The organism is Rahnella sp. Larv3_ips (genome assembly GCF_003697865.1).
Lineage (GTDB): Bacteria > Pseudomonadota > Gammaproteobacteria > Enterobacterales > Enterobacteriaceae > Rahnella > Rahnella rivi.
Genome location: NZ_MJIB01000021.1, coordinates 513109 through 570779, shown reverse-complemented (window position 1 = coordinate 570779; position 57671 = coordinate 513109). Strand labels below are relative to the sequence as shown.

Below are 57671 nucleotides of genomic sequence, written 5' to 3'. Positions count from 1 at the left end.
CGTATGCCAGCTGGCACGACGGACAGATGCAGGCGGGGGATCTGGCGGCGCGTTTTCGTAAACATCTTTACCGCCTTGGTGCAGGCAAGCCGGGGCTGTTCCACACTGAAACGTCGATTGCCCGCGCCGAAGATCGGGCGGTGCTGAAACACGCGCTGGAAGCCAGCGAAGTGCTGGGCAAAACGCCGGACGGCAAGATGATTTATCTCTATCGCCGTCACGGAGAAGATACGGTGCCGATTTTGCGCGAACTGGGCCGGTTGCGCGAAATTGCCTTCCGCGCCGTCGGTGAAGGCAGTGGCCGCCGTCGGGATCTCGACGGTTACGATGACGACTATTATCACCTGGTGCTGTGGGATCCGCAGGCGCTGGAGATTGTCGGCGCGTACCGGTTTATCCCGACCGCCGATCTGGTCGCCAGCAAAGGATTGAACGGCATTTACAGCCAGAGTTTGTTTCAGTACGGCCACCAGATGGATCCGATTCTGGCGCAGGGTATCGAACTCGGACGCAGCTTTATTCAGCCTGCGTACTGGGGAAAGCGCGGGCTGGACTATCTGTGGCTGGGCATCGGCGCGTATCTGGCGAAATATCCGCAAACGCGTTATCTGTTTGGCCCGGTGTCGATTTCCGGCGGCATGCCGCTGCCCGCCCGCGATTTGCTGGTGGCATTTTATCGACTGTATTTCGCCCCGACGCTGCCACTGGCGACCTCACTGCGCCCTTATCCGACGTCGTTGCCTGACGTGTTAGCGCAGTTTTGCGGCGATGATTATCAGGAAGATTTGCAGCGCCTTAAACGTCTGCTGGCCAATCTCGGATGCAGCATTCCGGCGCTGTATAAGCAGTATTCCGAACTTTGCGAAAGCGGCGGCGTGCAGTTTATCGATTTCGGCAGCGACCCGGAATTCAACAACTGCATCGACGGATTGGTGCTGGTGGATCTCAGCCAGCTGAAACCGGCCAAATTTGAGCGCTATATCGCGGTGCATCAGGAAAGTGCCTCCCTGGCTTAATGTGCCAGAGAGGTTGTGACAGGTAAGCGGCCTCCCCGGCGAAGGGGAGTGCTGACCGGCGGTCAGTGCGGGTTGTTCACGTTCACCACCGACACCGTGTAAATCACCACTGATTTTGGCTTGCCGTCCTCACTGTTTTTCCCGACAGGGGCAGGCGGGATAACAATCGTCACTTTTCCGCCTTTGCGGACAAGTTTCACGGCATCACGCAGAACAGGCGGCATGTCGGCCACGCGGAAAATCTGGTTCGCATTGTCGATTTGCGGGCCATCCACCATAGTGCCATCGAGTAATTCCCCTTTGTAGGCCACCTCCACCTGATTGGTGTCTTTGATTACCGCACCTTCACCTTTATTTTCAACCAGATAGTAAAGGCCTTTCGCGGTTTTTTTCACACCCGGACGTTTGGCAAACTCTTCAATAAAGGCTTTCTCTGCGCCCTGCTCTTTCGCTGTCGCCGCCTGCGTCAGGATCTTCACCTGCTCATCAAACGCCGTCAGCGTGGCCTGCACATCCTGCGGACTCATCTTTTCGCGCTGGTCAAAGGTATCGGTGATCCCGGCCAGAAGAATGTCTTTGTCCAGCGTAATGTGCAGCGCCTTTTGCTCGACAATCTGCGCTTCAATGTATTTAGCCATGGCAACGCCGCTGGCATAGGCACGCTTTTGCTCTTCGCTGTTCAGGCTGAAAGCGACTTTCTCAGGCTCCGGCGCAGCTTCAGCAGCCGGTTCTTTTACCGACTCAGGCTCGGGTTCCGCCGTCGCGTGAGTGAGGGGCAGCGTGGTCACGGCATCGGCCGGGGCAGCAGGTTGTGCGTCTGGCGTAGCGGGCGGCGTCACTTCCGGCGTGGCTTGTGGCGGCGTTTCCGCCGTGACCGCCGTCGTCTCCGGGGTTTGAGGCGTCGTCAGAGGTGCAGCGGGTGCGGCTGGCGCAATCGTGGCGGCGTTATTTTCCGAACCGGCAACCTGTGCAGCGGCCGGTTCATTGGCAAAAACCTTAAAGGTATAACAAAACATCATCATGAGGCTTAGGAGATAAGCGCTCTTCTTCGCAGGAATAAAAGACATGGGATTACCTTCGCAATAAAATTACTTTGTTGAATCTTATAAATCAGGGAAATAGCGTTCATCGCGATAAACCAGTGCACGTTAAAATAGAAAATGCAGCGAGTTTTCCTGCGGATAAAGTGAAGCCCACTTTGCAATGGTGACAAAAGATTCAAAACATGATGGCGCAATGATTTCATACACGAGTAAATAATGCGAATTTTTTTCACATTATTTACTTTACATGACCATGAATATATTAGGATTTTTCGCACTTAGTGAGGATATTTACTGACAGGTTTCCCGGTAGTCATCCGCCATTGCCATTTTTAATAACAAATCATGACCAATATAGTTACTCCAGTTAAAGGAATTCTGTAACACGACAACAGCATTCTGATGTTTTTTATCAAAACCGATATAACTGGAGTATCCGCCGATATATCCGACCTGGTATGTAATTATCTGGTTATCTTTATAATCAGTGACCCAGGCAATATTGGCGGCCTCAATTTCTCTTTCGAAATAGACTTTTTCTGTGACCTGAATAGCCGCGTTGAGATCGCCGGTGCGGGAATTCTCGATATGCGCACGAAGATATTTCAGCAGGTCATCGGCGTTGCTGTACAGATTGGCCGCCGCCACCATGTTGTTGGTGAAGTACCAGTCAGGCACCACTTTGCCGCGGCGAATAAACTTCGGCTGATCGCCCGCATGACCGATCGCGCGATAAGGGTAATCTTTCAGCGTCGGGCCGTGGAAGCTGGTATTGCTCATTTTCAGCGAGTTAAAGATAAAGTCATACGCCAGTTGCTGGATGTCTTCGCCGGTTTTGACTTTGAGAATGTAGCCAAGAAGCGCGTAACCCAGATTGGAATACTGAGGCTCCCGCTTTTGCGGCTTTTTGAACGAAGAGAGATCGTTCACTACCGCATCGCTGTCCAGTTCGTTATAAAAATTGTCGCCGGTATACAGATATTTCAGGAAGCTCTGCAACATGTCTTTGTTCATGTTTTGTCGCGGTAAACCGGAAGTATGTGTGGCCAGCTGCAACAAGGTGATGTTCCGGGCATCCGGGCTGAGCAGAATATTTTTCGGCAATAAGTCCGAGAGTTTATCGTCCCAGTTCAGCTGTCCTTTATCGACCAGCCCGGCCACCACTTCACCGGTCACGCCCTTACTCACTGAACCGAGCGCAAACAGCGTTTCCCCGTCAATTTTGTAGCCATTTACTGCGTTGGTATACCCATAGCCCCAGGTCCGGGCTTCGCCGTTGTTGCGGATAATCCCTATCGCCAGGCCGCTGGCTTTTTCCTTCTTCATATAGTGCTGAACAATACCGTCAACCAGCCCGTCGAGATTTTTCGTGCAGGCAAGTTGCTTCACCGCCTGCGGGCTTTCTTTCACCTGCATCTCGGATAAGGTTCCACACGCGGTCAGAAGCAAAGGAAGCATGATGCTCAGGCCAGAAAATCGTCCCGTTATTCTTTTCATTGCATTGATTTATAAAGGGAAGTTGAACGGCGACGACAGTGAATACACATCAGATGACCTTGTGACAGAAAAAGAGGCTCGCCGGATGGCGCGCTGCAGGCCGCAGACTGTGTCATTTCCCCGCGCTTTTCAATGAGAAATTGACGCGATCCTGATGTTCTTTTGCACAAACCCGCCGGGCGTCGGGGGAATCATTCAACATCGTCTGAGAGAGCATGAAAAATCTCTTTACGTGCATAAAAAATCATTTTAAACACCAACGCGAAACGTTGACTTAACGTAAATAATTGAATTAGATCGGTTTAATTAACGTTGGCGCAACCTTTGCCGATAACCCTGATTCACGTCATGCCACTTTCACGAAGGCCGGACTTTTAAAATCAGGGGAAAATATGAACATCACACAGCGTCTTTTACTGACGTTCTCACTGCTATCTGCCGCCCTCATCGCTCTGGGGGTCGCCGCCATTATGTTGATTTCGGGTTTCCAGGACCGGTTTGAATACGTTCAGGTCAATGCGATCCCTTCCATCAAAGATCTCAATAAACTCATCGACCAGAGCAACAGGCTTTCCCTCACGCTCTATAAACACCAGAGCCAGACCGATAACAGCAAAATGCCTGAGGTAGAAACCCTCATTCAGCAACGGATTGCCGGGCTGAAAACGCTGACGGAATATTATCTGCAACACGATATCTCCAGCGCTGAAGATGAAAGGCTGACCCACGTCGCTTTCGACAATATTCGTAAAGTGGAGGAAAAACTCCCGGCGTTTCTGGCCTCATCACGCGCGCATCAGGATGACGTCAGTCTGGCGCTGATTGAGGGTGACGGCGGCATCGGCATGGCTATCCGTCAGCTCATCTCCGATTACCAGAAACAGCTTACCGTTAACATCGACATCGGTGAGGGGCTGCGCGCCACTAACCGCAGCATTTTCAACGCCACACTGTGGGGAATGGGCAGCGGCGTGACGCTCACCATCCTGCTGCTGGGTTTCTTTGCGCTGGTCACCATCCGCCGCGTACGGAAAAGCCTGCTGGCCATCGGGGATATCATGACCATCGCCAGCGAACGGCTGGATTTGACGGTGAGCGCCGATGCCAGCCGTCATGACGAAGTGGGCAACATGGCCCGCGCCTTCAACAGCCTGATGCAACGCGTCTCCGGTGCACTGTTGTCCGTGAGTGCGGCGTCACAGTCGGTCAGCAGCGCGTCGGCACAAATCGCGGCCGGTAACGAAGATCTCTCCTCGCGCACCGAGCAGCAGGCCGCCTCGCTGGAACAGACCGCCGCCAGCATGACCGAGCTCAGCGAGACGGTTCGCCAGACCGCCGACAACACGCGTCAGGCCAGCCAGCTGGCGGGCAACATGAATGCGCTGTCGGAGAAAAGTGCCTCCTCGCTGGAAACCATGCTGAGCACCATGGGCGATATCCGCAGCAGTTCCCGCAAAGTCACCGAGATCATCACGCTTATCGAGGGCATCGCCTTCCAGACCAATATTCTGGCGTTGAACGCCGCCGTGGAAGCGGCACGCGCCGGTGAGCACGGTAAAGGATTTGCTGTGGTGGCCGGTGAGGTCAGAAATCTGTCACAGCGTTCGACCACCGCCGCGCGTGAAATAAAAGAACTGATCGACCTGTCCTACAGCCTGATCGAAGCCGGTGCCCATCAGGCGGGCGATGTCGGCGAGAACATGAACTCGATGGGCAACGCCATCCGTCAGGTTACAGATCTGGTGAACGAGATTGCCGCTGCGGCTACCGAGCAGAGTCAGGGGATTTCTCAGGTGCATCAGGCCGTTAATCAGATGGATGATGTGACCCAGCAGAACGCCGCGCTGGTGGAAGAAGCCTCTTCAGCCTCACGCTCGTTGCAGGATCAGGCCGACGGCCTGGCGCGACTGGTGGGTGAATTCCGCCTGAGCGACGCCGCCGGTCAGCGCCAGTCCTTCGTAAAACCGGCGCAGACGCTGGCTGCACTGCCGCGCACCCAAAAACCGGGCACTCCGCCACACAATGAGGCCGACTGGCAACGTTTCTGATCAGGCTTTTACCGTCGTCTTATTACAGGGAGAACAGCATTATGGATAATCTTCAGGAGCAGGCAGACCATCTGGAAAAGCACAAGGCATTGGTGGAGAGCTTTGAACAGATGGCGGCGCTGGTGAATCAGCTTGCCACCGGGGAATACCGGTCGCTGGATCTGTACATCAATAACTGCCGCCATTTTCGCGATCGCAGCCTGGAAGTTCAGGCAGTGCTGGCAGATAAATGTTTTGAAACTTACCTGATGCGCCACGATATAACGCTGTATTACAGCATTCACAGCGTGAATATGGCCTTTGGCATGATGACCAATATGCTGGAAAACCTGAAAAGATTCTTGTCCTGAGAACGCGTTAAAGAGCGCCAGATACCTGACACGGAGCATGTGAAGGGTCACCCTGAAGATTCGCGAGTATTTTCAGGGTGTTTTTGTATTCATCGCCGTGATAACTGGCAGCCAGTCGCGGTATGGAATTGATGAGTTGGGTTAGCTGACGCGGCCAGCCACCAGATCCTGCGCACACGCCCACGCGGAACTCCACGCCCACTGAAAATTATAACCGCCCAGCCAGCCAGTCACGTCCACCACTTCACCGATAAAGTACAAACCCGGCACTTTCGCAGCGGCCATGGTTTTAGAAGACAACTCCCTGGTATCGACACCGCCGAGCGTCACTTCCGCCGTGCGGTAACCTTCGGTGCCGTTCGGCTGCACCTGCCAGTTTTGCAGTTGTTCAACCAGTTCCGCCTGCTGCGGCACGTTAAGCTGTTTGAGCGTCACGTCCGGCAACTGGCCGAGCGTTTGCAGACATTCCACCAGACGCTTCGGCAGTTGCATCGCCAGCGTATTTTTCAGGCTTTGATTGGGATGTTCCTGCCGCTGGTCATTGAGAAACGCCGCCAGATCGACGTCAGGCAGTAAGTTAACGCTCACAAACTCACCAGGCAACCAGTAGCTGGAAAGCTGTAAAACGGCCGGGCCGGACATGCCGCGATGGGTGAAGAGAATGCTTTCACGGAAAACCGTGCCGTCTTCAGCGGTCAGCACCGCAGGCACTGACACGCCCGAGAGGGTTTGCAGGTGATCCAGCAGCGGTTTGTGCAGGGTAAAGGGCACCAGACCGGCGCGGGTCGGCAATACTTTCAGCCCAAACTGCTCCGCCAGACGGTAACCGAACGGCGTCGCGCCCAGCCCCGGCATGGAAAGCCCCCCACTCGCAACCACAAGTGAGTGAGTGCTCACAGTTGAGCCGTTCACCTTGATGACAAAGCCATTTTCCGTTTTCTGTACGTCGGAAATCTCACTGCGCAACCGGACATCGACATTGCCCAGTTCGCATTCTTTATCCAGCAGCGCCACGATTTGCTGTGCGGAGTCATCGCAAAAAAGCTGACCGAGGGTTTTCTCGTGCCAGGCGATGTTGTAGCGGTTGACCATGTCGATAAAATCCCACTGGGTGTAACGCGCCAGGGCGGATTTGCAGAAATGCGGGTTTTCGGAAAGATAGGCGGCCGGTTCGGCATACAGATTAGTAAAATTGCAGCGTCCGCCCCCCGACATCAAAATTTTACGTCCGGTTTTCTTACCATTATCCAGCAGCAGAACCCGGCAGCCACCCTGTCCGGCCTGCGCTGCACAGAACATGCCTGCCGCACCCGCACCTATGACTACCACATCAACCTGTTCCACTTTTGGCCTCTCTTTCCGGAAAATTCAGCTACGTTTTAAATAGGATACGCCCTGCGCACAGGAGGATTTTGACCGCTGCGCGTCGCGGATTGTAAGGGACTGACGGGGTATAAACCAGTCACAGGGGCATTGCATGAGGCAAAGTAAGCAAATGTTTCAAACGGCAAAGACCCAACAACCTGCTGATTAATAAAAAGTTAATCTACATTGCAACATTTTTTGAACTGTTTTTAATCAAAAAAATGTCATATTTTCCTTTTATCGGCCCCCTGTTCTCGCAGATAATGCGCGGCGTTCATGACCACTAACTGGCGTAACAATTATGCTGCATCTATTTGCCGGGTTGGATATTCATACCGGTTCGTTATTGATTCTCGCGTTACTGTTTGTCCTGTTCTATGAAGCCATTAACGGTTTTCATGATACGGCCAATGCAGTAGCAACCGTCATCTATACCCGGGCAATGCGTTCGCAATTAGCGGTCGTGATGGCGGGTGTGTTTAACTTTCTTGGCGTCATACTCGGTGGTTTGAGTGTGGCTTATGCCATCGTCCATTTGCTTCCAACCGATCTTCTGCTCAACGTGGGTTCCACTCATGGCCTTGCCATGGTGTTCTCGATGTTACTGGCAGCGATCATCTGGAACCTCGGCACCTGGTATTTCGGCCTGCCGGCGTCCAGCTCCCATACGCTGATCGGCGCCATCATTGGTGTCGGGTTGACCAATGCATTAATGACTCACACGTCCGTGGTCGATGCATTAAACATCCCAAAAATGATCGGTATTTTTGCCTCTCTGATTATCTCGCCTCTGGTTGGGATGATTATGGCGGGGACCATGATTTTCCTGTTACGTCGCTACTGGAGCGGCAACAAGAAACATGCCCGTATCCACCTGACGCCTGCTGAACGTGAAAAGAAAGACGGCAAGAAAAAGCCGCCGTTCTGGACCCGTATTGGCCTGATCCTGTCGGCTATCGGCGTGAGCTTCTCTCACGGCGCTAACGACGGTCAGAAAGGTATCGGTCTTATCATGCTGGTTCTGATTGGTGTGGCTCCGGCAGGTTTTGTGCTGAACATGAGCGCCACCGGTTACGACATTACCCGTACCCGCGACGCCGTGACGCACCTCGGGCAGTATTATCAGCAGCACGTTGATGCGGTACCCCACGTGGTAGCACAAACGCCACTGGTGCCTGCGCCAGACGTGAATATCGCCCCGACCGATGCAGCAAAAGTGTTCCATTGCGACAGCAGCCATGCGCTTGATGCTATTGGCCGTGCGCAAACTCTGCTGACCAATCTTCCGTCCTACAGCGCATTGTCACCGGATGAACGCAGCCATATGCGTCGCCTGCTGATGTGCGTGTCTGATACGGCAGATAAAGTCGCTAAGCTGCCGGAAACGTCACCTGCGGATAAACGCTTCCTGGGTGAACTGAAAACCGACATTCTTCAAACCGTGGAATATGCTCCGATCTGGATCATCATCGCTGTGGCTCTGGCACTGGCGCTGGGCACCATGATTGGCTGGAAGCGCGTTGCGACCACCATTGGCGAGAAGATTGGTAAGAAAGGCATGACCTACGCACAGGGCCTGTCAGCACAGCTTACTGCGGCGGTGTCTATCGGTGTTGCCAGCTACACGGGTATGCCGGTTTCCACGACACACGTGTTGTCCTCTGCGGTGGCGGGCACCATGATTGTGGACGGTGGCGGTGTGCAGTCGAAGACCGTGAAAAACATCGCGATGGCCTGGATCTTAACCCTGCCCGTCTCGATTGTCCTTTCCGGCCTGTTGTACTGGATTGCGCTGAAGCTCATCTGATAAGCATCTGAATCTCGGTTCAGAATAGAAAAAGGCGACCTGTGTTGAGCAAGGTCGCCTTTTTTATTTCCTTTTTCACACATCCTCACAACGATTATTCAGATTTAATACCAGATGAGCATCGCCATCATACTGATGAGAATAAGCCCTACCAGCGCTGTCGTCAGAACAAACTGACCGCGCACCCGCTCACAACGGCGGATAAATTCAGGATCGTGATGTTCAACGTAGCGCTGAGCATAAATATAACGCACCAGCCTGATTTGCTTACTCGGTTGCCCGTGAGACGTAAAGAATCCACCGCCATCAACATATTGATACAGCAGGGGATCACATCCCCGAAGAACCACCAGCAATGCGCGCAAAGAAGAATAATAGCGCAGCATATTCACCACACACACAAAACATAAAGCCCAAAATAGCGCAACGGGACTGATCATGATTCCCCCTCAAGGCGAACTCACCCCGCGCATTGCGGCCATCAACTCTGCCGCACACCCGACGTTTCGCCCTGCCTTTCCGCGATTTCACACCCCCGGACACGAATATGTCCGCCCTCTTTCACATCACAGAAAATTGCCAAAACAGGAGAAGCCTGCATTATTCAGTGTAGGAAACGAATCTGGAAATAGGGAAGACGCCTAATATTATTTATATCTATCGATTGCCGGAACAGGAAATGGGATCTGTATGCTTGATTTGTTTAACCATTTTGGCGCTATACTAAAAGCATGACTTTCGCATGATGCAGATATTGCTGTTAACCGACTTATGGAAGGAGTTTTCTTATGGCTTACAAACACATACTCATTGCTGTAGACCTGTCGCCGGAGAGCAAGGTTTTAGTTGAGAAAGCCGTCTCCATGGCGCGCCCTTACAACGCTAAAGTGTCCCTGATCCACGTTGATGTGAACTATTCAGACCTGTACACCGGCCTTATCGATGTCAATCTGGGCGACATGCAGAAACGTATTTCCGAAGAAACTCACCACGCGCTGAATGAATTGTCGCAAAACGCAGGTTATCCGATTTCAGAAACCCTGAGTGGCAGCGGTGATTTAGCACAGGTTCTGGTTGATGCGATTAATAAATACGGCGTGGATTTGGTGCTGTGCGGCCATCACCAGGATTTCTGGAGCAAACTGATGTCCTCCGCCCGCCAGTTGATCAACACCGTACATATCGACATGCTGATCGTGCCGCTGCGCGATGAGGAAGAAGAAGCGTAAGACACACTGTCTCGCTGAAACGGCTATAAAAATGCCCGCAGGTGAAAAACCGGCGGGCATTTTTTTATGGCTATAGCGGAAGTGGCTAAAGCACCAGCGCGTTACAGCGGCGTATAAATATCAAACCGGTGGCTTTTGGTGACCACGGCGGCCTGGGCAGGAATATCGGCCATCGGCGGGGCGTAATCCGGGCGTTTCACCACGATGCGTTTTGTCGCTAAACGCCGCGCCGGTTCCAGCAGGCCATCGGCATCTTCATCCGGGCCGACGAGTCCCTGAAACACCCGCATCTCTTTCTTCACCAGCGCACTTTTCTGTTTGTGCGGATACATCGGGTCGAGATACACCACTTCCGGCTTCGGGGAAAGCTCAGAAAGCGCCGTCAGGCTTGAAGCGTGCAGCAGCGTCATGCGCTCACGCAGCCACGGACCGATTTCCGCATCGCGATAGCCACGCGCCAGCCCGTCATCAAGCAATGCCGCCACGACCGGATTGCGCTCCAGCATCCGCACCCTGCAGCCCAGAGAAGCGAGCACAAACGCATCGCGCCCCAGCCCTGCGGTGGCATCGACGACATCCGGCAGATAGCGGCCTTTAACACCGACGGCTTTCGCCACCGCTTCACCGCGTCCGCCGCCGAATTTACGACGGTGCGCCAGGGTGCCGCCGACGAAATCGACAAAAATCGCGCCGAGTTTGGGCTCGTCGCGTTTGCGTAATTCCAGACGTTCAGGCGTCAGCACCAGCGCCATCACGGCATCCGGATCAGACGTCAGATTCCAGCGCTGCGCCAGAACAGATAAGGCGCCTTCATCGGCGCCTTCTTCACACAGTAAACACACACTCACAGGCAGAGGTTATCCTTTGATTCCATAGTGGCGCAGCATAGCATCCAGCTGCGGCTCACGCCCGCGGAAGCGTTTGAACAGCTCCATCGGCTCTTCGGAACCGCCGCGCGACAGAATGTTATCGAGGAACGACTGACCGGTTTCGCGGTTGAAAATCCCGTCTTCTTCAAAGCGGGAATACGCATCGGCAGACAGCACTTCCGCCCACAGATAGCTGTAGTAACCAGCCGCATAACCGCCTGCAAAGATGTGGCTGAAAGCGTGCGGGAAACGTCCCCATGACGGTGACGGCACCACGGCAACCTGCTTCTTAATTTCTGCCAGCGTTTGCAGGATTTGCGCGCCTTTGGCCGGATCATATTCCGCATGCATACGGAAATCGAACAGGCCGAACTCCAGCTGACGAAGGATAAACAGCGCCGCCTGATAGTTTTTCGCCGCCAGCATTTTATCCAGCATCTCTTTCGGCAACGGTTCGCCGGTTTCGAAATGGCCGGAGATGAACGCCAGCGCGTCCGGCTCCCAGCACCAGTTTTCCATAAACTGGCTTGGCAGCTCGACGGCATCCCACGGCACACCGGAAATACCGGCCACTCCCGGGGTGTCGATGCGGGTCAGCATATGATGCAGGCCGTGACCGAACTCATGGAACAGCGTGGTGACTTCGTTGTGCGTGAACAGCGCCGGTTTATTGCCGACCGGACCGTTGAAATTACAGGTCAGGTACGCGACCGGTTTTTGCAGCTCGCCGTCAGCTTTACGCAGGCTGCCGACGCAGTCATTCATCCATGCGCCGCCGCGTTTGTGCTCGCGGGCATACAGGTCGAGGTAGAAGCTGCCGCGCAGGTCGCCGGTTTCATCGAACAGGTCGAAGAAACGTACGTCTTTGTGCCAGGTTTCCACGTCTTTGCGCTCTTTGGCGGTGATGCCGTAAATACGTTTCACCACTTCGAACAGCCCTTCCAGCGCGCGCTGTTCAGGGAAATAAGGGCGAAGTTGCTCGTCGTTGATGGAGAACAGATGCTGTTTCTGTTTTTCACCGTAGAACGGCAAATCCCAGGCTTCCATTTCATCCACGCCGAAGTGTTCTTTGGCGAAGGCGCGCAACTGCGCCAGCTCCTGCTCACCCTGCGGGCGCGCGCGCGTCGCCAGACCGCTGAGGAAGTCGATCACCTGCGCCGGGCTTTCCGCCATTTTGGTGGCGAGGGACATGTCCGCGTAAGAGTCAAAGCCCAGCAGCTGCGCCAGTTCATGACGCAGCGATAAAATCTCCGCCATCACTTCGCTGTTATCCCACTTACCGGCGTTAGGGCCCTGATCGGAGGCGCGGGTGCCGAATGCGCGGTACATTTCTTCGCGCAGCGCACGGTTTTCACCGTAGGTAATCACCGGCAGATAGCTCGGGATATCCAGCGTCAGCAACCAGCCTTCCTGCTCTTTCGATTCGGCCAGCGCTTTGGCAGCCGCCAGCGCGCTTTCCGGCAGACCTTTCAGGTCGTTCTCATCCGTGATGAGTTTGCTCCAGCCCATGGTGGCGTCGAGCACGTTGTTGCTGTAAGTCGAGCTAAGCTCGGACAGACGCGCGGAGATTTCACCGTAACGTTTCTGTTTTTCCATCGGCAAGCCAATGCCGGACAGCTCGAAATCACGCAGCGCGTTATCAATGGCTTTTTTCTGCGCCACGGACAGCGTGTTGAAATGCTCGCTGGCTTTGAGATCGCAATAAGCCTGATACAACCCGGCATGCTGACCCGCCCAGGTACTGAATTCGGATAAAATCGGCAGGCACTGCTCGTAAGCTTCACGCAGTTCCGGGCTGTTTTTCACCGCATTCAGGTGGCCGACCGGCGACCAGATACGCCCCAGACGATCGTCACTTTCTGCCAGCGGCTGACACAGGTTTTCCCACGTATAAGGCGCACCTTGCGCGACCACGCGTTCGATGGTCTGGCGGCTTTCTTCAATCGCAGACTTCATCGCAGGGACAATATGTTCAGGTTGGATCGCAGAGAAAGGCGGCAGGGAGAACGGTTTTAAGAGCGGATTCGACGCGTTTTGCTGTTCAGTCATAGGGCCAGTCCTTCGTAATAGCGTTTGGGGCTGATGCGTCTGTGGCGCACCACGCCGTGAATTCGGATCGTCTTAAAGATGACGTAACTTCTAACATGCGGTCAAGTGACGGGGAAATCAAGGGTGGCGCCGATATCGCCCGGCAGGCACAGATATTCATGTTATCAATCACTCCCGCTCGAATTATCATCCTGCAGCAAGACCTGCCTCGCATTTTTCATCTTTGTCTGTGCCTGCCCGCTAACCCTTATTTACAGCAAGGTTATTCGTGTTAACTTCCTGTCATCTGGCATATGCCAGTACGGTTTTTCAACAACACAGGGAGTCAGCAGGGAATGAAAACACTCAAGATTGTCACGCTGGGCGGCGGCTCAGGTTACACACCGGAACTGATCGACGGCTTTATCCGCCGCCACGCCGAATTACCGGTGTCGGAATTCTGGCTGGTGGATATTGCCGCCGGCGAAGAAAAGCTGAATATCGTGGGCGCGCTGGCACAGCGGATGGTGAAAAAAGCCGGTATCCCGATGACGGTCCATCTGACCACCGACCGGGAAACCGCGCTGCGTGATGCGGATTTCGTCACTACCCAGCTGCGCGTCGGCCAGCAGGAAGCCCGCATTCACGACGAGGCCATCCCGCTGAAATATGGCGTTCTCGGGCAGGAAACCACCGGCGCGGGCGGGTTTATGAAAGCGCAACGCACCATTCCCGTGCTGTTAGAGTTGTGCCGCGATATGGAAAGGCTGTGCCCGGAGGCGTGGCTGATCAATTTCACCAACCCGGCGGGGATTGTCACCGAAGCCATCGAAAAATATTCGTGCATCAAAACGCTGGGGATTTGCAGCGGCGCGAACAGCATGATGATGGATATCGCGAAGGTGTATGACGTGCGCCGCGAAGACGTATATGCCCGCGTGATGGGGCTGAACCACCTGATTTTTGCCGATCAGATCGCCGTCAACGGCCACGACGTTACGGCAGAATTTATCGAAAAGCTGGCACAGGGCAACGATCAGCATCAGTTGAAAAACATTCCCGACACCGGATTGCCGCCCGCCTTTATCCGCGCACTCGGGCTGTATCCCCTTTCCTACCTGAAATACTTCTATTTGCGCCGTGAAATGGTGGCGCACAGCGTACAAGACAGTCAGACGCACGGCACACGCGGAGAACAAACGCGCGAAATTGAGCGCCAGCTTTTTGAAATCTATAAAAACCCGCAGCTTGAAAGTAAACCCAAAGAACTGGAAAGCCGCGGCGGCGCGTATTACTCAGACACTGCCTGTTCGATCATCAGCGCGATTTATAACAACCGGCAGGAAATCCACGTCGTGAATACGCGAAATCGCGGTGCCACGCCGGATCTTGACGAAAATAGCGTGGTGGAAACTAACGCGGTGATTGACCGTCAGGGCGCGCATCCGCTGGCGTATGGCCGTTTACCGTCGAAAATCCGCGGCCTGATCCAGAGCGTCAAAGCGTTCGAAGAACTCACGATCGACGCTGCCGTCACCGGCGATTATTCCACAGCATTGATGGCGCTCTCGGTGCATCCGCTGATGCCGTCCGTGGATATCGCCGAAAAAATTCTCGACGAATACCTCGCGGTAAACCGGGCTTATTTACCTCAATATGATTATTGAAAGACAGGTAAAACCTCATGATGAAATTTTTGGAATCACGCGTTGTCCCCTCTCTGGTGAAAGTGGGCGAAAACGTTATTCTGGTCGCCGTCAGAAACGGCATTACGCTGACGCTGCCGTTTATTATTTCCGGCAGTATCTTCTTAATTATCGCCAATCTGCCGATCCCCGGCTGGACGGAATATTTAGGCCAGTTCGGCACCGCGCTGAATGTGCCGGTCATTGTGACCTTCGGGGTGATCGGATTAATGTCGGCCATCGGCATCAGTTACAATCTGGCGAAACATTACAAGCTTGACGGACTGATGTGCAGCGGGATCACCGTCGCCGTATTTCTGATGGCGCAGCTTAACGATGAATATACGTTAAACGTCGATAATCTCGGGGCGTCCGGTCTGTTCTCGGCCATTATTCTTTCAGTGCTGACCGTCTATATCATTCGCTTTTTTATCGAAAATAAAATCTATATCCGGCTGCCGGAAAACGTTCCTCCCGCCGTATTACAGTCCTTTATCGGCGTCATTCCGGCGTTCGTCTGTCTGGCGCTGGTGTGGTTTGTGCGGGTGATCCTGCATTTTGATATCAACGCATTTTTCACGCTGATCTTAAGCCCGCTGGTCATCGGCCTGGGCACCTTGCCCGGTATGCTGGTGCTGGTGTTTCTCATCTCGCTGCTCTGGTGCTGCGGCATTCACGGTACCAACGTGCTCTCCGGCATTACCGCACCGATATTTCTCAAGTTTATTGTCGAAAATACTCAGGCCTATCTCAGCCACCAGCCAATACCCCATATCTTTGCGGAAGGTTTTTATAACTTCTTTATTTGCACCGGCGGGTCCGGCGCGACGATGGGACTGGTGCTGGCGATGATGATGTCGAAAAGTCGTTATTATAAATCGCTGGGCCGGATGTCTTTTGCGCCGTCGCTGTTTTGTATTAATGAGCCGGTCATTTTCGGCGTGCCGATGGTGTTTAATCCGCTGATGATGCTGCCGTTAATTATCACGCCGATGCTGCTTTGCACCCTCTCCTGGTTCCTGATGGCGTTTAATATTATTGGCCGCCCGGTCTTGCAGATCCCGTGGACCATGCCGCCCTTCTTCAATGCCTATTTTGCCACCGGCGGGAATATTCCGGCAGCCATCTGGTCAGGCGTCATGATTATTATTTCAGCAATGATCTATTATCCCTTCTTCCGCGTGCTGGAAAAGAAACAGCTGGCGATGGAGCACAGCGAACAGCCTGTTCCGGCTTTGCCGGTCAATGCATAAATCTTAACGACAAGGAATACATCATCATGAAGATAAACTGTGCGTTTGTAGGATTCGGAAAAAGCGCAACGCGCTACCATCTGCCTTACGTTTTGCAGCGGCGCGACACCTTTGCGGTTCGCACCATTTTTGATATCACCCGTCGCCCGGACATTGAGCAAGAAGAGGCTTATCAGGGCATCCGCTTCACCTCTGATCTCAATGATATTCTGCACGACGAAAGCATTACGCTGGTGACCCTGTGTACCCCGCCGCAAACCCATTATGACTATGCGAAAATCTGCCTTGAGCACGGAAAGAACGTCATCGTCGAAAAGCCGTTTACCCGCACGCTGGAAGAAGCACGGAGCTTATTTGCGCTGGCTGCGGAAAAAGGGCTGACGGTGACGCCCTATCAGAACCGGCGTTTCGACAGTTGTTTCCAGGCGGTGAAAAAAGTCATCAACAGCGGCGTGCTCGGTAATATTGTTGAGTTCGAAAGTCATTTTGATTACTTCCGCCCTGACGCCCCCGATGCGCCGGCCGATTATACCCACGGCGCTTTTTACGGGCTGGGCGTTCATCTTGTCGATCAGGTGGTCAGCCTGTTCGGGCGGCCGGAATGTGTGCATTACGATATCCGTTCGGTGCGAAATAAAAATAACCCTGACGACACCTTTGAACTGCAGCTTTATTACGGCAAAACCAAAGCCATTGTTAAATGCAGCCATCTGGTGATGCAGCCTTACCCGAAATTTATTCTTCACGGAGAAAAAGGCTCCTTTATTAAACTCAATATCGATCAACAGGAAACCTGCCTGAAAGCCGGGAAATTACCGGGTACCGCAGATTTTGGTCAGGAAACGGAATATGGCGTGCTGAAATATCTGGATGAACACGGTGAAACCATTACCGAACGTGTCGATGCGGGCAACGGCGATTATGGCCGCGTTTACGATGCGGTCCATGCCACCTTATCTCAGGGACAGCCGCCGTATGTGCCTGCCGCAGAGGTGATGACCACGATGGAAATTCTGCATCGTGCGTTTGAACAGCCGGCACCGGCGCTGATCCGCCTGCGATGACACGCGCGCAGACCGGGAGCCTGCGCTTCCGGTCTGCGGGGCATCTGTCTATACTGCTCAAAAATAAACCCTGACATGAAGAAGTTACGCCCATGGCCGCCCGCTACATTGATATCAAAAACAGCCTGAAACAGGCGATCCTCAATAAAGAGTATCGGGTCGGTGACAAAATTCCTTCCGAGCGCGAACTGGCCCTGCGTTATGAAGTGACGCGCGTGACACTGCAAAAAGCCATGCACATGCTGGAACAGGAGGGCTTTATCGAACGTATTCATGGCAAAGGGATGTACGTCACCAAAGTCATCGAAGATAACGTTTATCTGCTCAATAACGGTACCAGTGATTCTATTCTCGGTTTTTCTCGTGAATTCAAAGATGACGTGAAAGTGTCCAGCCGCTTAATCAGCCTGCATACCCTCAAAGCCGGGGAATATATCGCCAGCCAGCTGGATATTCATGAAGACGACGAAGTGCATTATATTCGCCGCGTCCGGCTGGTGGACAATATTGCGGTGCTGATCGAAGATTCCTATATTCCCTGTACAATCATCGACATTATTCCTGAGTCCGTTTTACAAAACGGCTCGTTATATGAATTCATTGAAAATAAAACCGGCAGGAAAATTAAATTCTATAACTCCGTGATCGAGGCCTCGCTGTTTGATGACGCGCTTTCCGCGCTGCTGGCGTGTGAAACCGGCCTGCCGATGCTGAAAGTGTCGGGCATTACCAAACTGGAAGACGGAAAAACCTTCAATTACTCAATCAGTTATAACCGCGCAGACAAATTCAAAATCAAGAACAGCTGGGTGGGGAAGTAAGATCACGCCTGCAACGTGAAGTATGAAGAGGGCAAACAGTTTATACTGTCGCCAATACGCCACTCCGGAACATGATATTTATGCTGAGTTACCGCCACAGTTTTCACGCTGGCAACCATGCCGACGTCCTGAAACACACCGTTCAGAGCCTGATCATCGAGTCTCTGAAAGAAAAAGAAAAACCCTTCCTTTATCTCGACACCCACGCGGGTGCCGGGCGCTATCAGCTGAGCGGCGAACACGCCGAACGCACCGGCGAATATCTGGAAGGCATCGCGCGCATCTGGCAACGTGATGATATTCCTGAAGAACTGGCGGCCTATATGTCCGTCGTCAACCACTTCAACCGCAACGAAAGCCTGCGTTATTATCCGGGCTCACCGCTGATTGCCCGTCAGCTGCTGCGCGAAGAAGACAAACTGCAACTGACCGAGCTGCACCCGAGCGATTTCCCGCTGCTGCGCAGTGAATTCCAGAAAGATGACCGCACCCGCGTTTCGCGTAGCGATGGCTACCAGCAGCTGAAAGCCCAGTTGCCTCCGCTGTCGCGCCGTGGCTTTATCCTGATGGATCCGCCGTACGAACTGAAAACAGATTATCAGGACGTGGTGAAAGGCATTCAGGAAGGCCACAAGCGCTTTGCCACCGGCACTTACGCGCTGTGGTACCCGGTGGTCATGCGCCAGCAGATCAAGAAAATGCTGCGTGATCTTGAAGCGACCGGCATCCGCCGCATCCTGCAAATCGAGCTGGGCGTGCGCCCGGACAGCGATCAGCGCGGTATGACGGCTTCCGGCATGATCGTCATCAATCCGCCGTGGAAGCTCGAGCAGCAGATGAACAACGTGCTGCCGTGGCTGCTGAAAGTGCTGGTCCCTTCCGGTACCGGTCACACGACGGTCAAATGGGTTGTGCCTGAGTAAGTAAAGAATTGCCCTTCGCCGGGACCTTTTTCTAAGGTCCCGGCTATCAAACCTATTGCAGCCATCGATCCAAACTTTGCGACAAAATGCATTCACGCGCTAAACTCACAGCAATTTTTAAGATTAGCGACGCCGGTATGGCGTTCTTCATTTTTGACAACTCATGGAAAATCCGATGACCAAACATTATGACTATCTGGCAATTGGCGGCGGCAGCGGCGGTATCGCATCAATCAACCGTGCAGCCATGTATGGGAAAAAATGTGCGCTGATCGAAGCTAAAGAGCTGGGCGGCACGTGTGTCAACGTGGGTTGTGTCCCGAAAAAAGTCATGTGGCACGCCGCGCAAATCGCTGAAGCGATCCGCAACTACGGCCCGGATTATGGCTTCGATACCACCGTTAACAGCTTTAACTGGAAAACGCTGGTCGCCAACCGTACCGCCTACATCGACCGTATCCACACCTCGTACGATAACGTGCTGGGCAAAAACAACGTTGACGTGATCAAAGGTTTCGCGCGTTTCGTTGACGATCATACCGTGGAAGTGAACGGCGAGAAGATCACCGCGGATCACATCCTGATCGCCACCGGCGGTCGCCCGAGCCACCCAAATATTCCGGGTGCAGAATACGGCATCGATTCCGACGGTTTCTTTGATCTGACGGAAATGCCAAAACGCGTTGCCGTCGTCGGCGCGGGTTACATTGCGGTAGAAATCGCCGGTGTGATGAACGGCCTGGGTGCTGAAACTCACCTGTTCGTGCGTAAACACGCGCCGCTGCGTACTTTCGATCCGCTGATGGTCGATACGCTGGTTGAAGTGATGGAAGCCGAAGGTCCGGCGCTGCATAAAGAATCCATTCCGAAAGAAGTGGTGAAAAATGCCGACGGCAGCCTGACGCTGAAACTGGAAAACGGTCAGGAATTTGAAGTCGACAGCCTGGTCTGGGCGATTGGCCGCGAACCGGAAACTGACAACTTCAACCTGAAAGCGACGGGTGTGAAAACCAACGAAAAAGGGTATATCGTCGTCGATAAATTCCAGAACACCAGCGTAAAAGGGATTTATGCCGTGGGCGATAACACCGGTGCGGTTGAACTGACTCCGGTTGCCGTTGCCGCAGGTCGTCGTCTGTCTGAACGTCTGTTTAACAACAAACCTGACGAGCATCTGGATTACAGCAACATCGCCACCGTCGTGTTCAGCCACCCGCCAATCGGCACGGTCGGCCTGACCGAACCGCAAGCGAAAGAGCAGTTCGGCGAAGAGAACGTGAAAGTGTATAAATCTCAGTTCACTGCCATGTACACCGCCGTTACGCAGCACCGTCAGCCGTGCCGCATGAAACTGGTGTGCGTGGGTGCGGAAGAGAAAATCGTCGGTATCCACGGTATAGGTTACGGCATGGACGAAATGTTGCAGGGCTTCGCCGTCGCACTGAAAATGGGCGCGACTAAGAAAGACTTCGACAACACCGTCGCTATCCACCCGACCGGTGCGGAAGAGTTTGTGACTATGCGTTAATTCGCGCCCTTGCGACGCTAACGCGATGCAGTAAAAAGGCTTCAGATCTGCGGATCGGAAGCCTTTTTTTGTTGCCGTTAATCCAGCAAAATCACCTTCGAACTGTCCGCCTCGAACAGCGGCTTGCACAGGATTTTATAACTGTCGCGGTCGAAATGCGGAACGGCCATGTCGAAGGCTTTTGCCGCCTCCAGCGTTTGCACCGTTCCCAGATAAAACCAGTGATTGATGACGTGATAATCGGTTACGCCATTGGCTTCTTCGGCAATAGCAATCCGGCCAGGATAGGGCCAGCTGCGGATTTTCAGGGCGCTGAGCGCCTCTCTGAGACGCGCCTGATGCGCCTGCGGGGATTCTTTTCCACAACAGACACCGGCACATTTCCCCAGTGAATAGCGGAAGCACGCGCGGTTTTTTGTCAGCTTCTCCAGCCCCAGCGCGCCGTAACACAGCTTTTCCTGATCGGCGATATCACGGATTTTCTCGACCGCCGACATCTTGGTTTTAAACAAGCCGAACAAATCGTCACTGTGCGAGAAATCCACTTCGTTGCTGAACACGATACTCGCGCTTAGCGCCTCAAGCCGGATCGAACAGAGCTTGCGGGCGGTGCGCAGACGTTTATTAAACAGCGGACGCCGGGTTTTGATCAGATCCGATTCCAGCAATAACGCCCCGACTTCGCCGATGGTTTTCACATAATCGATATCGCGGGTCATGTGGAGCAACTTGGCTTCGGCAGGATTACGAAAATGCGACATCACGCGGCTGCGGATATTCACACTCTTGCCGATATACAGCGGAAAAGCGTTGTCGTCACCATAGAAAATATAGACACCGCTGCTGCTGGGTAAATTTTCCAACGTATGACGAAGATGTTCAGGGTATTGATAAAGCTCGGTAAAAAGCTCTTTTTCGGGATTCCACAAAATGGCTGACCTGCTTTCTGTGATGACTTTTCTCTGATAACGACAGCGTATAAAAAACAGCCGAATCATACTGGCGTTTTATACAGTCTTCAACCTTTGCAGGGCAAACAATGTGTAAATTTCGGGCGACGAAACATTACGCCTGTGTGCGCATCTCAATATATTCCTGTCCTCTCAGTAAGTTGGCTAAGGCGGCCTCGCGGATATCGCGCTGATCGGAGTGTATCCACTGATACAAATTATCAATGTTATCGAAGCGCACGAGCAGGGTGTAGGTGGTTTCACCGTGAACCGGCCGCAGGATGTTCACATTCTGATAACCGGGAAACCTTGCCGCATCCGCCTTCAGCGTCTCCAGCCAGCATTCATAGTCCGCGAGCTTATCCCGCTGTATGCAGTGGGTGATCACCAGAGTCATGTGGTCAGGTTGATGCGGATAGGTCATCGGATATTCCTTCTCATTCACCGTTGTTCTGGTTAACTGAATGTTGCGTTATATTCATAAACGATACGAAACCAGCACCCTCATTGATAACGAAAATATTTTGGGGTGTTGTTAAACAATTTTTGGGGTGGGAAAAATAATGCGATTAAGCCTTGAAGCGCTGCTGATCCTGGATGCGCTGGACAGACACGGCACCTTTGCGGCCGCCGCGGCCAGACTGTTTAAAACCGCCTCGGCACTGAGTTATACCGTGCAGAAGATGGAAAGTGATCTGAACATCAAACTGCTGGACCGCTCCGGTCATCGCGCGACATTCACTCCCACCGGCCGCCTGATGCTCGAAAAAGGCCGCGTACTGCTGCGCGCCGTCAGTGAGCTGGAACAACAGGCGCAGTACGTCGAAAGCGGCTGGGAAAGCAAACTGACCCTCAGCGTTGATGCCTCCGTTCCCTTCGCGCTGCTTGCACCCCTGATCGACCGGTTTTACGCCGAACATCAGCATACCCAATTGCTGTTTCGCCACGACGTGCTCGCCGGTTGCTGGGAAGCGCTCAGTTATGGCGAAGCCGACATTGTCTTTGGCGCCGTGCAGGAACCCCTGACCCGCAGCGGTATCGAATATCGCGCCATCGGCTGGCTGGAATATGTGTTTGCCGTTGCGCCCCACCACCCGCTCGCCGCAATGCCGGAACCGCTGGTGCGTGAACACATCCGCCAGTATCGCGCCGTTGTCGTTCACGACACCTCCCGCCACGGCGCAGGCGCTGATTTACGCGTGCTTGATGAGCAGAAAATGCTGAGCGTGCATGACTTTAACGCCAAAGTGCATGCACAAATTGCCGGGCTGGGTTGCGGCTATCTGCCGCGTTATCTGGCCGCACCGCATCTGGAAAGCGGTGCGCTGGTTGAGCGTCGTCTCGATACCGAACCCCGCCGCGACCAGGCGTTTATGGCCTGGAACGACAATGCCACCGGCAACGCTGCCATGTGGTGGCGTGAGAATTTGCAGAACTTTGACGGGCTGAGCACCGTTTATAGCCCGGAATAACCGGGCTGCCATACCAGAATTACCCCTGACGCTGTGGCGCTTTGTGCACCATCGTGTAGGCATAATCGACGCCCATGCCGTAGGCACCGCTGTGTTCACGCACCAGATCCATAACGGCGTCGTAGGTTTCTTTGCGTGACCAGTCGCGCTGGTATTCGAGCAGAACCTGCTGCCAGGTCACCGGCACTGCACCGGCCTGCACCATACGGTCGATGGCGCGTTCGTGGGCATCCACGCTGGTGCCGCCGGAGGTGTCGGTCACCACATACACTTCATACCCTTCTTTCAGCGCCATCAGCGCCGGGAAAGTCAGACACACTTCGGTCCAGAGGGCGGAGATAATCAGTTTTTTGCGCCCTGTCGCTTCAACGGCCTTCACGAAGGCCGCGTCTTCCCAGGAATTCATTGAGGTACGTTCGACAGGTTTCACATCAGGGTGCACCGCCAGTAATTCCGGCCAGATATAACCGCTGAAGCTTTCCGTTTCGACCGAGGTGTAAATCACCGGCACGTTAAAAACCTTGCCCGCTTTGGCGAGAGCGACCGTATTATTTTTAAGCTGCTGGCGATCAATATTCGCAACGCCGAATGACATCTGTGGCTGATGGTCGATGAAAATCAAAGTGGAGTTCTGTGGGTCCAGCAGATCGAATTTAGACATTTTCATTTCCTCTCAGAGTGCATTGTTGGGTTGTGTGTTTGTATTTAATGTTGTGTTGTTGTGCTGCTGGAATTAAAAATAGGGCAGGAGTGTAAAAGCGGATAGCGGAAAGAATTTGGCAACTTGTTCAGATTTTTTTGACAGACATTTTTTTCTGTAAAGAGTAAAAAAATCCTCTTATTTTCATGCCTATAGGTACAACAAGATTTCTTAACGACATGTTAAAGATAACCTGTCATCACTCTTTACCCCTGGCACCTCATAGTATTTTCAACACGACACATGACCCGTTTAAAACCTGCCAAACCACTGCGGAGAAAAGATAAAAATGAGCACATTCAGTACTCAGGATGGCACGCGGATTTATTTTAAAGCGTGGGGAAAACGAAAAGGCATTCCCGCCACGGAATGCCTTTTTATTTTGGTCAAATTCAAAAACAAGCCGTCATGCCACCGGCAGTTTATCCAGGATCGCCTGCGCGGTATTCACGTCTGTCACTAATGAATTGATCATGCCCGAACGCACCGCGCCGATAATTCCGGCGGCTTTTTCCGGCGTGGCGGCGACGCCGATGGTCAGTGGCGTTTTGCGCAACTGTTCAACCGAAGCCGCAATCATCCGCTCCTCACCTTCCCAGTGTAATAATTCACCGGATTCCGTGAAGTAGTGGCGCAGCACGTCACCCGCGGCATCGCTCAGCGCCTGTTCGCCCGGCGTGGCAGTGGTGGATTCGCTCGGTTTCGGCGTGTGGGTCAGCCCGATGCCGACGATCGCTGCATCCAGCTTATCCCACAGCGAAATGATTTCCTGCACGCTGCGGTCAGCGAGAAAGGCATCACGCAAAGGTGCCGAGGAAAGATAAGGCGCATGTAAAAAGTACGGTGTGCCTTCCATCTGTTCCGCCGCACGGCGGACGAACTCGGTGATCTGAAAATGCGGTGCAGACTGTTGCATCCCGCCGTTCAGCGCCACGGTCATGATCCCCGGCAGACGCGGCATACCGGCCAGCGTCACTTCGCGCACCGCCCTTCCCCAGCCGATGCCCAGCACCGAGCCGGCACCTAATCCGGCGTCCTGAAGCAGCGAGGCCAGCGGCGTTGACAGCGCACCGAGCACATTCCCCGGCGGCGCATCGACCACATAGGCCTGCTTCAATCCGAGGCGCTTAACCAGGTCTGATGTCATGTCTTCCGGCGAAGATAATCCCACCACTTCGATGCGCACGATGCCCGCCGCACGGGCCTTATTGAGCAATCTTGAGATGGTGGCCGTCGACACATCCAGCTTGCGAGCAATCTCCACCTGAGACATATCAGACTCGTAATGCAGCTTAGCCACTAAATGCATCATGGCGCGCGTTGCTGCAATATCTTGCAAAATTGGCTCTTTCAGCTTGAAATTCCTTTCAGTAATGAATTACACTCAAATTGTCGATTGAGGGATTATTGCGCAACACCTGTAAAAATGCAATGTACCGGATCGGGCTTCAACCCTTGCAAACCGGCGTGTTACGCGACTTTCCGCCCCTTTTCATCAGGGGGCTAAAGACAGAACGTCCAGTGTAATCGAGATTTTTTCATCTGTAATAAATTTCACGCAAAGGAGAGTTCCATGTCAAAAATGTCTACTTCAGAATTACGCAGCTATCAGCAAATTTGTGGCAAGAATGGCGCGATGCTGGTGATCGCCTGTGACCAGCGCGGTGCCATGCGCAGCCTGCTGGCCAGCGACCCGCAGCAACAATCCGCCATTTCAGAACACGAACTCGGGCTGATTAAAGCCGACATCACCCAATACCTCGCCAGCAAAGCCTCCTGCGTGCTGGTCGATCCGGTCTGCGCCGTGCCGCAACTGGTGGATGACGGCATTATTGCCCGCGATACTGCCCTGCTGATCGGCCTTGACGCATCAGGCTGGGATAATTCACCGGAAGGCTACCGTCTGTCCCGACTGGTGGCGAATGTCGATGCGCGCCGCGTGCGTGAACTGGGCGCCACAGGCGGCAAAATCATGGTCTACCTGCGCGCTGATCAGGAAGAAGCCAACCGCCATAACATTGGAATTCTGCATCAGTGCATCGAAGATTTTGCCCGCGAAGACCTGCTGCTGGTGGTGGAGTTCCTGACCTATAAACTCGACAACGAAACCGAGGAAGAATATAAAGAAAAAGTCCCTTCACTGATCTATGGCGGCACTAAGATTTGCCTGGAGTGCGGTGCGAAGGTGCTGAAACTGCCTTATCCGGGCTCGAAACAAGCCTGTGCCGACATCACTGAACTCGCCGGCGACGTGCCATGGGCGGTGCTTTCCGCCGGGGTTGATCATTCCACCTTCCTCAAACAAGTGGCGGATGCCATGAGTGAAGGCGCATCGGGCGTTATCGCAGGGCGTTCATTGTGGAAAGACTGCATTTCTCTCGACCGCAGCGCGACCAAATCCCGCCTTGAATCCCTTGCGGTACCGCGTCTGAACGAACTTCAGGCCGTGATCCAGCAATACTTCAAGGCTCCGGTACCTCATAAAACTGAACAGGTGGAACATGTCTGAAAACAGAAGCGCCGCACGAAATGGCTTTGCCGGTAAACGCGTTATCCTGGTTAACGGGATCCCCGCATCGGGTAAAAGCCGGCTCGCCGTTGAGCTTTCTGAACAGAGTGGCTGGTTGCAGTTGTCGCTCGATGGCATTAAAAACCCGTTTTTACAGCGGCTGCAAAATGTCGATCGCCCGTTTAACCGCGTACTGGGCCAGGCCAGTTATCAGGTGATCTGGGATATCGTCGCAGGCGCGCCGGACGGCAGCACATTTATTGTCGATGCCTGGTTTGGTTTCCAGCCAAAAGACGTGTTGCACACCTATTTGCAGCAGGCTGGCGTGACACAGGTGCTGGAAATCTGGTGCCAGATTGATGCAGAACGGGTCGCGGAACGTTTTGCCTCGCGAGTGGGCGAACGCTTAGCGGGACATGTCGGGGCAGAATATATTCCCGAATTAAAAATTCTTGCAGGAAATGCGCAGCCAATGGCATTAGGACCGGTATATTCTGTGGATCAAAATAATGTTGATGAGAATAGACCTGTAAATATTGTTGTTATTCACGAATGGATAATAAATTCATTCCATACCCAAACACAATAAACCGGAAAGGGAAATATTGCGTTACTGAACAAAAAACATGACGTGTTTTATTGTCACAGACATTAATTCCGACACATCGTTTTACATTCTTATCTTGGATAAATGAAAAGCTTTATTTAGTCACCAATAGAACTGGACAGATCACAGTTTTTATTTAAATTAAATATCATACTGAGAAAAGCCCCTATTCATGTAAAGAGGTATTATGTTAAGCGACTGGATTAATGAAAATAACACCAAGATAATTCCGAAAACAGAAGACTGGAAAAGTGCCGTCGCGTTAGCGGTGCAACCGTTAATTGATTCCGGTGCGGCGGAAAGTCGTTATCTTCAGGCTATATATGATATGCACCGGGAAATCGGTCCTTATTATGTGTTGGGCGAAGGCATTGCTATGCCGCACGCCCGGCCCGAAGAGGGCGTCAACCGCACGGCGCTGTCGCTGGTGATTGTTTCACAAGGCGTCGAGTTCGGCAGTGAAGATAACGATCCGGTGTACGTTATTTTCGCGCTGGCCGCCGTGGACAGCCATTCGCACATAGAAATGATTGCCAGTCTCTCTCATCTTTTCTGCGACGATGAGGCCGCGAAAAAACTGAAAGAGAGTAAGAACACGCAGGAAGCCTTAGAGATTATCCGGCAGTTTTAAACGTGAAGTGAAGAGAGATGACCATCAACCGATATTCATCATCTACAACAATCATCACCTACAAAATGCGTAAGGGAGTCTTATGAAAAAGTTATCTATCCTTGCAGTCTGCGGCGCAGGTCTGGGCAGTAGTTTTGCCTGTGAAATGAGTATCGAAGCCGCATTAAAAGATTTAGGTGTCGAAGCCGATTTATCACATTGCGATATTTCCAGCGCCACCTCTACCCGGGCAGATATTATTATGACCGGCGAAAACTTCAGATCACAATTCCAGCATTACACCATCAAAGCCAATATTATTTACCTGAAAAGGCTGGTGGATAAAAATGAAATAAAAAGCAAACTGACACCCGTTCTTCAGGAAATGGGTCATCTGGCTATCTAATAATAAAAAATAATATCATCCAATAGAACAACTCTACATCTCTACTACAGGGGACGCTTATGTCTTTCCTTCACTTTATTGTTAATGATGTATTAGGCCAGGCATCAATATTAATATCGCTGATTGCGATGATTGGCTTGATCGCATTGAAAAAAAGTCCCGGACAAATTATTACCGGCACACTGAAAACGCTGCTGGGTTTTTTAGTCCTCCTTTCCGGGGCGAGCATTATTGTTAATGCGCTGACTTTTTTGGGCGAAATATTCCAGAAAGGTTTCCATATGCGCGGCATCGTGACTGACGTCGGGTCGATTGCCGGGATCGCCCAGCAGACGCTCGGGCGTGAAACCGCCTTAATTATGGTGCTGGCGTTTATCGTCAATATCCTGATTGCCCGCCTGACCCGCTTTAAATATATCTTCCTGACCGGCCAGGCCTCCTTGTGGATGGCGACCGTCTGTTCGGTCATCGGTTATATGGGTGGCCTGCGCGGTGTGGAGCTGATCGTAACCGGTGGGGTGATAGCCGGGGTGATGGCGGTCGGTATGCCGGTACTGGCACAACCGATTGTGCGCAAAATTACCGGTTCCGATGATTTTGCGCTCGGCCATTTCTGCACCATCGGCTATATCGTGCAGGCGGGTGTGGCGAAAATCACCGGCGACGTCAGTAAGAGCACCGAAGATTTTGAGCTGCCGCAGTCCCTCTCATTCCTGCAGGACACTTATCTGTCGATGATGGTGGTGATGATCCCGATTTACCTGATCCCCGCCGTCGCCGCAGGCCCGGAAGTTGTCGCGCCTTTCGCCAATAACGTCAACTATCTGGTCTATTCCTTCCTGCAATCGGTTCAGTTTGTGGTGGGTGTGTATGTTCTGCTCTCTGGGGTGCGCCTGTTGCTGGCTGAAATCGTCCCGGCTTTTCGCGGGATCGCCCTGCGCATCGTGCCAAACGCCATTCCTGCGCTCGATTGCCCGGTGCTTTTCCCTTACGCCCCTAACGCGGTGATCATCGGGTTTATCTCCACCACCATCGGGTCGGTCATCGGCATGTTCCTGTTCCCGAGCCTGGGACTCGCGATGATTTTACCGGGCATGCTGACCAACTTCTTCGCAGGCGGCACGGCGGGCATCTTTGGTAACGCCGTCGGCGGACGTCGCGGGGCGATTATCGGCGGTATCTTCCACGGCCTGTTTATCACCTTACTTCCGGCGCTGCTGCTGCCTCTGCTGGGCAAATTCGGCTTCTCGAACGTGACATTCAGCGACTCGGATGTCATCAGCGTCGGGCTGGTGTTTGGTCATATTCTCAACTTCTTCCATTAACCGCGCGGAGGTCATCTTTATGGATACACGCATTGAGCAAATTTTAGCGCAACAGCTGCCGCCGCAGGAGTCGGCCAAAGCGCTCAACGAGCTGGGAAAACAGTATCAGGAACAACAGGAACTGGAGGCGGCGATCGCCTGCTGGGAGCAGAGCATGGCCTGTTACGGCAAACCTGGCTTTGCGCAGGCGCAACTGATGAAGGCCTATAACGCGCGGCGGCGTGAGTGCTCAGAGGCCGGAGACGGCAAAGGGCTGGAGACGTATTCGCAGAAAATTGACGCGCTGATGCAACAAAGTAAGGATGCGATCCGATACGGATTTTGAGACAAAAAAGCCAGAACTCAGGTTCTGGCTTTTTACATTCATACGTCCGGGTACTTTACGGGTTCAGCGATTTCGTTCGCTGCGCAAAGCTCTTGCGTAATTTTTGCAGTTTCGGTGGGATCACCGCCATGCAGTAACGGTTCTGCTGCCCCGCGCCATCCCAGTAATTCTGGTGATAGCCTTCGGCCACGTACACCTCACCCAGCGGTTCGATGCTGGTCACAATCGGATCATTGTGATCGTGCTGCGCGCGCAGGATGGCGGCTTCCGCCTCGGCTTTTTGCTGCTCATTTGCCGGGAAAATCGCCGAACGATACTGCGTGCCGACGTCGTTGCCCTGGCGGTTAAGCTGGGTCGGATCGTGCGTCACAAAGTGGATATCCAGCAGATCGCCGTAGGTCAGTTTTTCCGGGTCAAATCCCACGCGGATGGCCTCCGCATGGCCGGTGGTGCCGGTGCACACCTGCTCATAGTTCGGATTCGGACGACGCCCGCCGGTGTAAATACTTTCCACCGACTCCACGCCGATGACGTCTTTGAACACCGCTTCCGTACACCAGAAACAGCCGCCACCAAAAATAGCGTATTCGATTGTCATACAGACTCCTTCACTCAGGGGGTAGAGGAAATATGGGGACGGATAAGGCTGACATAAAGGTATGGCATTAAAAAAAGGGAATGTGAAATGCTTATCGCCGGTAAATTATATTATTTTGCTTTCTCTTATTTCCCTGCAAATAGTGATGATATTCCGTCTGATTGATCTGCCTTTTTTTTCATGGCAGACTCACTGGCATTGAAATACATGGAATTCCCCCTATGAAAGACGTTATTGAAGGTTTTCTCAGATTCCAGAAAGAAGCGTTTCCGCAACGCTCTAAGTTATTCAAACAACTCGCTTTAAACCAAAATCCTAAGACCCTGTTTATATCCTGTTCTGACAGCCGTTTAGTGCCGGAATTAGTGACCCAGCGTGAACCGGGCGAACTGTTTGTTATCCGTAATGCCGGTAACATTGTGCCACCCTTCGGGCCGGAACCGGGCGGCGTATCGGCAACGGTGGAGTACGCGGTGATGGCGCTCGGCGTGAAAGATATCGTTATCTGCGGGCATTCCAACTGTGGCGCGATGAGCGCAATCGCCAACTGCACCTGTCTGGATCACATGCCCGCGGTCGCCCACTGGCTGCGTTATTCCGATGCGGCGAAAGCCATCAACGAAGCCTCTGAGCACGAATCCCCTGAAGCGCGCGTCAACGGAATGGTGCATCAGAACGTGGTTGCTCAGCTGAGTAACCTGCGCACGCACCCTTGCGTTGCGGTCGCGCTGGCGAAAGGTCAGGTTACCCTGCACGGCTGGGTTTATGATATTGAATCCGGGTGTATTGATGCATTTGATGCGAAGAGCAGCACCTTTATTTCACTTTCAGATAATCCTGAAGTCAGGGCCAGTTAATTAAAAAATCCGGCATATCGGCTTGCCGGATAATAATACGGAATCTATCCCAACAGGTTCCGTATTATAAATCAGCGGGTTAAGCATTTTTATTTTTTCCTCCGCACCTTTCAGCCGACATTATTTCCCTGCCTGAACGACACTTAAGCGCTTTCTCCTTCAATGCCACAGCGAGAATATTTCATGCCTGTTATCACGTTGAGCCGTCTGGCTGATTTGCCTGCCGCACAGTGGGATGCGCTGGTGCCTGCGCAACAGCCTTTCCTCAGCCATGCATTTTTATCTGCGCTGGAAGACAGCGGCAGCCTGGGGCCACATTCCGGCTGGCGTCCTGAACATCTGCTGTGGCAGGAAAATGGCGACATCCGCGCCGCCATTCCCGGTTACCGTAAACGTCATTCTTACGGCGAATACGTGTTCGACCAGGGCTGGGCGGATGCCTGTCAGCGTTCGGGCATCGCCTATTATCCGAAATGGCTGGGCGCGGTGCCGTTCAGCCCGGTAACGGGCGCCCGTTTGCTGGGCGATGACTCTGCGGCCTTGCGTTTGTTGCAAGCGTTGCCGGAGTATCTGGTGGAAAACGGCCTGACCGGCGCGCACATCAATTTCACCGATGAACGCGCCAACCGGCTGATCGGCAGTGAAGCCGTGTGGCAGCACCGGCAGGGCTTGCAGTATCACTGGCAGAACCGCGGTTATCGTGATTTTCAGGATTACCTCGACGCCCTCACCTCGCGCAAACGTAAACAGTTCCGCAAGGAGCGCGAACAGGTGGCGGCGCAGGGCATCGAGTTTATCTGGCTGAAAGGCACCGACGTGACTGAAGCGCAGTGGGATTTTGTCTACAGTTGCTACAGCAATACTTACGCCGTGCGCGGCCAGTCGCCGTATCTGACCCGCGCTTTCTTCAGCCTGCTGGCGGAAAGAATGCCGGAGGCGATCCGTCTTGTGGTCGCGCAGCAAAACGGTCGCGACGTGGCGATGGCCTTCAGCCTGATCAGCGGCGATACCTTTTATGGCCGCTACTGGGGCTGCGTGGCAGAGTTTGACCGGTTGCACTTCGAAACCTGTTTTTATCAGGGTATGGAATACGCGATTGCCAGCGGGCTGGCGCGCTTTGACGCGGGGGCACAGGGCGAACACAAACTGCTGCGCGGCTTTGAACCGGTGATCACCGACTCGTGGCACTATTTACGGCATCCGGGTTTACGCGATGCCGTGGAAGATTTTTTAGTGGAAGAACGTGCCGGCGTGCAGCGCTGGGCCGATGAAGCCCGTGAGGTGCTGCCCTACCGGCACGCATAGAGCCTTAATCCATCCCGACAAATCCGCCGGTCTGATGTTGCCACAAGCGCGCGTAAAGGCCGCCGTGCGCCAGCAGTTCGGCGTGGTTACCCACCTCAACAATCTGCCCTTTTTCCAGCACCACCAGACGGTCCATTTTGGCGATGGTCGATAAGCGGTGGGCGATGGCAATCACCGTTTTACCGCCCATCAGCGTCTCGAGACTTTCCTGAATTGCCGCTTCCACTTCTGAATCCAGCGCCGATGTCGCTTCATCCATGATCAGGATCGGTGCGTTTTTCAGTAACACGCGGGCGATGGCAATACGCTGACGCTGGCCGCCGGAGAGTTTAACGCCGCGTTCACCGACATGCGCGTCCAGCCCGGTTCTGCCCTGCGAATCATACAGTTGCGGTATAAATTCATCGGCACGCGCCTGACGGATCGCCAGCTGCAACTCCTCATCGGTGGCGCCCGGCCTGCCGTAAAGCAGGTTATCGCGGATTGAACGGTGCAGCAGCGAAGTGTCCTGCGTAATCATGCCGATTTGCGCGCGCAGGCTCTGCTGCGTGACCCCGGCAATGTCCTGCTGATCAATCAGAATGCGCCCGCCGTCGATGTCGTAGAGCCGCAACAGCAGGTTCACCAGCGTGGATTTCCCCGCGCCGGAAGGGCCGATCAGACCGATCTTCTCACCGGGGCGGATCGCCAGATCCAGATTCTGGATCACCCGGGCGCCTTTGCCATAGTTGAAATCGATGTGATCAAAGTGGATCGCCCCCTGATCCACCTTCAGCCCTTTCGCCTGTGGTTTATCGGTCACGGTCAGCGGCTGCGCGATGGTGTGCAGACCGTCCTGAACCGTACCAATGTTCTCGAAAATCCCGTTCACCACCCACATGATCCAACCAGACATATTCACGATACGTATTACCAGACCGGTCGCCAGCGCAATCGCCCCGACGCTTATCAGCGACTGCGTCCATAACCACAAGGCCAGCCCGGTGCTGCTGACAATCAGCAGACCGTTCAGCGTGGTAATGGCGAACGCCATACCGGTTAACAGCCGCCCGGCGAGCTGCGTTTTATACGTCTGTTCGGTGATGGCCTCACGCGCATATTGCTGCTCCAGATCGGTGTGTGCGAACAGCTTTAGCGTCGAGATATTGGTGTAGCCGTCAACGATACAGCCCATCAGCTTCGAGCGCGCTTCAGAAGACTCGACCGAGCGCTGCTTCACCCGAGGCACAAAGAACCACAGGCAAATCGCGTAACAGAATATCCAGATAATCAGCGGGATCATCAGCCGCCAGTCGGCTTCGGCAAACAAAAACAGTGCGCTGGCGGCGTAGATCACCACGTGCCAGATGGCATCCACCATCTGGACTGCGGAATCGCGCAGCGAGCTGCCGGTCTGCATGATGCGCTGGGCGATGCGCCCGGCGAAATCACTCTGAAAAAAGTTCAGGCTCTGCTTCAGCACATATTTATGGTTTTGCCAGCGGATCATGCTGGTCATACCGGGCGTCAGCGTCTGATGTACCAGCAAATCATTCAGCCCGAAAAACACCGGCCGCAGGATCATCGCCACCGCCGCCATCCACAGGAGTTCCCCCATGTGCTCGGAGAAAAAACTGCCCGGCGGTGTGTCTTTGGTGAGATCGATAATCTGGCTGAGGTAGCTGAACAGCGACACTTCAATCAATGACGCTACCAGCCCGACCACCAGCAATACCGCAAAACTCGGCCAGACCTGGCGCAGATAATAGAGATAGAAAGGAAAGACTTTGTCAGGCGGCTCCCCGCCCGGCGCCTCACGGAAGATGTCGATCATTCGCTCAAAACGGCGAAACAGCATGGTGATCCCCTTTTACTTGTCCCTGAAAAATACCGGCGCTGATGGATGTCTCCAGCGCCGTAAAGGGGAAAGCTTAGTGTAAATCACATAAAATGCCGTCGGTTATTTCTTCAGCACCACATCTTTCTGCAACAACGACAGGACAAACGCCAGCACCATGACCCCGGCGGAAATCTGGTACACCGAGTGCAGCGCGGTGGCGAATGCCTGCAAATAATCATCGCGAATGGTTGCCGGTAATTGCTGTACCGCCTGCGCGCTGAGTGAGCGCGGGATCGGGGTGCCTTCGGGGATCAGTTTTTCCAGCTGCGAACGCAGACCCTGTGTGAAAAGTGCGCCGAAGGCCGCCACGCCGATGGAACCGCCGATCGAGCGGAATAACGTCACGCTGGATGTCGCCACGCCCAGCTGTTTCATCGATACCGAGTTCTGCACCGCCAGCACCAGAACCTGCATCACCATACCCAGTCCGAAACCGAGGACGCCGATATAAAGATAAAGCTGGGGTAACGTTGTGCTGAGCGTGAGATTGCCCAGCATCAGCATGCCGATAAAACTGAGTAACGTGCCGAAAATCGGGAACAGCCGATAGCGGCCAATGCGGCTGATAATCCGGCCACTGACAATCGAACTGACCAGCAGCGCCCCCATCAGCGGCAGCAGTTGCATCCCGGCGGCGGAAGGTGAGGAGCCTTTGACCACCTGCAAATAGAGCGGCAGGAAGGTCACCGAGCCCATCAGCGACATGCCGATAATAAAGCTGATGGCGCAGCTCAGCAGGAAGGTGCGGTCGCGGAACAGCCCGAGCGGGATGATCGGCTCCGCCGCCAGCGTCTCTTCATAAATGAAGCCTCCGAGGGTCACCACGCCGAACGCCAGAATGCACCACAGCTGCGGATCAGACCACTGATACACCGTGCCACCTTCGCTGGTAAACAAGATGATGCTGGTCAGCGCCGCCGCCAGATACGCCGCGCCGAGAAAGTCGATTTCATGGCGAATACGCGCAGTCTGCGATTTCAGCGCCACGCCGATCACCAGCAGCGCAAAAATACCCAGCGGCAGGTTGATGTAGAAAATCCAGCGCCATGACATGTGCTCGACGAGAAAACCGCCGATCAGCGGACCAATCACGGTCGCCAGCCCAAACACGCCGCCGAACAAGCCCTGATATTTACCGCGTTCCGCCGGCGGAATAACATCCCCGACCGCGGCCATAGTGACCACCATCAGCCCGCCGCCGCCCAGCCCCTGCAGGGCACGCATCAGGATCAGCTGAGTCATGTTCTGCGCCAGCCCGCAAAGTACGGAGCCGAGCAGGAACACCACTATCGCCGTTTGCAGCACGATTTTCCTTCCCAGCAAATCACCGAATTTGCCGTACAACGGCACCACGATCGTTGACGCCAGCAGATAGGAGGTGACCACCCAGGAAAGCTGATCCAGCCCGCCCAGTTCACCGACGATAGTCGGCAGCGCCGTCGAGACAATGGTCTGGTCAAGCGCGGCCAGCAGCATCACCAGCAACAGCGCGGAGAACAGAAGCTTGATCGAAGGCCTGGCCTCTTTCACTTCGCTCTGCGCCGAATTTATAGTTGTCATGAATGCTATCCTGACTTGTAATTAATTAACTGTATAATTAATATTGACGCATCACCTTCATCCGGTCAATGGATCACCCCGCTCATGACAGACAGAAAAATCTCAGAAAAGGCGACGACAGCACAAAAGGTTCAGGAGGAAGGCACCGCGTCCGCACGCCGTCCGGGTCGCCCGAGTGGGGTCAAAAAAGGCGCGGATAAGCGCGAACTGCTGCTGGATGCCGCCCTGAAACTCTTTGCCCAGTCAGGTATCGCCGAAACGCCCCTCAGCATGATCGCCAAAGAAGCGGGCGTCACCACCGCCATGCTGCATTACTACTTCAATACCCGCGAACAACTGCTGGATGTACTCATCGACGAACGTTTTCAGCCAGTACGCGCGGGGTTTAGCGATATTTTTGATATCCACGCCGACGATCCGCTGATGGCAATCACTGCGATGGCACAATGCATGATTGACGCGGCGGTGAAATATCCCTGGGTCGCGCCGCTGTGGGTACGGGAAGTGATCAGTGAAAGCGGGATGTTGAAAAAACGCATGGAAGAACGCAATGGCGACAAAAACCGCAAAGTGGTGCAGGAATGCATCACCCGCTGGCAGAGCGAAGGCCGCCTGAACCCCGATCTCGATCCGGCGCTGTTGTTCATCTCCCTGTTCGGCCTGACCCTGTTCCCCCTCGCCTCCATGAAAATGCGCCAGGGCACCGCTTCCCCCATTTCCCCCGAAGCGCTGCGCAAACACGTCGCCGTCCTGCTCTTCCACGGCGTTGCGTCGCAGAAGCCATGATTTTTCAAAAGCGTTAAAAATAGTGAGTCTTTCATGAAATAAGTGATCAGGCCCACGCTTTTACATCTGGTTTTATTTCCATATTTTCCCTATAAGTAATCATCACGCAGCAGTGATTAAAAAATAAAGAGGGTTATATGGAAATTCTTGAACAATTAAACAGTTTGGCTGTAAAAATCAAACAGCAGTCACTTTTAATTCAGACTGAAGAAGCAACGAAAAATGCATTTGTCATGCCTTTCATCAATAAAATCCTTGGCTATGACGTTTTTGATCCAACTGAAGTCGTTCCAGAATTTATCTGTGACGTAGGTACAAAAAAAGGTGAAAAAATAGATTATGCGATATTGAAAGGTGGGGAAATACAGATTCTGGTTGAGTGCAAAAAAATAGGCGAACCTCTAAATGTTAATCATGCATCTCAGCTATTTCGTTATTTTCATGTAACCAATGCAAGAATATCCATCCTCACAAACGGACAGGTTTATAAGTTCTTTACCGATCTGGATGCACCCAATAAAATGGATGAAAAGCCTTTTCTTGAGCTGGACATCCTTGATATTGATGAGAATCTTGTTTCAGAACTTGTGAAGTTAACAAAGTCTGCTTTCGATGTTGAATCCATAGTCAATGCGGCAGGGGAATTGAAGTACGTTAGCCAAATCAAAAAAATATTCCTTGCTCAATTCACTAATCCCGAAGAAGACTTTGTGAAGTTTTTCGCTTCGCGGGTCTACGATGGAATGTTGACGCAAAAAGTACGCGAACAGTTTAATACTCTCACCCGTAAAGCCGCAGTCCAGTTGTTGAATGATCAGGTGAACGAACGACTGAAATCAGCCCTCAGCGGCACTGTTCAAAATTCAGCGACAAAAGTTGTTGAAGAGGAACAGGAAATATCACAACCGACAGTCAATGTTGTTGAATCCGATCAAATCGTTACAACAGAGGAAGAACTTGAAGGGTTTCATATTGTTAAATCAATCATCAGAACAGTGATTGATATCAAACGCATTACTCATAGAGATACTAAAAGTTATTTCGGTATTTTGATTGATGACAATAACCGTAAGCCTGTTTGCCGCCTGCACTTTAACCGTTCTCAACTCTATATTGGGTTATTTGATGCGGACAAGACTGAAACGCGTCATCCGATAGAGTCGCTTGATGACATCTATCAATTCGCTGAGCATCTCAATGCTACCGCACAAAGCTACTGCTGATTTTTCTGTGTATAACTGAGCCTGCGCAAGTGGGCTCACTGCTCTTCCACGGCGTTGCGCCGCAGAAGCCGTAACACAATAGTGCTAAGGCGCGGGGATAGCCGCGCAACTCACTTTATTCCCCGCTTTTTGTATCGAAAAATACTGCGCAGACTCGACTATTATCATTGGTCATCCACGATGTTTTTGAAAGGAATGCCTTGAGAATGAAGGGAATGCCGCCGCTTATCCTCGCGCTGCTCGCCAGTTCGTTAGTGCTCACTATCGGACGAGGTGTGACGCTGCCGTTCATCACGATTTATCTGACCGAGCACTATCATCTGCTGCCGAAAAGTGTCGGGATTATTCTCGGGGCCAGTCTGGCGATCGGCATTCTCAGTGGTCTGTATGCCGGTTATCTGGTGGATAAATTCAATCACCGGACGCTGATTATTGTCTCGATCAGCGCTTTTGGATTGAGCTTTTTACTGCTGCCGGTACTGCCCGGCGTCACCGGTGTTCTGGTGGTGCTGGCGTTGCTCAATGCCTCCTACGCGCTGCTGAGTATTACGCTCAAAGCCTGTATCGCCAGCTGGTTGCCGGTGGCGAAACGGGTTAAAGCCTTCTCCATGAACTACACGCTGGTGAACGTCGGCTGGGCGGTCGGATCATCACTTGGCGTCTGGTTAGCCGGGTTCAGCCCTAAGCTGCCATTCGTGATTTCCGGTGTGCTGGCGCTCGGCACGGTGATTTCCCTGGGCTGGGGATTACGTCATATCCCCCACAGGCCGCCGCAGGCAGAAGAGGAACACAAACCCCTGCCGAAACCGAATCTGCGCCAGACGCTGGGCATTCTCGCGCGCGACCGCCGTCTGATTTATTTCACCCTGGGCAGCACGCTCGGCTCGGTGGTTTTCGGACAGTTTGCCGGTTATCTGTCGCAATATCTGATACTTGTGTCGAATGCCGCCTTTGCTTACAAGATCATCGGCGCGGTAATGATCACGAATGCGGTGATTGTCATCGCTTTCCAGTATGTCTTAAGCAGCCGCATGAAACAGGACACCCTGCTGAGGTGGCTGCTGCTCGGCACGGTATTTTTCATCGTCGGGTTGATCGGTTTTATGGTTGCGGGGGAATCGGTACTGCTGTGGATCATCGCCATGGCCATCTTCAGCTTTGGTGAACTTATCGTTATTCCGGTGGAATACATGTTTATCGACTTTATCGCACCGGAAAACATGAAAGGCAGCTATTACGGCATGCAGAATCTGAGCAATCTGGGTGGCGCGATAAACCCGGTGATGTGCGGTTTCCTGCTCAGTTACGCCGCCCCGTCAGTGATGTTTATCGCGCTGATCGCCGCCTCTGCGGGCGGGCTGGTATTCTTCTGGATGGGGCACCGGCTGGCGGCTAATACAGCGCGCGCGCCTGCTGCGTAAGGGTTTCCATCAGCCCGATATAAGGGTGCGGGCCGTAGCTTAACCGGCTGATCCCCGCCGCAATGAGATCGGCCAGCGGCGGCGTCAGGCTGCTGGCCATAATATTCACCGGCAGCGCGGAAACCTCACAGAGTTCCGCAATCAGGCCCGGATCGCTCAGACCGGGGGCAAAAAAACCACTGGCACCGGCGTCCTGATAAGCGGCCAGCCGTTTTTTAGCTTCCGCCATCAGCGCCGTATGCTGCGAGGCATCCGGTTGCTGCAAAAAGACATCGGTACGGGCATTGATAAATAAAGCGATTCCCTGTGTTTCAGCCACCTGACGAAGCGAGGTCAGAATCTCGCATTGCTCACGGACCCCGTTCAGCGCGGATGATCCCATTTGCTGATCTTCAACATTAATCCCCACCACGCCTGCCTGCAAAAGGGCGCTCAGATTATCGCAACGGCCAGCGCCATAACCGGTTTCGAAATCCACCGTCAGCGGTAGACTTATCACCGAAGCGATGCGCTGCACCGTCTGCAACAGGCTGGCAAAAGGCATGGCCTCGCCATCCTGATAACCCTGCGCCGCCGCGCATGACCAGCTGCCGGTCGCGATGGCCTTTGCCCCCGCCTGCTCCACGGCCAGCGCGCTACCCGCATCCCAGATGTTGTATAAAATGACCGGATTGTGTTTCTGATGAAGCGCTGAAAATGCCAGTGCCTGACGTTGCTGACTCATACCTTGCTCCTCGTTTAGCGGCTCAGCGCCATTCTTCGTTCGTGTTCAATCAGCCAGCGCTTGCGCCACAATCCGCCGCCGTAACCGGTCAGCGAACCGTCGGCACCGATGACGCGATGGCAAGGGATCAGAATGGAAATCTGGTTAGCGCCATTTGCCCTGGCGACGGCGCGGGAAGCGGTTGCCTGCCCGATATCGGCCGCCAGCGCAGAGTAGCTGCGCACTTCACCCGCCGGAATAGCTCTGAGCGCATCCCAGACTTTTCGGGTGAACAACGAACCGAATTCTGCCAGCGGCGTGACGAATAAGCGCTTCCCGCCTGCGAAATACGCCGCCAGTTCCTGTTCGAGCTGATCTATCACCGGGTTGCGGCCAAAAATAATTTCAGATGACGTCAGCTGTTTCAGCCGCTCAATTTCATTGGGCAACGCCGGACGGTCAATAAACTCCAGCAGATACAGCGCGTCGCGGCTGGCAATCGCCAGCATGGAACCGATGGGCGTATCCAGCCAGTCAGCTTTCAGAAACTGATGCTTTCTGGCCTGACTGGGGTTCAGCCCGATTTGCCGGGTGATTGCCGCGCGGAATCCGCTGCCGGATCCAAAGCTGGCATCCAGTTGCGCTTCAATCACCGGCTCTCCGCCGGTCAGGGCATCGACGCCTTTACCGACTCTGCGCAGGCGCGCCATTTCCAGAAACGTGATCCCGAACTGCCGTTTAAAAGCCCGGCGGACAGTGGAAGGGTCAACATTCATTGCCTGCACATCGCCTTCACTCCACTTTCTGTCGGGCTCATTTTCCAGCGCTGCCAGTAACTTCAGCACCAGCGGGTCTTTCTCTCCGCCCTGCATGAGCGGACGGCAGCGTTTACACGGGCGGTATCCTGCTTCCATCGCACTGACCATCGACGGATAAAACACCGAGTTCTCACGTTTAGGCTTGCGCGCCGGGCAGGTCAGCCGGCAAAAAATCCCGGTACTTTTCACACCGACAAAGGCAAAGCCGTCGTAAGCCGGGTCGCGGGCAATCAGCGCAGCATAAAGAACATCATCGTCAGGCAAATCGAAAAGCATGATTTCACTCGCAGACCGGGAACATGGGAAAAGCATAGGGGAATTCGAACGGGGGAAGCGACGTTTTTCGGGCGTTGATTTAACTCTTTCCGGCGAGGTTATCCGTGCCCGGCGCGATACCGGGCACGGCCATTTTTACTCCTCCAGCCCGCGATTTTTCAGCATCGGCTCGATCGACGGCGCCTTACCGCGCCAGGTTTCGTAGAGCTTTTCGAGATCTTCGCTGTTACCGCGTGAGAGGATCTGGTCACGGAATTTCTGACCATTCTCCCGCGTCAGCCCGCCCTGCCCGGTGATACCCGCAAAGGCATCGTCGGCCAGCATTTCTGTCCACAAGTAGGCGTAATATCCGGCCGCATAGCCGTTGCCCCAGATGTGCTGGAAATAGCTGGAACGGTAGCGCGGCGGCACATAGGCCAGGTTCACTTTGTCCTTCGCCAGCGAATCCGCCTCGAACTTATCGACATCCTGCTGGGGTGCGTCGGCGCTCAGGCTGTGCCAGTGCATATCCAGCAGCGCGGCGGCCAGAAGCTCGGTCATGTCATAGCCTTTGTTGAACTTACTGGCCTTCTCGATTTTGTCCTGCAATGCCTGCGGCATCACTTCGCCAGTCTGATAATGTTTCGCGAAGTGAGTAAACACTTTCGGGTCGCTCGCCCAGTGCTCGTTAAACTGAGAAGGGAACTCGACAAAATCACGCGGCGTCGCAGTGCCGGAAAGGCTCGGGTATTCCTGACTGGCAAACAGACCATGCAGCGTATGACCAAACTCGTGGAACATAGTGATCACGTCGTCCCAGGACAGCAGCGCCGGTTGCCCCGCTGCGGGTTTCTGGAAGTTGGCGACGTTGTAAATCACCGGCTTAGTGCCCAGCAGTTTCGACTGATCGACGTAGTTGCTCATCCACGCGCCGCCGCCTTTATTATCGCGCTGATAATAATCGGCATAGAACAGCGCCATCGATTTACCGTCTTTATCGAACACCTCAAAAACCCGCACGTCCGGGTTATACACCGGCAGGTCTTTGCGTTCTTTAAACGTGATGCCGTACAACAGGTTAGCGGCATAAAACACGCCGTTTTCCAGCACATTGTTCAGCTCGAAATAGGGTTTGATCTGCGCGTCGTCCAGATCATATTTCTCTTTGCGCACCTGCTGCGCGTAATGCTGCCAGTCCCAGGCAGCCACCTGGAAGCCGCCCTTTTGTTTATCGATTTCCGTCTGAATATCCTGCGCTTCACGCTGTGCGCGGGCGGTGGCTGCCGGCACAATTTTGTGCATGAAATCCAGCGCAGCCTGTGGCGTTTTCGCCATTTGATCTTCCAGCTTCCACGCCGCATAGCTTGGGAAGCCCAGCACCTGAGCCTGCTCAGCGCGAACTTTTGCAAGCCTGGCAATCAGCTCGCGGGTGTCGTTGGCATCGCCTTTTTCAGTACGATTAATGGATGCTTCATACAGCGCCTTGCGGGTATCCCGGTCATCGAGCGACTGCAACAACGGCTGCTGCGTCGTATTTTGCAGCACCAGCAGCCAGGCGTTATCCAGCTTACGGTCTTTGGCGGCCTGCGCGGCAGCGGATAATTCGGCATCACTCAGCCCGGAAAGCTGCGCTTTATCTTTCACCGTCAGCCCGCCCGCTTTGGTCGCGGCCAGCAACTTGTTGGTGAACTGGGTGCTGAGCGTCGCCGCCTGCTGATTCAGCGCCTTGAGTTTGTCTTTATCCGCATCAGAAAGATTGGCGCCGGCCAGCTCAAAATCTTTAAATGTCACCTCGATCAGACGTTGCGATTCCGGCGAAATTTTCAGGCTGCTGCGCTGGTCATACACCGCTTTCAGGCGCGCAAACAGTTTGCTGTTGAGATGAATGCTGTCATCCATCGCGGCCAGTTTTGGCGATGTGTCTTCGTCAATTTTTTGCAGCGTATCGTTGGTGCTCGCGCCGGTCATCGCGCCAAAAACGTTTTGCACGCGCTGGAGCATAACGCCGGATTTTTCCAGCGCCACATAGGTATTTTCAAAAGTAGGCGGCGCACTGTCGCTGGCAATTTTATCGACTTCAGCGAGTTTCTGGCGGATGCCTTCAAGAATGGCCGGTTCGTAATCACTGTCTTTATAGAGATTGAATTGCGGTGCCTGATATTCCAGCGGGCTGGGGGTTAAAAACGGATTATCGGCTTTGATAGCATGATTCATGACGTGCTCCTGCGTGGCGGGCTGCGCATTTTGCGCAGCGCCTGCAAACTGGCTGAGAGCCAGACCGGTTGCCATAAAGAGGATGGACAGACGCATTTTCAGTCTTCCTTAGCTGAGGGAAAGATGGACTCCGTTAAGTGTTTGAGAATAGACGCCTGCTGCCCGATCGGCAAAAGAGAATCCTAAGTAAATCGTGTTATTACGAGGCAGGTTCCATATTTTTGGCCGCAGCATTCTGTCAGGATAGCGTTCTTCGCAGCACGTAAAATGACCGGAAAAGAGATGATCAAAAACCAGACTTTCAGCGACCAGCGCTTTAGCCAGCAGCAACTGTCGGGCGAAGAATTTCACGATTGCAGGTTCCTGCGCTGCCGTTTTGACAGCACAAATCTGTCTGACATCGCTTTCGTCAACTGCATTTTCTACGACGATGAAACACAGTCAGGTTGTTCTTTTCAGCATGCGCAGCTGAAAGATGCCAGCTTCAAACATTGCGATCTGACGATGGCGGATTTCAAAAATGCGCAGGCGCTGGGTCTGGAGATCCGCGAATGCAAAGCCACCGGCGCAGATTTCAGCGGTGCCAGCTTTATGAATATGATCACCTCCCGCACCTGGTTTTGCAGCGCATTCATGACCAAAAACAACTTCAGCTACGCCAACTTCAGCAAAGTCATTCTGGAAAAATGCGAGCTGTGGGAAAACCGCTGGACCGGCGCGAACGTGCAGGGGGCAAACTTCAGCGGCTCCGACCTTTCCGGCGGCGAATTCACTGAATTCGACTGGAATAACGTCAACATCACCCATTGCGACCTGACGAATTCAGATTTGGGCGAACTGAACATCCGCAAAGTCGATCTCGATGGCGTGAAAATCGACGACTGGCAGCAAAGCCATCTGCTGGAGAAGCTGGGGATGATTGTGATTCATTCGAAGTGAGCGTATTCGAAATCGCGGTTAACGTTTTTTCTGCGCGAGGCTGTAAAGCGCCTCAATATTACTTTTTTCGCCTTCGGCCTCTTTCAGCCTGCGACGCTGTTCAGCGAACTGCTCATATCGCTGGCAGGCTATTTCATCCGCTTCTTTTTTGCTGATTTTGCCGCTGTCCTGCAAAACGTCAAATTCATTAAATTGAAGGAATTGCTCCAGTTTCTCCTCCCAGTTTTTTAAGAAAATCTGCTGACGGCGTTTAGTTTGATCCTCAGCGTAATCCAGCCACATTGAGATAATGCGATTGAGTTGATCGATTTCTGATTCACGTAAGTAATTTTTAGCAATCGTCGTATCTGTCTTACGCACATGATCATATTTGAAACTGGTCAGCCCCATATCCGGCAGGCTGGCGTCGGCACGCTGGGCGATGATTTCTGCTGCCGTCATGCCCGTGCAGGCATAATGCAGCTTATTCTGAATCGCCTGGAAAAAGCGCGCGGTATGTTTATCTGAGGCTTGATAATCCGCCGCCATTGCAAAGATATCTTTGATCCGTAAATAAACACGGCGTTCGCTGGCACGAATATCCCGGATGCGTTCCTGCATCTCATCGAAATAATCCGGCACAACAGACGGGCCAACAGGTGGATTTTTCAGCCGCTGGTCATCCATCACAAACCCTTTGATGACATATTCCTGCAAAGTTTGTGTTGCCCACTGGCGGAATTGCGTACCCCGGGTTGAGCGAACGCGGTATCCGACAGCAAGAATGGCATCAAGATTGTAATAATCAATCTGCCGGGAAACCTCCCGGGTTCCTTCCTGACGAACTATCCGGAATTTCCGGATAGTTGCGTTTCGCTCAAGTTCGCCTTCCTGATAAATATTCATCAGATGTTCGTTAATTGTCCGAACATCTTTTTGGTAAATTTCAGAAATCAGAGCCTGTGATAACCACAAAGTCTCCGACGCGAAGCGACATTCTATGCGTACACGCCCGTCCTTAGCCTCAAAAAGAACAAACTCTCCCTCCGGCGCCAGAGGCGTAATGTGTTCATCCATCCTGACATACCCCTTCAGACGCCATGAGGCGTTTAACCTGCAGACAATAGCCTCATTCTACCTGTTTCCCCTGAATGCAAAAATAGCGGTTAATCTAACCCGATATAGAAACCGAAAAGTGCGCTTCTCCCCCGCCCTTCATCAGAATCTCATCACACTATGCTATAACTGGCATTCGCTTTAGCCACGAAATTAAACTCATGAAAGATAATAGTATTTACTCTCCTCAGGCGTCTGTGCCGGAAAAATCACGGGTGCTGGGCTGGTCTGATTTATTCTCGCTGTGGTTCTCGCTCGGCATGGGCCTGATGGTGTTACAGGCCGGGGCGATTCTGGCTCCGGGGCTCGGGCTTGCAGGATCGCTGGCGGCGATTGTGCTGGGTTCTGCCGTCGGTGTTGCGCTGCTGGCGCTGGTCGGGGTGATCGGCGGGCAAACCGGCATGTCTTCGATGGCATCGCTGACACTGAGCCTCGGCAAACGCGGTGTGGCGCTGCCGGTGCTGTTCAATCTGATCCAGCTGATCGGCTGGGGCGCGTTTGAAATTGTGGTGATGCGCGATGCGGCCAGCCTGCTGGCAACACGGGCCTGGGGGGACGGCAGCTTTTGGGCGAATCCAACCCTGTGGACGTTTATTTTCGGCATCGTCGCCACCTTGCTGGCGGCCAGCGGTCCGCTGGCATTTATCCGCGTGGTGCTGCGCCGCTGGGGGATCTGGTTACTGTTGGCGAGCTGCGCGTGGCTGACCGGTTATCTGTTCCTGCACGCGGATTTATCGATGCTGTGGCATAACGCCGGGAACGGTTCGATGCCGTTCGCGCTGGCCTGCGACATCGTGGTGTCGATGGCATTTTCATGGCTGCCGCTGGTGTCGGATTACACCCGTTTTGGCAAGTCTGCGCGGCAAAATTTCTGGGGAACCGCCTGCGGATATTTCCTCGGCAGCGTATGGATGATGTCACTTGGCGTCGCGTATACGCTGGCGTTTGTCAGCACCTCAGCCGATGCCAATGCGCTGCTGCTGGCGCTCTCAGGCGTGGCGCTGGGTATTCCGCTGCTGCTGATTCTGGTGGATGAACACGAAAACGCCTTTGCGGATATTCACTCGGCGGCGGTATCGGCGGGCACATCGGTGCCGGTGAGCGTCGGGAAACTGACGCTGGGCATCGGCCTGCTGTGTACGCTGATCGCCTGGTCGGTGCCGCTGACGCAATACGAAAACTTCCTGCTGCTGATTGGTTCGGTCTTTGCACCGCTGTTCGGCGTGGTCTTGACGCATCATTTTGTGCTGCGTCGCCAGACCAACGAAAACCTCAATCTGCGCTCGGTCATGGCATGGTTTACGGGGATCGCGGTCTATCATCTGATGGCGAATCTGCTGCCCGATGTCGGCGCGACCATTCCGTCGCTGCTGGTGGCGGGGCTGATGTGCTGGGGATTGGGGCGCAAAGTCTGAACTAAGAAAACCGCCCCTCAGGGCGGTTCCTTAATTACTACAAACCAGATCCCATGTTGACGTTAATCTTGATATCAGAAACGTTAACGTTCCATCCACCATTCTCAGTCGTCATCAAAGAACCCAGCACAACGATCAGTGCATAAATACACTTTTTCATTGTTGCGGCCTTTTACAACCGCGTTTCACCAATAAGCACCGGGACTTACAGGAGAAGGACAGGCAAAGTTGAGGTTGCTCGTCCCCGCGGTACTGAAAGTGCTATTTCCTAAGCCCGGTGACCTGCCGCTAAACAGGCGAAACTAGCCCCGCGCGCAGACTAGCACTAAGACCATAAAAAAAGTAAGACAATTTTATAGTCTCCCAACTTGTTCAGTTTGGGTGAATCATGTACAGTTCTTTCCGTTGGGGTTGCTTGTTCCCGCTTGTTTTAAAAAGGCTGATTTAGCGCTAACTGAATCACCCAACAAAAAAACCGCTCTTTGAAGCGGTTTTTTTGTACCTGAAATTCAGCCCTTACAGCCTCATTTCCCCTGCCCGAAAAAATCGTTGTACAGCATATAAAGGTGCGCCGCGCTCCATGAGAAGTTGGGTGCGCCCTGCTGCTGGCCGGTGAGCGGGTTGTAGTTTTCGCGGATCGGGCCGTCGGTCACCAGGCCGTCGGCGTGGTCGAAGAAGGCCTGCGCCATGGCGATAGCATCGTTGCGGTAGCCGTATTGCTCCATGCCTTTCAGGCCGAAATAGAGCTGATCGACCCACACGCGGCCGCGCCAGTAAATGTCCGCACCGAACGCCGGATTGGTCAGTGCGGCGGTGCCGAGCGGCACATAGGTGTTGAATTCGCGCCCATCTTTCATCACTTTCACCACGGCGTCGGCATGCGCCTGCGTCGCTGCGCCATTAAACAACGGCGACCAGCCTTCCGGGCCTTTGCCGCGTTCGACAATCGGTTTGCCCGCGCAGCCGTTAGCCAGCGGTTTCTCTTCAATGCGGATGTCATAGAAAAAGCCGCTGCGGCTGTCGAACATGCAGGTATTGATGTATCCGGCCAGTTTGACGGCTTTCGCACTAAAATCTGCGGCTTCGGTTTTCTTGCCTAAAATGCCGGCGATGTCGGCCATGTACTTGTTGTCGCTGTACATATAGCTGGCTTCATCGACCGATTCCTGTAGCAGTGAATATCCCAGCAGCGTTCCGTCATCAGAACGGTTTTCGGCGAATTTAACCTGCCAGTCTTGTTTTTTACCGCCATTTTTGATGTATTTCGCCAGCTGATCGGCGTCGATAAAACCAAAGGCCGCCGCATCGTCCCTCCCCGATTCCCATGAAGCCGCCACCTGCGCCGGAATTTCTATGCTGTCGTACTGACCGGATTTCACTACGCGGTCATAGTTTTTCAACCCGGATTCGGTCTGTTCTTTCTTCCCTTCCCGAACGGTAAACAGCATGCTGCCGTCGGCGGTGTTGTGCGCTTTATCGCGCGTTGCGCCGTATTCCGGCACGCCGTTATGGTTGTGATCGCGGTTGCGCAGCCACCAGTCATGATAGGCGACCAGTTTCGGGTACATCTCTTCCAGCCACTGTTTATCACCCGTCGTTTTGTAGACTTCCATCACCGACCACGCCGCCAGGCTCGGCTTGGTGTTGCGCTCATTCCAGTTGGTGCCGTCGCCACCGCGCTCAGGGCTTGTGTTATAGGCGATGAGATCGGGCACAAAACCGGCATCCCACGGGCGAACCGTATCGCCGGGTGGGATCTGAAACGCGAACACGGCGCGGATATTGTTTTTCGCCACGTCAGGATTGAAATGCGCCATCGCGTAAGCCTGTTTCCAGGTGTCCCACGGCCAGGTCTGATTGCCGGAGAACCAGCGGCCGGTGACCGACGGCGTCACGGAATCAAATCTCATTACGCCCGCCGCCCCGCGCCAGTTGCCGTTAAGGGTTTCGATGGCTTTGACCGCCACACGTTCCTGCGCCGGTGTGGCGTGCGGGTTGGTCAGCCCGCGGGTCAGATATCCTTCCCAGCGCTGTTGCGAGGCCGCCAGAAAACGTTGCGGATGCGCCAGAATACCGGCGATCTCAGGCTGCTCTTTCTGTACCTCACCGGCGGTCAGCAGATGCGAATAGGTGGTGTAAATTGTGGTGGAACCGGCGATGTTGGCTTTCGCGGTAAACTGATGCCCTGCCACCGTCGTCTGCATCGGCAGGGATTTGTGGATCTGGTATTCCGACTCGCCCGACGTCATCAGGCTGGAGGCCTCGCGCACTTTCCCGAAGGTCACGCGCAGGCCGTCAGCCGTCGGCAGGATTTTGCGGTTATAGCCCGGATATGCCTGTTCGATGGTTTTATCCGACGGCGGTTTTCCCTCCTGAGCGCGCAGGTTTTCCAGTAATGCGCCGTCCCAGACCAGTTCCAGCGGGGAATCGGTGGTGATTTTGGTTTCCAGCAACGAGGTGCGGGCGGTGACAAAACGCAGCGTCATGTCGACGCGAATGCCGGGCGCGGTCAGCGTCTGGATCAGCGCGCCGGGAATGCTGTACGCCTCCATGCTGAGCGCCACTTTCTGACCGTTTTTGAAGATCGTCAGCCGGTCAAAGTTATCCGCCATAAAGTTGATGTATTCTTCGGTCAGCAGCGCCGGGCCGGGAAATCCGCCCATGCCTTCCGGCCCGGCCGGTAATAAATGTCCGTGCCACGCGCCATCATCAAATAAAGGATTAAAACGCTGATGCTCATCGAAATCATAATCGAGCATATAATGCGGCGCACCGGTGCGGTTAATGACGTTTTTATAAGACTCAGCCTGTAATGGCTTTGCCGTTTCAGCGACCGCATTGCCGGAAATAAATAAGACAGACGAAATAAATAAGGCAAGGATTTTAACGCTGCTGATATTTTTCATTATGATTTACCCCAATAGAAATATTGCATCAGAAATATCGAATTACTGGCGCCGGTATTGTCGTTGCTCATATAAAATTTACTGTCTAATGCGGTCGCGAACCGGCCACCATAATATTCGTACCAGATACCGGCCTGCGCGTAGGAGGTGGTGGTATCCGCCGCGTTATCGAGACGGTGTTGGGCGTAGCTGTAGGCAGTTGAGAAATACAGGCCGGACACCGCTTCGACCATCGCACTGACCATCATGCCCGATTCACTGCCGAGCTGATTGCCATCGCCTTTGCCGGTGTGATGCCAGACACGTCCGGCGAGGTTTTTGCCCTGTAAACCCGCAAGCACCAGCTGCCCGGTGCCGTCGGTGAGTTCGAGGCCGTTGAGCAGCGTCAGCCCGTCGGTCAGATCGTATTGCGTGTAACCGTTAACCATCGCCCGGTACGTGTATTTATCTGAATAACGGTCATATTTGCCAAAATGCAGCAGCGCCTTACTTTCATCAACGCGGCTTTCCGGCGCGGCGGTCACGCTGTAGCGGAACTTGCCGGTGAGGTTCTGGATTTTCGCCGCCTGCGTTAAATCGCGGGTATTGGGAATGACGTAACCGTATTCCGGCGTGAAATCGCCCCACCATTGCAGGTCATCCAGCGAGGAGTCATTGCGCATGCTGAGGATCATCTCGGTGCCGTTATCGGTGCGGTAGCCGCCATAAAAACGGTTCAGGCCGCCTTCAAATCCGCCCCAGCTGTGATCGGGCACCCAGGCATTTCCCTGATGGTCGGCCTGCACCGTCCAGCCTTCGCCATAAATAAGCCCGAACCAGTGGCCGCGCTGTATTTCCAGACCGCCTTCGATATAGGTACCGTCGCTGTATTTATGCTGGTCCTGCCCCTTTAAATACACGCTGCCTCCACCGCCCATTTCGCCATAAAACCGGTAAGCGGTTGCCTCTGCACTTTTTGGCGTTAATTCCGGCGGGGTTAACATATTATGTTCGGCGGGAACCACAGAGTCCTGCGCCCATAAATTCATTGGTGAGGCGAATAATAAGAATATGAGTATTTTATTGAGTGATATTTTCTTCATCGGTATGCGCATCGCTCAGGGTGAGGGGCTGAAAGTGAGCCAGAAATTAAAACGCATACTAGTAAATATTTTACTAAAATATACTTAAATATCGGTAAAGCGTTAACCGGGTCACATTGCATTTTTGCAGCCCTGCGCGCATGCGGCGTGTATACATGCGTCTGCGTAGCCATTAAGCTAACCGCCTGATTTACTGATAACCCTGGACTGAGACGCTGATGGCAACATTAAAGGAAATCGCTGAGGCCGCGAACGTATCCGTTGCGACGGTTTCACGCGTGCTGAATGACGATCCGAGCCTGAGCGTAAAAGCGCAGACCCGGCAGAAAATTCTGGAAGCGGCAGAACGCCTGGAATACAAACTGTCGTCGGCCAGGCGCAACGCCAGCCACCGCATGATGTTTGCCGCGCTGTTCACTTACCGCCAGGGGCTGGAAATTGATGACCCTTATTATCTTTCCATGCGTTATGGCATTGAAACACAATGCGAAAAACTCGGCATTACGCTGGTTTCCGGCTATGACTTTACCGGCGATAAAGCCCTGCCGTCTGCCGAGGGCTTTCTGGTTATCGGGCAGCCTCAGGCCGCACTTCATCAGCAACTCAGTCAGCAATCCCTGCCCGTCGTGTTTATTGATGGCGTGATGGACGATCCGCAGTCCGACTGTGTGAATGTCGATCTGTTTAAGATCAGCCAGAAGGTGATCGATTTCTTCATAGGGCAAGGCTATTCGAGGATCGGGTTTATCGGCGGGCGCGATGAACCTGAATTTGCCGATCAGCGTGAGCAGGCTTTTGTGGAATATGGCCGGCTGAAAAATGTGGTGCAGGCAGAGGATATTTATTACGGCGATTTCACCAGCCAGTCCGGCTACCAGTGCGCCAAAAAAATGCTGTTGGACAACAGGCCGTACCCTCCCGCGCTGCTGATTGCCACCGATACCATTGCGCTGGGCGTGACCCGTGCGCTGCTGGAGCACGGCGTGAAAATCCCGGAGCAGATCGCGCTGATCAGCGTCAACGACATCCCGACCGCACGCTTTGTTTTCCCTTCTTTATCAACGGTGCGCATTCATTCCGAAACCATGGGCGCGCAGGCGGTTAACCTGCTGACCGAGCGCCTGCGTGATGACCGCAACGTGCCGCTTTCGGTATTTGTCCCCAGCTCATTGCAGTTGCGCGATACCACCCGCCGCTGATCCCGCCCTGCCGGTTCGCACCTTCTGACGCCCTGCTTTTCCGATCGGGCAGGCGTCAAAGGGATCGCCGACGATCGCTAAAAATTAACTGCCTGATCCCCCGTCGCTTTTTTTAATTAGTGTGATCCCTCTGACAATCGGTAAATGTTTTTAGTTATTTTTACTAAATATTTACTATCTTATTTCCCATAGATACACGTCTCAGGAGAGATCACGTGAATAATTGGGAAAACATCGACAAGCAGTCAGAACACCGTTTACCACCGAGGGCCAGTTTTTTCAGCTATGACACTGCGCAACAGGCGCTGCGCTTTGACCGCGCTGCCAGCCACTGTTTTCAGCTGCTCAGCGGTCGCTGGCAGTTTGCCTATTTTGATCACCCGGCGTTAGTGCCGGACGCATTTTACAACCAGCCGGTGACGGGCTGGGGCGATATCGCCGTGCCCGGAATGTGGCAGATGGAAGGCCACGGCCAGCTGCAATACACCGACGAAGGTTTCCCGTTCCCGATCGACATTCCTTTCGTGCCCGCCAGTAACCCGACCGGCGCGTATCAGCGGACGTTTAGCCTTGACGCCGCGTGGGCAGGCAAACAGATCATCATCAAATTCGACGGCGTCGAAACCTACTTCGAAATCTACGTGAACGGCCATTACGCCGGCTTCAGCAAAGGCAGCCGCCTGTGCGCGGAATTTGATATCAGCGCGTTTGCGGTTCAGGGCGAAAACCTGCTGTCGGTGCGCGTCCTGCAGTGGGCGGATTCCACGTATATCGAAGATCAGGACATGTGGTGGATGGCGGGGATTTTCCGCGATGTGTATCTCACCGGCCAAAATCCTGTCCATCTCAATGATTTCACCGTGGTTACCGCGTTCGACGAAAACTACTGCGATGCCGTGCTGAGCATTGATGCCGTTCTGTGTAATTTGCGCGAGCCGGTCAGCGGTTATCGCCTGCATGCGCAGTTATTCGACGATGGCGTCTGTGCGGCGCAATTGTCCGCAGATAACCTGCATATCGGCGATGAAACCCGCTGCCGTCTGGACATACCGGTCAGCCAGCCACGTCAGTGGAACGCCGAACATCCTGAGCTCTATCAGTTGCTGCTGACACTGTATGACGACGCGGGCAAGGTGGTTTCCGTGGTGCCGCAGCGCGTCGGTTTTCGTGATATCTGCGTGCGCGACGGGCTGTTTCACGTCAACGGGCGCTACCTCAAGCTGCACGGCGTCAACCGCCACGACCACGATCACCGCAAAGGGCGCGCGGTGGATATGGCGCGGGTGGAGCGCGATATCATCCTGATGAAACAGCACAACATTAACTCGGTGCGCACTGCCCATTATCCGAACGACCCGCGCTTTTACGAGCTGTGCGACATCTACGGGTTATTCGTCATGGCCGAAACTGATCTGGAAAGCCACGGTTTCGCCAACGTCGGCGATCTGAGCCGCATCACCGACGATCCGCGCTGGGAACACGCCTATGTGGAGCGCATCGAGCGTCATGTGATGGCGCAAAAAAATCATCCGTCGATCATCATGTGGTCACTCGGCAACGAATCCGGTTATGGCTGCAATATCCGCGCGATGGCCGCACGCTGCAAAGCACTCGATCCGACACGTTTAGTTCACTATGAAGAAGACCGCGACGCCGAAGTGACCGACGTCATCAGCACCATGTATTCCCGTGTTTCCATGATGAATGCGTTTGGTGAATACCCGCACGCCAAACCGCGCATCATCTGCGAATACGCCCATGCGATGGGCAACGGCCCCGGCGGATTAGCCGAATATCAGGCAGTGCTCAACCGCCACGCCAGCCTGCAGGGGCATTACATCTGGGAATGGTGCGATCACGGCCTGCTGGAAACCGGCGAAAATGGCCGGATGCGCTACACCTACGGCGGCGATCACGGCGATTATCCGAACAACTACAACTTCTGCATGGACGGGCTGATTTATCCGGATCAAACCCCCGGCCCCGGCCTGCGCGAATATAAACAGGTGCTGTGCCCGGTCGGCGTCAGCCTGAGCGGCGGCGCGCTGCGTGTTAAAAACCGTTACTGGTTCAGCTCACTGGAAGACATCACGCTGTCGCTGACCGTGCAGATGGCCGGTCGCTGTGAAGAAGCCCGCGAAATCACCCTGCCGCATCTGCAACCCGGCGAATCGGAAGAGATTTCCCTGCCGCCATTCACCGCCAGCGGGCAGGAAACTTTCCTCAACGTCAGCATCTGCAAAAACAGCCCGACCGCCTACAGTGACGCAAAGCATCCGCTCGGCCAGTATCAGATGCTGTTGCAGGCGGCGCAGCCTTTGCCTGCTTCGCCGGTTGCCACACGCGTCACCCCGCTGCTTTGCGACGAGCAAAAACATCAGCTGATCGTCAGCGGCGAAAACTTCAGGCTGGCGTTTTCCCGCCTCGATGGCGAACTGAAAAGCTGGCAGGTGGACGGCGAAGAAATCCTGGGCCGTGCGCCGAAAATCAACTTCTTCAAGCCGGTCATCGACAACCACAAACCGGAATTCGAAGGCCTGTGGCAACCCAATCATCTGCACATCATGCAGCAGCATTTACGGTCGCTGCGCTGGGAGCCTATGCAGGATGACGTGGTGGTTGAAGTGCAAAGCATCATTGCGCCGCCTGTTTTCGATTTCGGTATGCGCTGTACTTATCGCTGGCGGATATCGCCTCAGGGCGCGGTGAACCTCGATTTATCCGGTACGCCTTACGGTAATTTCAGCCACGTCATCCCGAAAATCGGCCTTGATGTTGGCATCAGCCGCCGCTTCACGCAGGTGGAATATTACGGCCGCGGGCCGGGCGAAAATTATCAGGACAGCCGTCAGGCCAACCTTATCGGCCATTATCAGCAACCGGTGAGCCATTTATTTGAAAACTACCCGATGCCGCAGGACAACGGCAACCGGCAGGACGTCCGCTGGCTCAGCCTGCGTGATAACGCCGGTCGCGGGATTTTCATTCAGCCGCGCCAGCCGATCAATTTCAGCCTGTGGCCGTACAGTTCGCAGCAACTGCAACAGGCGCAACACATCGACGAACTGACGCCGGACAGCTGCCTGACGCTCAATCTCGATCACAAAATTATGGGGCTGGGCTCTAACTCCTGGGGGTCGGAAGTGCTTGATTCTTACCGCGTCTATTTTTCTGCATTCCGCTACGGCTTCACGCTGGTGCCGTTCCGCCAGCAGGACACCGACAGCCAGCACCTTGCGGAATTCACCTTTCATACCGGGGAGGAAAACTGATGATTATTCTCGACTCTTTACATGAATTTGAGCGGCTGTATCGCAGCGGAAAGAAATGGCAGCGCTGCAGGGAAGCCATCAATAACCTGGAAAATATTCGTCCCGGCGTTTTCCATTCTGTCGGCGATTCGCTGGTTTACCGGCTGGCCAGCGGCAGCGAAAAACAACGGGCGGAATTCGAAGGCCACCGCCGTTATTTCGATGTGCATTATTACCTCGAAGGGGCAGAAGAAATCGAATTTGCCGCGAAATCTGCCCTGCACTGCGTGGCGCCTTATGACGATGAGACTGACCGTGAATTTTTTAGCGGCCAGGGTGAAACAGTAAAAGTGAATAAAGGCAGTGTGATCATTTTTGAAAATCACGAAGCCTGCCGGTTCAGGCCGGAAAAAGACGTCAGAAAAGTCATCTTACAGGTGACCATCGAAGAGAGTTATTTCGTTAATAAATAATAAAAAACAATAAAACCCTTACCCTATAAACATCGCAGTTGGAGAGTTTCTATGGCCGGATCGAGCAGAAACACAATCGGCAAATTTGGATTGTTATCCATGACATTTGCCGCCGTTTTTAGCTTCAACAATGTCATTAATAACAATATTCAGTTAGGCATCGCGTCTGCGCCCGTTTTTCTGGTGGCGACAATCCTCTATTTCATTCCGTTTTGTCTGATCATCGCCGAGTTTGTTTCGCTGAATAAAAACTCGGAAGCCGGAGTTTACGCCTGGGTAAAAAGCGCGCTCGGCGGTCGCTGGGCATTTATGACCGCCTATACCTACTGGTTCGTGAATTTATTTTTCTTCACCGCGCTGCTGCCGCGCGTGATTGCCTACGCCTCGTACGCCTTTTTAGGCCATGACTATATTTTCACGCCAGTCACCACGGCTATTATCAGCATCTGCCTGTTTGCCTTTTCGACGCTGATTTCCAACAGCGGCGCGAAATTACTCGGGCCGATGACGTCAGTGACCTCGACATTAATGTTGCTGCTGACGTTCTCTTATATTGTGCTGGCAGGCGCGGCGCTGATCGGCGGCGCTGAACCGGCCAATCCGATTAACGTCGAGGCCATGACGCCGCATTTAAACTGGGCATTTTTAGGCATTATTGCGTGGATATTTCAGGCCGCGGGCGGCGCGGAATCAGTCGCCGTGTACGTGAATGACGTTAAAGGTGGCAGCCGCGCGTTCGTGAAAGTCATCATTATTTCCGGGCTGGTGATCGGCGTGCTGTATTCCATCGCCTCCTTGTTAATTAACGTGTTTGTGGCACAGTCCGCGCTGCATTTCACCGGCGGCACCGTGCAGGTATTCGAAGGGTTATCGGCGCACTTTGGTTTACCGGCGGTGATGATGAACCGCTTCGTCGGCGTGGTTTCTTTCACCGCGATGTTTGGCTCATTGCTGATGTGGACGGCCGCGCCGGTCAAAATATTCTTTACTGAAATTCCTAAGGGGATTTTTGGCGAGAAAACCATTCGTCTGAATAAACACGGTGTCCCGACGCGCGCGGCGTGGATCCAGTTTCTTATCGTCATTCCGCTGATGCTCATTCCAACGCTCGGCTCCAACAGCGTACAGGAATTAATGAACACGCTGATCAACATGACCGCCGCGGCATCAATGCTGCCACCGCTGTTTATTATGCTGGCCTATCTGAATCTGCGGCTGAAATACGACTGCGTTGAACGCGATTTTAAAATGGGATCCAGAATGCAGGGGATCGCCATCGTCAGTACGCTGATTGTGATTTTCACCGTCGGCTTTATCGCCTCGACCTTCCCGACCGGCGCCAGCATTATTACCATTGTGTTTTATAACGTCGGCGGACTGGTGTTATTCCTCGGCTATGCCTGGTGGAAATACAATAAATATTCCAAAGGTTTGGATGAGAACACCCGTTACCACGAGGACACGCCGCTGGCGAGAATTGTGCTGGAATCGCAAAATGAAACCGCCCGCCTGAAAGAAGCGACGGTCGCCAAATCGCTGTCAGGGGCGTAACGGGAAAAGAGAGACATAAAAAAACCGCCTGAGAAGGCGGTTTTGTTTTTTCCGAATCCGACCTTACAGCGCGATATCTGCGGGCAGATTGGTTTCTTCCTGCGCATGGGCGTCGAGCGGGCGCAGTTGCACCACGTCGGCGACCGGCGTCGTTTTCATCGACGGGATATCGAGTTGCAAAATACGGCTGGTGTCGAGCAGCTCTTTCTCGGTGGCTTCTACGTTTCCGTTCAGTTTGGTGCCATAAGACGGAATGATTTCGCGGAATTTAGCCTGCCACTCCGGGCTGGCCGCTTTCTCTTTGAAGACCGTTTCCAGCAACTTCATCATGATCGGAGCCGCCGTTGATGCTCCCGGCGATGCGCCCAGCAACGCGGCGATACTGCCATCTTGTGCGCTGACCACTTCGGTACCCAGACGCAGAACCCCGCCATGCTTGCCATCTTTTTTGATGACCTGCACGCGCTGCCCGGCAACCCAGCGTTTCCAGTCTTTCTGCTCGGCCTGCGGGAAGAACTCCTTCAATGCCGCATGACGATCGTTATCGCTGAGCATCACCTGCCCGACCAGATATTTCACCAGATCGAAGTTACCCATACCGACATGAGTCATCGGCAGCAGGTTGGAGCTGTTCACGCTGCCAAACAGATCCCACAGGGAACCGTTTTTCAGGAATTTACTGGAGAAGGTGGCGAACGGCCCGAACAACAG

The 57671-nt window shown here is 53.7% G+C and carries 49 protein-coding genes (1 of these 49 running past the window's edge); 29 read left to right on the top strand and 20 right to left on the bottom strand.

The genetic code is table 11. From position 1 onward, the window contains the following. A protein-coding gene (locus tag ED901_RS22125) for a lysophospholipid acyltransferase family protein (RefSeq protein WP_122097582.1) crosses the window boundary here: on the top strand, positions 1–1016 show its 3' portion. Its footprint begins 703 nt before the window's first position; 1016 of the gene's 1719 nt are visible here — the last part of the coding sequence; the start codon falls outside the window, past its left edge; its stop codon occupies positions 1014–1016. 62 nt (positions 1017–1078) lie between these two features. Here the strand turns inward: ED901_RS22125 and ED901_RS22120 are convergent, their stop codons facing one another. Together ED901_RS22120 and ED901_RS22115 are read right to left on the bottom strand one after the other, a co-directional pair. Further along, positions 1079–2083 (bottom strand): FKBP-type peptidyl-prolyl cis-trans isomerase N-terminal domain-containing protein, encoded by a 1005-nt coding sequence (locus ED901_RS22120; protein WP_122097262.1) that lies wholly within the window; start codon positions 2081–2083, stop codon positions 1079–1081. Positions 2084–2350: 267 nt separating this feature from the next. After that, positions 2351–3556, bottom strand: a complete 1206-nt coding sequence (locus ED901_RS22115; protein WP_122097261.1) for a serine hydrolase — start codon at positions 3554–3556, stop codon at positions 2351–2353. A 392-nt stretch (positions 3557–3948) separates the two neighbouring features. Between ED901_RS22115 and ED901_RS22105 the strand changes: the two genes are divergently transcribed. Next, entirely contained in the window at positions 3949–5604 is a 1656-nt protein-coding gene (locus tag ED901_RS22105; RefSeq protein ID WP_122097260.1) for a methyl-accepting chemotaxis protein, read from the top strand. Between the two features lie 41 nt (positions 5605–5645). After that, complete coding sequence (locus ED901_RS22100; RefSeq protein ID WP_122097259.1) at positions 5646–5954, top strand: hypothetical protein; 309 nt, start codon at positions 5646–5648, stop codon at positions 5952–5954. A 141-nt stretch (positions 5955–6095) separates the two neighbouring features. Here the strand turns inward: ED901_RS22100 and ED901_RS22095 are convergent, their stop codons facing one another. Further along, entirely contained in the window at positions 6096–7298 is a 1203-nt protein-coding gene (locus tag ED901_RS22095; RefSeq protein ID WP_122097258.1) for an NAD(P)/FAD-dependent oxidoreductase, read from the bottom strand. A gap of 322 nt (positions 7299–7620) precedes the next feature. On the opposite strand from ED901_RS22095, the gene pitA reads away from it, so the two are divergent. Further along, positions 7621–9126, top strand: a complete 1506-nt coding sequence (gene pitA / locus ED901_RS22090) for an inorganic phosphate transporter PitA (protein ID WP_122097257.1) — start codon at positions 7621–7623, stop codon at positions 9124–9126. A 104-nt stretch (positions 9127–9230) separates the two neighbouring features. Here the strand turns inward: pitA and uspB are convergent, their stop codons facing one another. Then, positions 9231–9566, bottom strand: a complete 336-nt coding sequence (uspB, locus tag ED901_RS22085; RefSeq protein WP_056775554.1) for a universal stress protein UspB — start codon at positions 9564–9566, stop codon at positions 9231–9233. Positions 9567–9914: 348 nt separating this feature from the next. Here uspB and uspA point away from each other — a divergent pair, with 348 nt between their 5' ends. Next, entirely contained in the window at positions 9915–10355 is a 441-nt protein-coding gene (gene uspA, locus ED901_RS22080) for a universal stress protein UspA (protein WP_014333460.1), read from the top strand. Positions 10356–10456: 101 nt separating this feature from the next. Here the strand turns inward: uspA and rsmJ are convergent, their stop codons facing one another. Together rsmJ and prlC are read right to left on the bottom strand one after the other, a co-directional pair. After that, positions 10457–11203 (bottom strand): 16S rRNA (guanine(1516)-N(2))-methyltransferase RsmJ, encoded by a 747-nt coding sequence (rsmJ, locus tag ED901_RS22075; RefSeq protein WP_122097256.1) that lies wholly within the window; start codon positions 11201–11203, stop codon positions 10457–10459. 9 nt (positions 11204–11212) lie between these two features. Beyond that, entirely contained in the window at positions 11213–13273 is a 2061-nt protein-coding gene (prlC, locus tag ED901_RS22070; protein WP_122097255.1) for an oligopeptidase A, read from the bottom strand. 335 nt (positions 13274–13608) lie between these two features. On the opposite strand from prlC, the gene ED901_RS22065 reads away from it, so the two are divergent. The 6 genes from ED901_RS22065 (at position 13609) to gorA (ending at position 20526) form a co-directional block, all read left to right on the top strand. Then, a complete protein-coding gene (locus tag ED901_RS22065; protein ID WP_122097254.1) occupies positions 13609–14919 on the top strand; it encodes a 6-phospho-beta-glucosidase in 1311 nt (436 codons plus the stop codon). Positions 14920–14936: 17 nt separating this feature from the next. Continuing rightward, positions 14937–16190: a PTS sugar transporter subunit IIC gene (locus ED901_RS22060; protein WP_122097253.1), complete on the top strand. Its 1254-nt coding sequence runs from the start codon at positions 14937–14939 to the stop codon at positions 16188–16190. A gap of 26 nt (positions 16191–16216) precedes the next feature. Further along, complete coding sequence (locus ED901_RS22055; RefSeq protein WP_122097252.1) at positions 16217–17254, top strand: oxidoreductase; 1038 nt, start codon at positions 16217–16219, stop codon at positions 17252–17254. Between the two features lie 92 nt (positions 17255–17346). After that, positions 17347–18075: a GntR family transcriptional regulator gene (locus ED901_RS22050; RefSeq protein ID WP_122097251.1), complete on the top strand. Its 729-nt coding sequence runs from the start codon at positions 17347–17349 to the stop codon at positions 18073–18075. An 80-nt stretch (positions 18076–18155) separates the two neighbouring features. Next, the gene (locus ED901_RS22045; RefSeq protein WP_056775575.1) at positions 18156–18998 is read left to right on the top strand and encodes a 23S rRNA (adenine(2030)-N(6))-methyltransferase RlmJ; all 843 of its coding nucleotides are present in this window, start codon (positions 18156–18158) and stop codon (positions 18996–18998) included. Positions 18999–19173: 175 nt separating this feature from the next. Continuing rightward, positions 19174–20526, top strand: a complete 1353-nt coding sequence (gorA, locus tag ED901_RS22040) for a glutathione-disulfide reductase (protein ID WP_056775578.1) — start codon at positions 19174–19176, stop codon at positions 20524–20526. 77 nt (positions 20527–20603) lie between these two features. Here gorA and cho read toward each other — a convergent pair whose 3' ends face one another. Both cho and ED901_RS22030 read right to left on the bottom strand, forming a co-directional pair. Next, on the bottom strand, positions 20604–21455 hold the full coding sequence (cho, locus tag ED901_RS22035) for an excinuclease Cho (RefSeq protein ID WP_056777147.1): 852 nt from the start codon (positions 21453–21455) through the stop codon (positions 20604–20606). Between the two features lie 136 nt (positions 21456–21591). Beyond that, positions 21592–21900, bottom strand: coding sequence for a transporter (locus ED901_RS22030; protein ID WP_122097250.1), 309 nt, complete (start codon positions 21898–21900; stop codon positions 21592–21594). Positions 21901–22039: 139 nt separating this feature from the next. Here ED901_RS22030 and ED901_RS22025 point away from each other — a divergent pair, with 139 nt between their 5' ends. After that, the gene (locus ED901_RS22025) at positions 22040–22948 is read left to right on the top strand and encodes a LysR family transcriptional regulator (protein ID WP_122097249.1); all 909 of its coding nucleotides are present in this window, start codon (positions 22040–22042) and stop codon (positions 22946–22948) included. 19 nt (positions 22949–22967) lie between these two features. Here ED901_RS22025 and ED901_RS22020 read toward each other — a convergent pair whose 3' ends face one another. After that, positions 22968–23609 carry a hydrolase gene (locus tag ED901_RS22020; RefSeq protein WP_056775586.1) on the bottom strand — a complete coding sequence of 214 codons (642 nt, stop codon included), beginning with the start codon at positions 23607–23609 and terminating at the stop codon, positions 22968–22970. Positions 23610–24054: 445 nt separating this feature from the next. Continuing rightward, entirely contained in the window at positions 24055–24987 is a 933-nt protein-coding gene (locus tag ED901_RS22015; protein ID WP_056775589.1) for a sugar-binding transcriptional regulator, read from the bottom strand. Between the two features lie 234 nt (positions 24988–25221). On the opposite strand from ED901_RS22015, the gene ED901_RS22010 reads away from it, so the two are divergent. From ED901_RS22010 to ED901_RS21985, 6 genes are all read left to right on the top strand, one after another. Further along, positions 25222–26157 (top strand): tagatose-bisphosphate aldolase, encoded by a 936-nt coding sequence (locus ED901_RS22010; protein ID WP_122097248.1) that lies wholly within the window; start codon positions 25222–25224, stop codon positions 26155–26157. Next, positions 26150–26746 (top strand): AAA family ATPase, encoded by a 597-nt coding sequence (locus ED901_RS22005; RefSeq protein ID WP_122097247.1) that lies wholly within the window; start codon positions 26150–26152, stop codon positions 26744–26746. Before ED901_RS22010 ends, ED901_RS22005 begins: the two co-directional genes overlap by 8 nt. A gap of 205 nt (positions 26747–26951) precedes the next feature. Continuing rightward, on the top strand, positions 26952–27395 hold the full coding sequence (locus ED901_RS22000) for a PTS sugar transporter subunit IIA (protein WP_056775596.1): 444 nt from the start codon (positions 26952–26954) through the stop codon (positions 27393–27395). 82 nt (positions 27396–27477) lie between these two features. Next, positions 27478–27780: a PTS sugar transporter subunit IIB gene (locus ED901_RS21995; protein ID WP_056775602.1), complete on the top strand. Its 303-nt coding sequence runs from the start codon at positions 27478–27480 to the stop codon at positions 27778–27780. A gap of 59 nt (positions 27781–27839) precedes the next feature. After that, on the top strand, positions 27840–29105 hold the full coding sequence (locus tag ED901_RS21990; protein WP_056775606.1) for a PTS sugar transporter subunit IIC: 1266 nt from the start codon (positions 27840–27842) through the stop codon (positions 29103–29105). 19 nt (positions 29106–29124) lie between these two features. After that, complete coding sequence (locus ED901_RS21985) at positions 29125–29430, top strand: hypothetical protein (RefSeq protein ID WP_122097246.1); 306 nt, start codon at positions 29125–29127, stop codon at positions 29428–29430. 55 nt (positions 29431–29485) lie between these two features. Here the strand turns inward: ED901_RS21985 and msrA are convergent, their stop codons facing one another. Next, positions 29486–30028 carry a peptide-methionine (S)-S-oxide reductase MsrA gene (msrA, locus tag ED901_RS21980; protein ID WP_122097245.1) on the bottom strand — a complete coding sequence of 181 codons (543 nt, stop codon included), beginning with the start codon at positions 30026–30028 and terminating at the stop codon, positions 29486–29488. Between the two features lie 221 nt (positions 30029–30249). Between msrA and ED901_RS21975 the strand changes: the two genes are divergently transcribed. After that, on the top strand, positions 30250–30885 hold the full coding sequence (locus ED901_RS21975; RefSeq protein ID WP_056775618.1) for a carbonic anhydrase: 636 nt from the start codon (positions 30250–30252) through the stop codon (positions 30883–30885). A gap of 183 nt (positions 30886–31068) precedes the next feature. Beyond that, on the top strand, positions 31069–32190 hold the full coding sequence (locus ED901_RS21970) for a GNAT family N-acetyltransferase (RefSeq protein ID WP_122097244.1): 1122 nt from the start codon (positions 31069–31071) through the stop codon (positions 32188–32190). 4 nt (positions 32191–32194) lie between these two features. On the opposite strand, the gene ED901_RS21965 is transcribed toward ED901_RS21970, so the two are convergent. Both ED901_RS21965 and ED901_RS21960 read right to left on the bottom strand, forming a co-directional pair. Beyond that, positions 32195–34027, bottom strand: a complete 1833-nt coding sequence (locus ED901_RS21965; protein ID WP_122097243.1) for an ABC transporter ATP-binding protein — start codon at positions 34025–34027, stop codon at positions 32195–32197. A 102-nt stretch (positions 34028–34129) separates the two neighbouring features. After that, positions 34130–35629: an MDR family MFS transporter gene (locus ED901_RS21960; RefSeq protein ID WP_122097242.1), complete on the bottom strand. Its 1500-nt coding sequence runs from the start codon at positions 35627–35629 to the stop codon at positions 34130–34132. Between the two features lie 84 nt (positions 35630–35713). On the opposite strand from ED901_RS21960, the gene ED901_RS21955 reads away from it, so the two are divergent. From ED901_RS21955 to ED901_RS21945, 3 genes are all read left to right on the top strand, one after another. Continuing rightward, positions 35714–36415, top strand: coding sequence for a TetR/AcrR family transcriptional regulator (locus ED901_RS21955; protein ID WP_122097241.1), 702 nt, complete (start codon positions 35714–35716; stop codon positions 36413–36415). A 137-nt stretch (positions 36416–36552) separates the two neighbouring features. Continuing rightward, positions 36553–37638 (top strand): type I restriction endonuclease, encoded by a 1086-nt coding sequence (locus ED901_RS21950; protein WP_122097240.1) that lies wholly within the window; start codon positions 36553–36555, stop codon positions 37636–37638. A gap of 206 nt (positions 37639–37844) precedes the next feature. Then, on the top strand, positions 37845–39059 hold the full coding sequence (locus tag ED901_RS21945) for an MFS transporter (RefSeq protein WP_122097239.1): 1215 nt from the start codon (positions 37845–37847) through the stop codon (positions 39057–39059). Here ED901_RS21945 and ED901_RS21940 read toward each other — a convergent pair. The 3 genes from ED901_RS21940 to dcp form a co-directional block, all read right to left on the bottom strand. Further along, complete coding sequence (locus tag ED901_RS21940) at positions 39031–39783, bottom strand: isocitrate lyase/phosphoenolpyruvate mutase family protein (RefSeq protein ID WP_122097238.1); 753 nt, start codon at positions 39781–39783, stop codon at positions 39031–39033. The genes ED901_RS21945 and ED901_RS21940 overlap by 29 nt on opposite strands. Before the next feature lie 14 nt (positions 39784–39797). After that, positions 39798–40856 (bottom strand): bifunctional transcriptional activator/DNA repair enzyme AdaA, encoded by a 1059-nt coding sequence (locus ED901_RS21935; protein WP_122097237.1) that lies wholly within the window; start codon positions 40854–40856, stop codon positions 39798–39800. A gap of 135 nt (positions 40857–40991) precedes the next feature. Next, positions 40992–43145: a peptidyl-dipeptidase Dcp gene (gene dcp, locus ED901_RS21930; RefSeq protein ID WP_122097236.1), complete on the bottom strand. Its 2154-nt coding sequence runs from the start codon at positions 43143–43145 to the stop codon at positions 40992–40994. A gap of 186 nt (positions 43146–43331) precedes the next feature. Here dcp and ED901_RS21925 point away from each other — a divergent pair, with 186 nt between their 5' ends. Next, complete coding sequence (locus ED901_RS21925; RefSeq protein ID WP_056777150.1) at positions 43332–43988, top strand: Qnr family pentapeptide repeat protein; 657 nt, start codon at positions 43332–43334, stop codon at positions 43986–43988. Between the two features lie 18 nt (positions 43989–44006). Here ED901_RS21925 and ED901_RS21920 read toward each other — a convergent pair whose 3' ends face one another. Then, positions 44007–45044 carry a virulence RhuM family protein gene (locus ED901_RS21920; protein ID WP_122097235.1) on the bottom strand — a complete coding sequence of 346 codons (1038 nt, stop codon included), beginning with the start codon at positions 45042–45044 and terminating at the stop codon, positions 44007–44009. A gap of 200 nt (positions 45045–45244) precedes the next feature. Here ED901_RS21920 and cytX point away from each other — a divergent pair, with 200 nt between their 5' ends. After that, a complete protein-coding gene (gene cytX / locus ED901_RS21915) occupies positions 45245–46498 on the top strand; it encodes a putative hydroxymethylpyrimidine transporter CytX (RefSeq protein ID WP_122097234.1) in 1254 nt (417 codons plus the stop codon). A 524-nt stretch (positions 46499–47022) separates the two neighbouring features. On the opposite strand, the gene ygjK is transcribed toward cytX, so the two are convergent. Both ygjK and ygjJ read right to left on the bottom strand, forming a co-directional pair. Beyond that, a complete protein-coding gene (gene ygjK, locus ED901_RS21910; protein ID WP_122097233.1) occupies positions 47023–49404 on the bottom strand; it encodes an alpha-glucosidase in 2382 nt (793 codons plus the stop codon). Further along, on the bottom strand, positions 49404–50432 hold the full coding sequence (ygjJ, locus tag ED901_RS21905; protein ID WP_240993996.1) for a protein YgjJ: 1029 nt from the start codon (positions 50430–50432) through the stop codon (positions 49404–49406). Before ygjJ ends, ygjK begins: the two co-directional genes overlap by 1 nt. A gap of 272 nt (positions 50433–50704) precedes the next feature. On the opposite strand from ygjJ, the gene ebgR reads away from it, so the two are divergent. The 4 genes from ebgR to ED901_RS21885 all read left to right on the top strand — a co-directional run bounded on the left by ebgR (position 50705) and on the right by ED901_RS21885 (position 56960). Next, a complete protein-coding gene (gene ebgR, locus ED901_RS21900; protein ID WP_122097231.1) occupies positions 50705–51685 on the top strand; it encodes a transcriptional regulator EbgR in 981 nt (326 codons plus the stop codon). Positions 51686–51900: 215 nt separating this feature from the next. After that, the gene (gene ebgA, locus ED901_RS21895) at positions 51901–54957 is read left to right on the top strand and encodes a beta-galactosidase subunit alpha (RefSeq protein ID WP_122097230.1); all 3057 of its coding nucleotides are present in this window, start codon (positions 51901–51903) and stop codon (positions 54955–54957) included. After that, the gene (locus ED901_RS21890) at positions 54957–55409 is read left to right on the top strand and encodes a beta-galactosidase subunit beta (RefSeq protein ID WP_122097229.1); all 453 of its coding nucleotides are present in this window, start codon (positions 54957–54959) and stop codon (positions 55407–55409) included. The genes ebgA and ED901_RS21890 overlap by 1 nt, the downstream gene beginning before the upstream one ends. A gap of 51 nt (positions 55410–55460) precedes the next feature. Then, on the top strand, positions 55461–56960 hold the full coding sequence (locus ED901_RS21885; RefSeq protein ID WP_122097228.1) for an amino acid permease: 1500 nt from the start codon (positions 55461–55463) through the stop codon (positions 56958–56960). A gap of 63 nt (positions 56961–57023) precedes the next feature. Here ED901_RS21885 and ED901_RS21880 read toward each other — a convergent pair. Continuing rightward, on the bottom strand, positions 57024–57671 hold a 648-nt coding region (locus ED901_RS21880; protein WP_205965133.1), incomplete at its 5' end, for a malate:quinone oxidoreductase.

What these genes read in the sequence shown, in the direction of transcription:
- ygjK (WP_122097233.1), bottom strand. Translation starts at nt 49,404, where the DNA reads ATGAAAAATATCAGCAGCGTTAAAATCCTTGCCTTATTTATTTCGTCT.
- ED901_RS21940 (WP_122097238.1), bottom strand. Translation starts at nt 39,783, where the DNA reads ATGAGTCAGCAACGTCAGGCACTGGCATTTTCAGCGCTTCATCAGAAA.
- ED901_RS21975 (WP_056775618.1), top strand. Translation starts at nt 30,250, where the DNA reads ATGAAAGACGTTATTGAAGGTTTTCTCAGATTCCAGAAAGAAGCGTTT.
- ED901_RS22060 (WP_122097253.1), top strand. Translation starts at nt 14,937, where the DNA reads ATGATGAAATTTTTGGAATCACGCGTTGTCCCCTCTCTGGTGAAAGTG.
- ED901_RS21955 (WP_122097241.1), top strand. Translation starts at nt 35,714, where the DNA reads ATGACAGACAGAAAAATCTCAGAAAAGGCGACGACAGCACAAAAGGTT.
- uspB (WP_056775554.1), bottom strand. Translation starts at nt 9,566, where the DNA reads ATGATCAGTCCCGTTGCGCTATTTTGGGCTTTATGTTTTGTGTGTGTG.
- ED901_RS22055 (WP_122097252.1), top strand. Translation starts at nt 16,217, where the DNA reads ATGAAGATAAACTGTGCGTTTGTAGGATTCGGAAAAAGCGCAACGCGC.
- gorA (WP_056775578.1), top strand. Translation starts at nt 19,174, where the DNA reads ATGACCAAACATTATGACTATCTGGCAATTGGCGGCGGCAGCGGCGGT.
- ED901_RS22065 (WP_122097254.1), top strand. Translation starts at nt 13,609, where the DNA reads ATGAAAACACTCAAGATTGTCACGCTGGGCGGCGGCTCAGGTTACACA.
- ED901_RS21885 (WP_122097228.1), top strand. Translation starts at nt 55,461, where the DNA reads ATGGCCGGATCGAGCAGAAACACAATCGGCAAATTTGGATTGTTATCC.
- ED901_RS21945 (WP_122097239.1), top strand. Translation starts at nt 37,845, where the DNA reads ATGAAGGGAATGCCGCCGCTTATCCTCGCGCTGCTCGCCAGTTCGTTA.
- ED901_RS21925 (WP_056777150.1), top strand. Translation starts at nt 43,332, where the DNA reads ATGATCAAAAACCAGACTTTCAGCGACCAGCGCTTTAGCCAGCAGCAA.
- ED901_RS22045 (WP_056775575.1), top strand. Translation starts at nt 18,156, where the DNA reads ATGCTGAGTTACCGCCACAGTTTTCACGCTGGCAACCATGCCGACGTC.
- ED901_RS21920 (WP_122097235.1), bottom strand. Translation starts at nt 45,044, where the DNA reads ATGGATGAACACATTACGCCTCTGGCGCCGGAGGGAGAGTTTGTTCTT.
- ED901_RS22100 (WP_122097259.1), top strand. Translation starts at nt 5,646, where the DNA reads ATGGATAATCTTCAGGAGCAGGCAGACCATCTGGAAAAGCACAAGGCA.
- ED901_RS22000 (WP_056775596.1), top strand. Translation starts at nt 26,952, where the DNA reads ATGTTAAGCGACTGGATTAATGAAAATAACACCAAGATAATTCCGAAA.
- ED901_RS22115 (WP_122097261.1), bottom strand. Translation starts at nt 3,556, where the DNA reads ATGAAAAGAATAACGGGACGATTTTCTGGCCTGAGCATCATGCTTCCT.
- ygjJ (WP_240993996.1), bottom strand. Translation starts at nt 50,432, where the DNA reads ATGAATTTATGGGCGCAGGACTCTGTGGTTCCCGCCGAACATAATATG.
- cytX (WP_122097234.1), top strand. Translation starts at nt 45,245, where the DNA reads ATGAAAGATAATAGTATTTACTCTCCTCAGGCGTCTGTGCCGGAAAAA.
- ebgR (WP_122097231.1), top strand. Translation starts at nt 50,705, where the DNA reads ATGGCAACATTAAAGGAAATCGCTGAGGCCGCGAACGTATCCGTTGCG.
- ED901_RS21965 (WP_122097243.1), bottom strand. Translation starts at nt 34,027, where the DNA reads ATGCTGTTTCGCCGTTTTGAGCGAATGATCGACATCTTCCGTGAGGCG.
- ED901_RS22025 (WP_122097249.1), top strand. Translation starts at nt 22,040, where the DNA reads ATGCGATTAAGCCTTGAAGCGCTGCTGATCCTGGATGCGCTGGACAGA.
- uspA (WP_014333460.1), top strand. Translation starts at nt 9,915, where the DNA reads ATGGCTTACAAACACATACTCATTGCTGTAGACCTGTCGCCGGAGAGC.
- ED901_RS22005 (WP_122097247.1), top strand. Translation starts at nt 26,150, where the DNA reads ATGTCTGAAAACAGAAGCGCCGCACGAAATGGCTTTGCCGGTAAACGC.
- msrA (WP_122097245.1), bottom strand. Translation starts at nt 30,028, where the DNA reads ATGACAATCGAATACGCTATTTTTGGTGGCGGCTGTTTCTGGTGTACG.
- ED901_RS21960 (WP_122097242.1), bottom strand. Translation starts at nt 35,629, where the DNA reads ATGACAACTATAAATTCGGCGCAGAGCGAAGTGAAAGAGGCCAGGCCT.
- ED901_RS21990 (WP_056775606.1), top strand. Translation starts at nt 27,840, where the DNA reads ATGTCTTTCCTTCACTTTATTGTTAATGATGTATTAGGCCAGGCATCA.
- ED901_RS21970 (WP_122097244.1), top strand. Translation starts at nt 31,069, where the DNA reads ATGCCTGTTATCACGTTGAGCCGTCTGGCTGATTTGCCTGCCGCACAG.
- ED901_RS22010 (WP_122097248.1), top strand. Translation starts at nt 25,222, where the DNA reads ATGTCAAAAATGTCTACTTCAGAATTACGCAGCTATCAGCAAATTTGT.
- dcp (WP_122097236.1), bottom strand. Translation starts at nt 43,145, where the DNA reads ATGCGTCTGTCCATCCTCTTTATGGCAACCGGTCTGGCTCTCAGCCAG.
- ED901_RS22020 (WP_056775586.1), bottom strand. Translation starts at nt 23,609, where the DNA reads ATGTCTAAATTCGATCTGCTGGACCCACAGAACTCCACTTTGATTTTC.
- ED901_RS21985 (WP_122097246.1), top strand. Translation starts at nt 29,125, where the DNA reads ATGGATACACGCATTGAGCAAATTTTAGCGCAACAGCTGCCGCCGCAG.
- ED901_RS21890 (WP_122097229.1), top strand. Translation starts at nt 54,957, where the DNA reads ATGATTATTCTCGACTCTTTACATGAATTTGAGCGGCTGTATCGCAGC.
- prlC (WP_122097255.1), bottom strand. Translation starts at nt 13,273, where the DNA reads ATGACTGAACAGCAAAACGCGTCGAATCCGCTCTTAAAACCGTTCTCC.
- ED901_RS22120 (WP_122097262.1), bottom strand. Translation starts at nt 2,083, where the DNA reads ATGTCTTTTATTCCTGCGAAGAAGAGCGCTTATCTCCTAAGCCTCATG.
- ED901_RS22050 (WP_122097251.1), top strand. Translation starts at nt 17,347, where the DNA reads ATGGCCGCCCGCTACATTGATATCAAAAACAGCCTGAAACAGGCGATC.
- ED901_RS22105 (WP_122097260.1), top strand. Translation starts at nt 3,949, where the DNA reads ATGAACATCACACAGCGTCTTTTACTGACGTTCTCACTGCTATCTGCC.
- ED901_RS21995 (WP_056775602.1), top strand. Translation starts at nt 27,478, where the DNA reads ATGAAAAAGTTATCTATCCTTGCAGTCTGCGGCGCAGGTCTGGGCAGT.
- pitA (WP_122097257.1), top strand. Translation starts at nt 7,621, where the DNA reads ATGCTGCATCTATTTGCCGGGTTGGATATTCATACCGGTTCGTTATTG.
- ED901_RS21935 (WP_122097237.1), bottom strand. Translation starts at nt 40,856, where the DNA reads ATGCTTTTCGATTTGCCTGACGATGATGTTCTTTATGCTGCGCTGATT.
- ED901_RS21950 (WP_122097240.1), top strand. Translation starts at nt 36,553, where the DNA reads ATGGAAATTCTTGAACAATTAAACAGTTTGGCTGTAAAAATCAAACAG.
- ED901_RS22030 (WP_122097250.1), bottom strand. Translation starts at nt 21,900, where the DNA reads ATGACCTATCCGCATCAACCTGACCACATGACTCTGGTGATCACCCAC.